The sequence below is a fragment of the Burkholderia sp. JKS000303 genome (assembly GCF_002563755.1).
Lineage (GTDB): Bacteria > Pseudomonadota > Gammaproteobacteria > Burkholderiales > Burkholderiaceae > Burkholderia > Burkholderia anthina_B.
Map to the genome: position 1 here is coordinate 3,875,391 of NZ_PDBZ01000001.1, position 57,208 is coordinate 3,932,598.

Sequence of the window (57,208 nt, forward strand, 5' to 3'; positions counted from 1 at the left end):
GCCGACCGCGTTGCCGCCGTACAGCAGCGCGGCCGGCCCGCGCACGATCTCGACGCGCTCGATCGACAGCGGATCCTGCGGCACCGCATGGTCGTACGACAGCGACGATGCATCGAAGGCCGCGACGCCGTTCTGCAGCAGCCGGATCCGGTCGCCGTCCATCCCGCGGATGATCGGGCGGCCGACCATCGGCCCGTAGGTGGTGGTCGACACGCCGGGCAAGCCGTTGAGCGTCTCGCCGAGCGAGTCGGCCTGGCGGCGCGTGAGCGCGTCGCCGGACAGTTGCGTGGTCGGCGCGACCAGTTCGGTGTCGCCGAGCGGGTTCGCGGTCACGAAGATCGGGGCGAGCGTCGTGGCCGCCGGCGGATTCGACGGGGTGGTCGTATCGGTCTGCGCGTGCGCGACGGCGGCGAAGAGCATCAGCGAAACGGGCGAGAGCGGGCGAAGCGGTAGACGAGGGAGGTCGCGCATGGTCGGTGAATCGATTGGAATCGGATCGGAAAACGAGGCATGCGGGTCATCGCTGGATACGATATATTGTTGCGTCTGCGACGCGCAATGACCCGCGGGAACATGACTCGGCGAGGCCCGGCCACCCGGCGGGAACGGCATTCAAGGCGGACGAGCACGCGAAATGATATGTTATATCATTTCAAATTCCAAGCAGAACGGCGGCTGACTGTAGGGTTTCTGTCGGATCGGTGAAATGGCGGCCAGGGCGGAAAATGCCGGCGGGAAGCGGGTGCAGTGGGCGGGCGAGCGTGCTGGATCGCGTGTCGGCAACGCTGGCCGAATAACGCGAGCGCCGTGGATCGTGCGACGCCGCGCTTTGAAATTTTCTCGGGAAATCAACGAGATGCGCGTGGGTTTGCAACGTGTTGCGACCACCGCTCGACAACACCACGCACAACGAATCGGCGCGTCAGCGCTCCGCCGGAAACCGGTCCTGCAACGCATGCAGCCAGCGCGCGACGACGTCGAGTTCCTCGTCGGAAAACCCGTCGCACAGCTTGCCGTTGAGTTCGCGCAGCAGCACGCGGGCGCGCTTGAGCGCCGCGTGACCCTCGTCGGTCAGGAACAGCCGCGTCGCCCGCCCGTCGTCCGAATCCGCGTGACGCGCGAGCAAGCCGGCTTTCGCCATCCGGTCCGCGAGCCCCGTCATCGCGGACGGCGCCAGCTGCAGCGCCGCGCCGACTTCGCCGATCAGCGCGCCGTCCTGCTTCGCGAGACAGAACAGCACGCCGGCCTGCGCGGCGCTCGCTCCCGTATCGGTCTCGGCCTCGGCCTTGCGGTCGACCCAGCGCTGCACGCGCCGCTGGCCGATGTTCAACAGGAAAAACAGTCGTCGGTCTTCGCTCAAGCTCGGTTCCCACCAGCAATGGAAAGGGACGGGCGACCCGCATCGCGTGACGCATCGAGCGCCTGCGCGAGCCAGTCGGCGACATCGGGCCAGAGCACCGTGCCGGGCCGGCTGCGGAAGAAACCCATGTGCCCGACCGGTCCGCTGCCTGCCGCGTGCGGATCGATCTGGCGGCGCTCGACGGCCGCCCGGGTCAGATAGCTTACCAGCAGGTCGATCGCGCGCGGGTTCGCCCACGGATCGTCGTCGAAGCCGAGCGCGAGGATCGGCAACTGCTGTTTGCCGAAACGCTCGGCGGCGCCCAGCGTCGGATCGTCGAAGAAGTAGCGCGGCAGCGTGGTCCAGCGGCTCCATTCGCGGAACACGCCGGCCGGCAGGTCCTCGCCGAGCCCGAGCCGCTTGCCCGGCACGTAGCCGAGCAGCGCGGACGCGAGCGGGCCGAGCACGCGCAGGATCAGCCGCACCTTCAGGCGTTCGGCCGCGCGCGAAATCAGTCGCGTGCTGCCCGCGTGCGCGGCGACGAGCACGGCCGCGCGCAGATGCGCGGTGCCGGCCGACAACCCGATCGCATGCCCGCCGACGCTGTGGCCAACCGCCAGCAGCGGCAGCCCGTCGTACGCTTGCCGCGCCCACGCGATCGCGGCGCCGACGTCGAGCTCGACCCAGTCGCGCATCCGGGCCTGCAACGCGCTCAGGCGCGCGGGACGCGATGCGCCGATGCCGCGATAGTTGTAGGTCAGCGCGGCGAACCCGCGCCCGGTCAGGAAGCGCGCGAAGCCCGCGTACAACCGTTCCGGCACGGCCGTGGCCGGATGGATCAGCACCAGCGCGCGCGGCGCCGCGTCCGGCGACCACAGCGTGCCGCGCAGCGGATAGCCGTCGGCGGCGGCAAATTCGATGGGTTCGGATGTCATGGCGGCCCTCGCTGGACGAGTTATTTCGTATGCGAAATATAGTTCAGGATTTATTTCGCGTGCGAAATATCTATCGAGGAGTCGTTCGAACGGCGCATCGCGAAGCGCCGCGCATGGCCTCCGACGCGAGCTGCGCTTCATAAAACATTTGCATCTTTCCATATCAGAATATTGCGTTTGTCTCATGATGAAGATCGACGTATCTTCACCGGTTCCATCCCGGGCGCCGCCGTCGTGCGGCAGCCTGCCAACCTCCGGGGAGATCACTTTGTCGAGCCGAATCGTCACGGCGCTCCTGCTCGCGCTTGCCGCGCAGCCGGGCCTCGCGAAAGACACCGTCACGCTGCGCGTCGGTGAACAGAATTACTTCAACATCCAGGCGTCGATGGAGGCGTCCGGCGTACTGAAGGACCTGCCTTACACGATCGAGTGGAAACACTTCCAGGCCGCCGCGCCCGTCGCCGAGAGCCTGAACGGCAACGCGATCGACCTCGGCTTTCTCGGCGATTCCGCGCTGCTCACGCTGGCCGCGCGCGGCGCGCCGGTGAAGGTCGTCGCGGTGTCGCGGCAGAGCCTCGACGGCGTCGCGATCCTCGTGCCGAAGAATTCGCCGGTGCGCACCGTCGCCGACCTGCAGGGCAAGACCATCGCGGTCTGGCGCGGCGCGTGGAGCCAGCAGCTCGTGCTGCGCGCGCTCGAACACGCCGGCCTGCGCGCGGACGCCGTCAAGTACGCGTACCTGATGCCGATCGACGCGACCAATGCGCTCGCGAACGGCTCGGTCGATGCCGTGTCGCTGTGGGAGCCGTTCGTCAGCACGCTCGCGCTGCGGCAAGGCGCGCGGCCCGTGACGACCGCGCAGGGGCTGATGCCCGCGCTGAGCTTCGTCGCGGCGAACGAGCAGGCGGCTACGGGCAAGCGCGTGGAAATCACGGATTTCCTGAAGCGCGTGGTTGCCGCGCGCCAGTGGGTCGACAGCCACCCGCGCGAGTACGCGGACCTGTGGGCGAAGCGCGCGAAGCTCGAGCCCGACGTCGCGTACCGCTGGCTCAACAACGCGCACCAGCGCGTGGGTCCGGTCGACGAGACGGCCGCGAAGGACGCGCAGAACACGGCCGATTTCCTGCACAAGGCCGGCGTGATTCCGGCCGCTTACGACACGTCGAAGCTGCTCGATCGCTCGTATGCGGATGCGTTCGCCGTGCCGGCGCAAAAGACGGCTGCCGCGCAGTGACCGTGCCGCCGTGCAGCGCCGGCAGGCGGTGCGCGGCAGGTTCGATCCCGGCCATTGTTCCGGCCATTTCCGGCCGACCACCAGAAGGACACCCCGACATGCCCGTCGACATCATCGGCATGATCACCGCGACACCCGGCGCGGAGGTCGACGTACCAGGCGGCGCTGCCGTCCAGCCCGATTACGTGCGGCGCTTCGCGCACGCACACGAAACGGCCGGCTTCGACCAGATCCTGGTCGGCCATTTCAGCAACGCGGCGGACGGCTTCGTCGTCGCATCGTTCGCGGCCGCCGCGACCGAACGCATCCGCATCCTGCTGGCGCACCGGCCGGGCGTGATCGTGCCGTCGGCCGCCGCGCGGCAGATCGCGACGCTCGACGTGTTCAGCGGCGGCCGGCTCGCGCTGAACGTCGTGTCGGGCGGCGACGACGCCGACCTGCAGCGCGACGGCGATTTCGTGCCGCACGATGCGCGCTACCGTCGTACCGGCGAGTATCTCGACGTGCTGAAACGCATCTGGCTGGCCGACGCGCCGGTCGATCACGACGGCGAGTTCTACCGGATCCGCGGCGCGTCGCCGCTCGTGAAAGGCGTGCAGCGTCCGCACGTGCCGATCTACTTCGGCGGGTCGTCGCCGGCCGCGCTGGCCGTCGCGGGGCAGCACGCGGACGTGTACATGACGTGGGGCGAGCCGCTCGCATCGGTGCGCGAACAGATCGCGCGCGTGCGGGCCGCCGCCGCACCGTTCGGACGCGCGCCGCGCATCAGCGTGTCGTTCCGGCCGATCGTCGCCGACACCGAAGCCGCTGCATGGCGGAAGGCCGAGGCGATCCGCGAGCGCGTGCGGGCGGCGCGGCTCGCGAACGGCCTGCCAATCGACGGCCATGCGCCGCAGAATGCGGGTTCGCAACGATTGATGGCCGCCGCCGCGCAAGGCGACGTGCTCGACGAACGGTTATGGATGGGCGTTGCGAACCTGACGGGCGCGCGCTGGAATTCGACCGCGCTCGTCGGCACGCCCGAACAGGTCGCGCGCGCGCTCGGCGCGTACTACCGGCTCGGCGTGTCGACGTTCCTGATTCGCGGTTTCGATCCGCTCGACGATGCGCTCGATTACGGGCGTACGCTGATTCCGGCGATCCACACGCACGTTGCGGAACTCGACCGGCACGACGCGGCGGTGACCGCGTAGACAAAAACGGTCGTTACCGTGAATCGCCCCGGCATTTCCGTTGCGGAATGCCGGGGCGATGTCGTGTCGGGCGTCGTTACGACAGTGACCCGGCCCGTGGCCCGTTGCCTCAGAACGACGGCAACCCGGGCGGGTTCGTTTCCGCACGCGCGATCGCCTCGCTCTGCAATCCCCAGCGCGCGAGCGCCTGCCCGTAGCGGCCGTTGCCGATCAGCGCGTTGGTCGCGAGCGTGAGCGCCGGCGCGAGCCCGCTGCCGCGGCGCGTCGCGATCGCGACATCCGCGGTTGCCGGCCAGCCCGCGTTGACGACGCCGACCCGCCGGATCTTGCCGTCGCGCGCGGCCTCGTAGGCCAGCGACGCGTTCGGGTTCAACTCGGCATCGGCGCGGCCCGACAGCAACGCGACGCGCGACGCCGCATCGTCGTCGAAATAGAGCAGTTCGGTCGCCTTCAGCCCTTGCGCGACGTTGCGCCGGCTCCATTCGAGCAGGATGTGCTCCTGACTCGTGCCGGCGCCCGTGATGATACGCAAGCCGGCGATGTCCTTCGGGCCGTCGATCTTCGTGATCGGGCTGGCCGTGCGGACGTAGAAACCATGCAGCCCGAGCCGATAGGTCGTGAAGTCGTACTTCTCCTTGCGCTTCTCGGTCACGCCGACGTTCGAGATCACCGCATCGTACTTGCCGGACGTGAGACCCAATGGCCAGTCGGCCCATGCAATCGGTAGCAGCACGAGCGTGCGGCCCAGGGTATCGGCGACGAGTTGCGCATAGTCGGGATCGGCGCCGACCACGGTGCGCGCGTCGGTCGCATAGGTCGAGACGGGCGGCGCATGCGGCGCGATCGCGACCGTGAACGCGCCGTCGCGCACCCAGCGGTAGCCGCTCGCCGCGCGAATCGCCGCGTCGTCGCGGGCTGCGCGGATCCGGCCGGCCTGGCGCGGATCGAGGTCCGCCGTCGCGGCGGCGGCGTCCGCCGCATGCCAGCGCAGGCCGGCAGCCGCGGCCAGCGCGGCGGTCATGAAGTGGCGTCGGTCGATCATCGTGCGGTGTCTCTCGATTCGTGAGCGGCGTGCATCACAGCACCCGCGACAGGAACGCGCGCGTGCGCGCATGAGCCGGTGCGTCGAGCACGACGGCGGGCGGCCCCGACTCGACGACGCGGCCGCGCTCCATGAACAGCACGTTGTCCGCGACTTCGCGTGCGAAGCCGATCTCGTGCGTGACGATCACGAGCGTGGTGCCCGAGCGCGCAAGCTCCTTGATCACGTCGAGCACTTCGTTCACGAGTTCCGGATCGAGCGCCGACGTCGGCTCGTCGAACAGCAGCACCTTCGGCCGCAACGCGAGCGCCCGCGCGATCGCGACGCGCTGCTGCTGGCCGCCGGACAACTGGCGCGGGTACGCATCGGCCTTGTCCGCGAGCCCGACGCGCGCGAGCAGCGTGCGCGCGGTGCGCTCGGCGGCGTCGCGCGTGACGCCGGCAACCGCGATCGGCGCCTCGATCAGGTTCTCGAGCACCGTCAGGTGCGGGAACAGGTTGAAGTTCTGGAACACCATGCCGACCGCCGTGCGCCGCTTCAGCACGTCGCGCTCCTTCAGCTCGTGCAGCGCGTCGCCGTCGCGGCGATAGCCGATCAGCTCGCCGTCGATGTCGATGAAGCCGTCGTCGACGCGTTCGAGGTGGTTGATCGTGCGCAGCAGCGTCGACTTGCCCGAGCCGGACGGCCCGACGATCACCGTCACGCTGCCGCGTGGCGCGACGAACGACACGTTGTCGAGCACGCGCTGCATGCCGAACTGCTTCGACACGTTGTGCACGGCGACTTCGCCGCCGGTACGCGCCGACAGCGGCGCCACCGATGCGGCGGCGGTATCCCCGTGCGCCGGCACGGCAGCCGCCGCACGCCGCCACAGCGCGCTGACGCGTGCCAGCACGAACGTCAGTGCCGACGGCGGCGGGTTGCGCAGCGCGCCGCGCGCATAGTGGCGCTCGACCTGCACCTGGACCGCCGACAGCACGGTCAGGATGATCAGATACCAGACAGTCGCGACCATCAGCAGCGGAATCACGTCGAGATTGCGGCGATAGATCACCTGCACCGTGTAGAACAGCTCCGGCATCGCGAGCACGTAGACCATCGACGTGCCTTTCGCGAGCGTGATCAGGTCGTTGAACGCGGTCGGCAGGATCGCGCGCATCGCCTGCGGCAACACGATCCGCGTGGTCTGGCGGCCGCGCGGCAGGCCGAGTGCGGCCGCCGCTTCGAGCTGCCCCTGGTCGACCGCGAGAATGCCGCCACGGATCACCTCCGCGGAAAACGCCGCGTGGTTCAGCGTGAGGCCCAGCACGGCCGCGAAAAACGGACTGATCAGGTCGGTGGTCGGCGTGTCGAACCACACGATGTCGGTGAACGGCACGCCGAGCCGCACGTGTTCGTACAGGTAGCCGAGGTTGTTCAGGATCAGCAGCAGCACGATCAGCGGAATCGACCGGAACAGCCAGACGAAGGTCCATGCGCTCGCGGCGAGCAGGCGCGAGCGCGACAGCCGGGCCAGCGCGACGAACCCGCCGAGCGCGAAGCCGAACACCGCGCCGAGCAGCGTCAGCACCAGCGTGCGCGCAAGCCCCGACAGCACTGGCGGCGACAGGAACCATTCGGCGAACACCGGCCAGCCCCATTGCGGGTTGCCGAGGATCGAATGCAGCGCAAGCGCGATCAGCATGAGCGCGAGCACCGTGCCGGCCGTGCGGGACCGGTGGCGGGCCGGCACGATGCGCAGGTGCGTGCCGGCGTCGCGTGCGCCGGGGGAAGAGAGCGGCGGCAGCGCGCCGCCGAGGTGGGTCGTGTCGCTCATGTCGGTGAATGTCCTCGAGTCGGTCGGGAGCGCGCCGCGCCAGGCGGCGCGGCGGCATCAAGCGTGCGCTTCGGCCGCGTCGTCCTGTTTTTGCGGCGCCGCGCCGGGCGTCACATGACGGCTCGCCTTGCGCGGCAGGCCGAGGTGATCGCGCAGCGTGCTGCCCGGCAGGTCGCGGCTGTAGCGGCCGCGCGCCTCGAGCACAGGGATCACGAGTTCGATGAAATCGTCGACGCCCTGCGCCTGCACCGCGAAGCCGAGGATGAAGCCGTCGCCGGCGCCCGCGTCGTGCCAGCGGATCAGCTCGTCGGCGACGTGCTCGGCCGTGCCGATGAAGTTCGGGCGCGGCGTCGCGACGGCGAGCGCCGTCTCGCGCAGCGTCAGGTTCTGGCGCTGCGCATCGGCCTTGATCCGGTCGGTGGTCGAGCGGAAGCTGTTGCGGCCGAGGTCGCCGAGCGCCGGGAACGGCGCGTCGAGCGCGTACTGCGTGAAATCGTGGTGATCGAAATAGCGGCCCAGATACGCGAGCGCCTCGTCGATCGTCAGCAGGTCGCGGATCGCCTGGTATTTGTCCTCCGCTTCGGCCGCCGTGCGGCCGACGATCGGCCCGATGCCGGGGAAGATCTTCACGTCGCCGGGTTGCCGCCCGTGCTCGACCGCGCTGTGTTTGACGCGGCGCGTGAACGCCGCCGTTTCGTCGAGCGACGGCGAATGCGTGAACACCGCGTCCGCGTATTTGCCCGCGAGCCCGATGCCGGTGTCGGACGAGCCGGCCTGGAAGATCACCGGCTGCCCCTGCGGCGAGCGCTGGATGTTCAGCGGGCCGGCGACGTTGAAGAAGCGACCGTGGTGGCCGAGCGTATGGAGCTTGTCGCGATCGAAGAAGCGGCCGGTCGCGCGATCGCGCACGAATGCGTCGTCGTCCCAGCTGTCCCACAGCCCCTGCACGACGTCGAGGTATTCGTCGGCGATCTCGTAGCGCAGTTCGTGATCGGGATGCGCCTTGCCGAAATTCTTCGCGGTGCCTTCGAGCGGCGTCGTCACGACGTTCCAGCCCGCTCGCCCGCCGCTGATCGTGTCGAGCGACGCGAGCTGGCGCGCGACCGTGAACGGCTCGCTGTACGACGTCGAGATCGTGCCGGCGAGGCCGATCTTCTTCGTCGCGACCGCGAGCGCCGACAGCACGGTCAGCGGCTCGAAGCGGTTCAGGAAGTGCGGGATCGACTTCTCGTTGATGTAGAGGCCGTCCGCGACGAACGCGAACGCGATGCCGGCGGCTTCCGCCTGGCGCGCGATGCCGATCGCGAAGTCGAGGTTGATGCTCGCGTCCGGCGGATTGCTCGGGTGCCGCCATGCGTTCATGTGGCTGCCTGCGCCTTGCAGCATCAGGCCGAAGGGAATCGATCGTCGGGTCGTCATGGGAGCGTTACGCGTTCTGGTCGGGGGAAAGGGAATGGTCGGCCGCGTGGGCCGTTTGTACGGGCGTGGTCGGCAACGCGTCGACGGCGCTCGGGATCTTGTCCGGCAATGCAAGCGAGTAAGACATGATGTTCGACGTTCCTGAGCAAGCGGGAAGGGGTGGCGCTCAGCTCTTCGGCAAGCCCGGCGGGTTCGTGCGCGACTGGTCGATCGCTTCGGACGCGAGGTTCCAGCGATCGAGCACCTGCTGGTAGCGGCCGCTCTTGATCTGCGCGTTCAGCGCGACGGTCAGCGGATCGGCGAGCCCGCTGCCGCGGCGCGTCGCGATCGCGATGTCGGCCGTGCGCGGCCAGCCGCCGCTGATCGCGCCGACCAGCCGCGTCTTGCCTTGCTGCGCGCTCTGGTACGCGAGCACCGAATTCACGCTGAACACCGCGTCCGCGCGGCCCGACTGCACGGCGACGATCCGCATTGCCTGGTCGTCGTAGTACTGGATCTGCACGGGCTTCAGGCCGTGCGCGACGTTCTCGCGGTCCCATGCGAGCAGGATCTTTTCCTGGTTGGTGCCGGCGTCGGTCACGATGCGCAGCCCCGCGACGTCCTTCGGCTCGCGGATCGACCGGATCTTGCTGTCGTTGCGCACGTAGAAGCCGACCTGGTCCTTGCGGTAGGTCGAGAAATCGAACTTCTGCTTGCGCTCCTCGGTGACGGTGACGTTCGAGATCACCGCGTCGACTTTCCCCGACTCGAGCGCGAGCGGCCAGTCGGCCCACGCGAGCGGCACGATCTTCAGCTTGCGGCCGAGGCTGTCGGATACGAGCTGGCCGACGTCCGCGTCGAAGCCGATCACGGTGCGCGCGTCGGTCGCATACGTGCTGATCGGCGGCAGGCTCGGCGCGATGCCGATCGTCAGCGTGCCGGCTTCCGCGAACCTGAACGATGCGGGCACCGCACGCTCGACGGCCGCATCGGCCTTGCCGCGCGGGCGCGTGAGCTGCTCCGGGCTCAGGTCGAACGTCGCGGCGGCCGCGGCGATCGCGGTCAGGCCGATCAGGGCGGCGGCCAGCGTGCGGACCGCACGCGGCGTGAAAGGTACGGCTCGTGGCATGAATGCGTCCTGTTGTTGTCGTGTCGGAGGGAGCGAAGGGGGATGACGCGGTGCGTTCAGCGCGGCAGCGCGGCTTCGGGCAGTGGCGCCCAGAGGTCGGAGAGCGTCGACGTGCGGGACGGGTCGGCGAGATCCTTGCCGAAGCGCAGGTGGAAATACGCTTCCGGCGCGATCGACGAATCGAACAGCCGCGTATAGCCGGTGCGGTCGTAGAGCGCCCAGGCTTCGGGCTGGCGAAAGCCGGTGGTCAGGTACACGCGCCGATAGCCCTGCTGCGCGGCGCGCAGCTCGAGCGCGTCGACGATCACGCGTGCGAGCCCCTGACGGCGCAGGTCCGTGCGGGTCCAGATGCGTTTGAGTTCGGCGGTCTGCGCGTCGTAGCGCTTGAAGGCGCCGCCGCCGATCGTTTCGCCGTCGCGCAGCAACAGCACGAACGCGCCTTCGGGCGGCGCGAACCGCTCGGCCGGATAGCGGGCCAGCTCGTCGCGCGCGGACGCGCGGCTGTCGGGGCGGTAGGCGTCGTAGCGGGTCGCGTATTCGTCGATCAGCGCGTCGATCAGCGGCTGGGCGCGGACATCGAGCGGCGTCGTGTCGATGATGCGGTCGTTCGTGGCCATGGGCATCGCGAAGGGCGCGCGATGCGGACGTTCCTGTCGGGGTCGGGGCACACGGCCCGGCCGGTCTGTTCCGTTATCGCGACGCGGTTGTCGTGATGACGGCGGCCGCTGCGCATCCTGCGATGCATGCGGCAGGCCGCCGCCGTTTCGAACACGTTAGCGGCGCGGCCGGCAAAGGCGAACGAAGCAATTTCGATAAGGATTTCGCGAAGGGAGTCAGAAGGCTTGCAGGGGGAGTGGGGTGGGGTGAACGGGCGTGGTCCGCGATCCGTCGCCGGGCGGCGACGGACCTTCGGGAATTGTCGCGTCAGCGCAAAGCCCCGCCGCTGCGGGGCGATGATCCTCGACGACGACGGCGTTCAGGCTGCTGCCTGATGAGTCGAGTCGTGCTGATCGCCACCCAGGATATCGACAAGCTGGGTCAGCATCCGCCCCAATTCCCCCGTCATCAGCGTGACGTCCGAATCGAAGCGTTCATCGTCGTTTTGCGCGGTGGGATCCGCCGCCTCCTTGATCACGTCGAGCGGCGTGACGCGCTTGATCGTCAGCGACGGCGTCAGCACGAACGAGATTCTGTCATCCCAGGTCATCGCGAGGCGCATGCATTGTTTGCCGGCTTCGATGTGCCGGCGCATGTCGTTCGTTTCCAGCGCGTGGCCGACATATCGCACCGTGGCGCCGCCTTCGCCGGTGGAGCGCAATTCGGCGTCCTGGTCCACGGTGAAGCCGCCCGGCGCCTCGCCGGACAGCAGCCAGTCGGTCATCGCGGCCACCGGCGAACGGGCCACGTGAACGCCGGCGAGCGGCAACGCGTCGATCGATTTGACGAGGAGGCTGCGAACGTCGTCGGCAAGCGCCTGTGCAGCCGCATCGATGACGAGCCAGCCGTTCGCCGTATCGATCCATACGCGGGTATCGCGGCGAATGCTGAACGCGCGCGGCAGCAGTTCGTCGGTGACCTGCTCCTTGAGTTCGCGCAGTTGCTTTCGGCCGACCTTGAAGCCTTGCTGCTCTTCGACTTCAAGCGCACGCGCTTTGGTTACCTGATTGACGACCGACGCCGGCAGCAGCTTCTTTTCGGCACGAAACAGCAGCAGCATCTGCCGGTTGATCGAATACACGAGCGCGCCGTCGTCACGCGGCGAGGCCCATCCGGCGCGCTGCATTTCGATGCTGGTGCCCGGCTGAAACGCGTGAGGCGCCAGCCATTTTTCCATCTGGTCAGGGGTGACGGCCCAAGGTGCGGGAAGACGGTGAAGCTGAAGATTCTTGAACCACATGGGAGTACGGGCAAAGCGCATCATTCTATATGACCGCGACGTTTCGCGGCCAGGAGCGGTCAGTCGACGGCATCCGGGAGCCGGGGTCGTCCGACTGACTCAGCGTCCTTGCAATACGCACTGGCGCCGGCATACCGCGCTTGCAGGATGCATCACTGGATGACCCGTGCCGGCGTCGACGCCTCCGCCAGCTGAAACAGACAATCCCCGCGCCGCACCTGCGCGGGCACACGCTTGCACACCACTTCGCCGTCGCCCTTGAAGCGATGCAGCATCGGTTCACGCAGCGGCGTATCGGGGAAGTGCACCCACGCGGCCGGCTGTCCGGCCTTCACCTGGTCGCCGAGTTCGACGAGCGGCTCATACAGCCCGCGTTCGTACGCGTAGACGAAGTGACGATCGCCGTCGACGCGCAGGAAGCGCGTGACGGTCGGCGGCGCGTCGGGCACGAGCGCACCGCGCAGCAGGCCGATATGACCGAGGTAGTGCAGCAGCCCGTGGCGGCCGAGCCGGATCAGCGACGGATCGGCCATGCCTGCGCCGCCCAGTTCGGTCACGATCGAGATCGCGCCTTGCCGGCGCGCAGCCGACGCCGAATGCACCGGATTCGGCGCATGCAGCAGCGCATTCGGCAGCCCGAAGGCCACGAGCAGCCCGTTGAGCTTCGCCGCCTCGTCGTCGTCGAGCGGGTCGATCGCGAGCATGTTGCCGCCCTGGTATAGCAGCGAGCTGCCGCCGGAATGCAGGTCGACCAGATACTGCGCGCGCGACAGCAGCGCATGCTCGATGTAATGCGCGATCATCTGCGTCGGCGTGCCGGTCGGATCGCCGGGGAAGCTGCGGTTCAGGTTGCCTTCGTCGAGCGGCGACACGCGCAGGCCCGCGTCGGCCGCGGGGAAATTGGCCATCGGCAGCAGGATCAGTTGCCCGCTGACCATCTCCGGGTCGATCTCGCGCATCAGCTGCGACACGATGATCTGGCCTTCGTATTCGTCGCCGTGATTGCCGGCCATCACGAGCGCGACGGGCCCGTCGCCGTTGCGGATCGACGCGATCGGGATCGGCAGCCAGCCGTAGGCGGAACGATGCACGGAGTGCGGCAGCCGCAGGTAGCCCGCATGCTTGCCCTGGGCATCGAGGTCGATTTCGCAGTGGATGGGATTTCGGTGTGGCGAGGAAGCGGTCATGGCGGCGTCGTTCGAGGAACGGAATCTGCCATCTTATCGGGAAAAGAGCGCCGCGCGGCGCTCGGCGCGCACCGGATGCCGGCCGGCCCGCGCGTGAACGCGCGGCATGCGGCACGGGCAGTCACGCGCGATGTTGCAGCGCTGAAACGCCTGCCGGCGCGCGCTGCGGCCGGGGCGCGCCCGGGTTCGCGTCAGCCCGTTGCCGGCACGGGGCCGGCGCGTGTTACCGCGTCAACGGCCGGACGTTTCAGCTTCGAGACGGCCTTCCTCCCACAGCACCCAGAAACGGCTACCGCCGCGATACGGGTTCGCGCGATGCGCCGCGTAATCGGCGACGCCCTGGCGAAACGCACCGTATAGCGTCAGCGGCGGGTTGTCGACGCACGCGGCTTCGCGAACGGTTTCGCGGGCGGCGGCCGGGCGGCGCGAGGAAACGAGCCGACGGATCAACGATGCGCCGTCGATCACTTCCAGTGGATCGATGCGCTCGGTGCAGCTGAGGACTTCGACGGTATTCATGTGCGGGCTCCCTGACATCCTGTTTCCAGGACAAGGAGCAATAAAAGTGCCAGTCATGAAATACCGTCCGCCGCGTCGATCGTGCCGGCTTCTGCGGCGAACGTGATGCGGGGAGCACGACGATGTTACGGAACACGTCACGTGACACGGGCTGCGGCGGCGAAACATGCGCGCACACGCGTCAAGCCGCGCAAAGCGTTTCGGAATTGAGCGAGGAAAGGACCGGCGACGCAGCGGTGCGGACGAATGCGTTCAGCTCACCGTCGCGGGCACGACGCGCCGGCTGCCGGCCGAATAGAACCGATAGACTCCCTTGCCGGCCGACTTCGCGTCGTACAGCGCGCTGTCGGCTTGACGGATCAGTTCGTCGGGGGAACCATGCCCGTCGTCGAGCGCGATGCCGATGCTGATCCCGAGGCTCACCGTCTCGCCGATCGACAGCGCGTACGGCGTCGAGATCTGCCGGATGATTCGCGCGGCGAGCAGCGAACACGCATGCATCGTGGTGTCGCCGAGCGCGACGATGAATTCGTCGCCGCCGACGCGCGCCGCGATGTCGCCCGGCGGCAGTGTCTTGCCGAGCCGCTCGGCGACCTGCGTGAGCACGTCGTCGCCGGCGTGGTGGCCGAAGCGGTCGTTGATCGCCTTGAAGCCGTCGAGGTCGAGATACATGACGGCGAGCGCGGGGCTCGGCACGCGCGGCCGATGCGCGAGCATCCGCTTGAGCTCGGCGTGCAGCTCGTGGCGGTTCGGCAGCCCCGTCAGCGCATCGTGCCGCGCGAGGTGCCGGATGTGCTGCTCGGTCTCGCGGCGCGTGGTGACGTCCTCGACGATGATCACCGTGTTGCCGTCCGGCACGCGGTGGCGCGTCAGTTCGAGCTGGCGGCCGTTGGTCAGCGCGATGTCGAACGGCACGGGTTCGTCGCGTTCCAGCCAGACCGCGCACTGCGCGGCGAGACCGGCATCGCGCGGATCGGTCACGGCATTCGTGCCGAGCGCCACGACGACGTCGGGCAGCGGCATGTCGAGCATGATCTCGCGCGGCGAGCCGAACAGCTGCGCGGTGCGCCGGTTGGCGACGATCACGCGGCTCTCGCCGTCGATCATGCACAGGCCGTGCGGCATGTAGGTGAGTGCGGCGTCGAAGCGTGCGACGAGCTCGGCGTTGCGCTGGCGCGCAGCGATCAACGCAACCAGCACGCGGTAATGGCGCTGGACGACCGTGCGCATCGCCGCGAGATAGATCGCGAGCGGCGGCAGCAACAGCCACGCGCCGGGCCGGGTGACCAGCAGCGCGCCGATGCCGATCGGCACCACGCCGAGCGTCACCTGCGTCATCGCGAGCCGCGGCAGCGCCGAATTGCGCGATGCGATCCCGCCGAACACGCCGCCGGCGACCATCACCGACAGCGTGCCGAATTCGACGTCGGACGCCGACACGCAGCCCATCACGCCGAGACCGAGCACGAAGCAGGCGGCGAGCGACACGGGCGCATAGCGTCGCGCCCAGTACTCGGCGCGATCGTCGCCGCCGTCGCGGCGCACCGCGTACGCACGCGCGATCGCGAGCCGTGCGGCGAGCAGGCCGACGTCGACGACGAGCCACACGAGACACCAGAGTTGATGCAGGCGGATCAGCGCGATGGCCGCGACGAATGCGCTCGCGAGGCCGGACAGCGCCATCGGGCGGACGTCTTCGAACAGCGTCACGAGCATCGACGGGCGCAGCGCGGCCGTCACGCGGCGGTTGCCGCTGGGAGGGGTAGAGAGAACGGAGTTCAGGATGCGTGCCCTGACTGCCATGGCTTTTAAACCTCGACACGACGTCGATTCATGGCCGGCAGCCCCGCACGGTACGTGGCGGGATGGCCGGCGCCCCGGATTCGCACGACATTATCATGAAACATGGGTGACGCGGAGCCGCTGCACGTGCCTGCATCAGCATAGGCGAGTAGTCGTAAACCACGCCCGCCGGAGGCTTGCGCATTCGCCGGCGCGGGGGCAGGATCGTTGCCAACGGGACGATATCGGGTAGCCGGCCGCAGGCCGGCTTGCCCGTGCGTCGCGCGTGAGCGCCGATGCGCCGGGATGACCCGCCGCGAGCGATGCGGCCCATCCGGCACGACGCACTCGCGCACGAATTTCGCCCCGCGACCGGGCGCCGCAGCCCCGTCCTCATCCCGTTATAAGCAATTCGATAAGTATTTCATGCGAGAAATACTATAGGCGATATATCGAAAACAATGCCAGAATGCGCGCCGCTCCGAACGTCGCGACACCCGATCGCCGTCCGAGCCGCATCAGGAGGTTCCCCCAATGAAAAACCACGGCCTGTCACGGCGGGGTTTTCTGAAAGCCAGCGTGCTGGCGGGCGTCGCGGTCTACGTCGCGCCCTTCGGCAGTCGCGCATTCGCGGCGCTCTTCGAAGAAAAACTCCTCACCCCCGTCAAATGGGATAGCGTCACCGGCATCCCCCAATTCCGCATCGACGGCATCGCGAAGGTTACGGGCTCGAAAGTGTTCGCCCGCGACGTGCGCGCCGCCGACATGCCGCACTGGCCGCAGCAGCAGTCGCATGCGCTGATCCTGCGCGTCACGCAGGCGGACCGTACGTACGAAGGTTTCGACCTGTCGCTGCTCGGCGACGAGCTCAAGCCGGACCGCGTGGTCACGGCCGACGATCTCGCGCGCGATGGCGTCGCGTTCCCGACGTTCTACGGCGACGACATGCTGTTGCCCGCCGGCAAGACGCCCGCGTATCTCGGCCATGCGGTCGCGATCCTCATCTACCACGACTTCGCACGCTTTCGCTTCGCGAAGAACGCGCTCAAGTTCCGCGACGACGTGATCCGCTACGGCGCGGTCACGGGGCCGCTCGAACGCGATCCGTGGGGCACGTTCCGCTACGTGCGGATCGGCGGCAAGACGGCCTACGACGACGATGTCTATTCGAGCCTGAAGGACGCGCCGATCTTCCCGAGCATGATGCGCAAGCACCTGCCGGTCTGGCCGGACGGCAAGGAGCACGGCAAGCTCGACGAGCAGGGCATGTTCCTGGCCGGCCAGATCGCCGCCGAACTCGATCATCCGTCGGCCGACTGGCTCGTGTTCGACCGCGAGTACAACACGCAGTCGGTCGACACGGCAGCGCTCGAACCCGACAACGCGAACTGCTGGTACGACGCCGCGACGCAGTCGATGCACCTCGTCGTGCCGACCCAGTCGCCGCTCGAAGTGGCGGAGAACGCGGCCGCGATGGTCGCGAAATGCCGCTTCCCGGTGAAGAAGCTGTTCGTGCATCCGTGCTACACGGTCGGCTACGGCTCGAAGGATCACTGCAACGTGCCGTTCTACGGCCTCGTCTGCGCGCTGTACGCGGACGGCCGCCCGGTGCGGTTCGCGAACGACCGCTACGAGCAGTTCCAGACGTCGCTGAAGCGTCACGCGTTCAAGATGCATTACCGGATCGCGGTCGATCGCACCACGGGCCTGCTGCAGTCGTTCAAGGGCGACTTCGAGGCGAACGGCGGCGGGCGCTCGAACTTCTCGCCGTCGGTGGCGATGGTCGGCGCAACGGCCGCGCAATCCATCTACTACTTCCCGAAGAGCGACCTCGCATCGGTCGCGATCGCGTCGCGTGCGATCGACGCCGGTTCGGCGCGCGGCTACGGCACGCTGCAGAGCATGGCCGCGACCGAAATGGCGGTCGACGAAATCGCCGCGCAACTGAACCTCGACCCGATCGACTTCCGGCTGCGCAACGCGCTGCGCTCGGGGATGAAGAACACCCAGGGTGCGATTCCCGCCGGCGCGCTGCGCGTCGCGGAAGTGCTGGAGCGCGCGAAACAGCATCCGTTGTGGACGCACCGTGTCGCGCGCAAGACCGAGTTCGAGGCAACGAACCCGGGCAAGCGCTACGGCGTCGGTTTCGCGTGCGTGCAGAAGGACTTCGGCACGGGCGCGGAAGCGTCGTTCGCGAAGGTCGAATTCGACGAGAACGGCAAGGTGTCGCTGCATCACACGGCTGCCGAAATCGGCACCGGGATGTCGACGTCGCAGGCCGTCGCGGTCGCGAAGTGGCTCGGCCGTCCGGCGACCGACGTGCGCGTCGCCGTGACCGAATGGCCGGACCTGCCGGTCGAGACGAGCGGCGATCCGTACCTGATGTCGCAGGCCGACCAGGATCGCCTGTGCGCGAATCCGCGCTGGTCGCCGAGCTATGCATCGCCGTCGAGCGCGACGAACTCCGCGTACTACTTCACGCACAGCACGCGTGAAGCCGCACGCGCGGTGTTCCGCTACGGCCTGTGGCCGGCCGCGATGTCGATCTGGACGCGCGGCCTCGGCGGCGGTCAGGCCGCGCCGTACACGATCCGCTTCGAGGACGCGCGCTGGGTCGACGGCAAGCTGACCGCCGACGGCCTCGAGCCGCTGACGTTCGAGCAGCTCGCGAAGCAGGCGCATGCGCTCGGCCTGCCGACCGGCGCCGTCGTGCACGTGTTCAACCGCTGGCAGTGGACCGACGCCGAGTTCGACGTGGGCGGCGCGGTCGATCGTCTGCCGATCGACGCGCTGTCGCTGCGCGTTGGCGCGCCGAAGACGGGCGACGACGGCCCGATCCCGGGCACCGCCGCGCCGGCCGGTGCGACCGCGATGCGCGGCACGCTCGCGCCGACCGCGAACGGTTACCGCGTGCTGGACCGCACGCGCGTGTTCATTCCGCCGACGAGCCGCAACAACGCGGCCGTCACGTACTACACGGCAGTCGGCACGTTCGTCGAGCTGGCCGTGCACGAAGCGACCGGCAAGGTCGAGCTGCTCACGCATCACTCGATCATGGAGTGCGGCAACCAGATCTCGCCGCAGCTCGTGTCGGGCCAGTTGCAGGGCGGCCTCGCGATGGGCATCGGCCATGCGCTGCACGAGTACCTGCCGCTTTACGAAGACGGCCCCGGCAACGGCACGTGGAACTTCAACCGTTACCAGCTGCCGCGCGCGACCGACGTCGCGGTGTGGACGCAGACGGGCGACATCCTGCCGCCGTTGTCCGAGACCGACCCGCCGAAGGGCGTCGCCGAAGTGGTGATGATTCCCGTCGTCGGCGCGATCGTGAACGGCATCGCGCACGCGATCGGCCATCGTTTCACCGATTTGCCGGTGACCCCGCAAAAGATTCAGGAGGTGCTCGCATGACGACCGCCCAAACCGCCGCGTCGGCCGCGAGCGCCAGCGCGGCTTCGGCCGCCCCGGCATCCGCGCCCGCAGCACCCGCCGCCGCGCCGGCACCCGTCGAGCGTCCGCTCGTCCGGTTCCAGCAGAAGCCGCTGTCGGTGAACATCAACGGCAAGTCCGTCGGCCCGATGCAGGTGCCGGAAGGGCTGATGATGATCGAGTTCCTGCACGAATACGCGGGCCTCACCGGTTCGCGGCTCGGCTGCGGGCAGGGCATCTGCCACGCGTGCGTCGTGATCGTCGACAAGCCGGACGGCAGCAGCGAGGAAATGCGCACCTGCATCACCGGCGCGCACTTCTTCCACGGCCGCTCGATCCGCACGATCGAAGGCCACGCGAAGCGCAACGAAGCCGGTGAAGTGGTCGAGCTGTCGCCGATCCAGCAGAAGTTCCTCGAGCATTTCAGCTTCCAGTGCGGCTACTGCACGCCGGGCTTCGTCAACGCGGCGACGGTGCTGATCGAACGCCTGAAGCGCGAGCCGATCGCGAAGGCCGACGTCGAGCACACGATCACCGACGCACTGAACGCGCACCTCTGCCGCTGCACGGGTTACGTCCGCTATTACGAAGCCGTCAAGGACGTGATTTTGACGACGCCGGGACTCGTGAAGGACGCCGCATGAAACGCACATTCGCCCATCGTGTCGCGCGGGCCGCGGGCTTGCCCGCGATCGCGGCCGCCTGCGCGCTGCTGCTCGCCGCCTGCGGCGGCCATGACGCGCCGGTATCGAACTCGGCATCCGGCGCGCCCGGTGCCGACCAAGTCGCGCGCGGCCGCTATCTCGTGAAGGCCGCCGACTGCGCGGCGTGCCACACCGCCAAGGACGGCGCGCCGTTCGCCGGCGGCGCACCGCTCGAATCGCCGTTCGGCACGTTCTACGGCTCGAACATCACGCCCGACAAGGATCACGGGATCGGCAACTGGAGCGCGGACGAGTTCTACGCCGCGCTGCACGACGGCAAGGCGCCGGGCAAGCGGCTGTACCCGTCGATGCCGTACACGTCCTACCGGCAGCTCACGCGCGCCGATACCGACGCGATGTACGCATACCTGCAGACGGTGAAGCCGGTCGCGCAGGAAAACCGCAAGCACGATCTGAAGTTCCCGTACAACCTGCGCTTCGGCATGGTGTTCTGGGACATGGTGTTCCTGAAGGACAGCCTGCCCGACGCGTCGAGCGGGCAATCCGCCGACTGGCAGCGCGGCCGCTATCTCGCGGGCGCGCTCGGCCACTGCGCGGAATGCCACACGCCGCGTGCGTTCACGGGCCAGCTCGACGGCGCGAAGCCGTTCGCGGGCGCCGCGCTCGGCCGCGTGGCCGCGCCGGACATCACACCGGCCGGCCTTGCCGCGCGCGGCTGGACGGGCACCGACCTGCAGACGTTCTTCGGCGTCGGCATCGCGCCGCAAGGCTCGGCGTTCGGCGAAATGTATCCGGTTGTGCACCTGAGCACGCAGTACATGACGCAAGGCGACCTGCGCGCGCTGTCCGTGTACCTGCTCGGCGATACGCCGCCGGCACCACAGCCGGTGAAGCCGGTGTCGGCCGACGCGCAGCAGCTCGCGGCCGGCCGCTCGGTGTATCTCGCGGTGTGCGCGGGCTGTCACGGCTTCAACGGCGAAGGCAAGCCGCACGTCGCGGTGCCGATGAACGGCAATTCGACGCTGCGTCAGGCCGACTCGCGCAACCTGCTGGTCGCGATGCTCGACGGCATCGACGAGCAGAAGTTCGCCGGCCTCGAAAACCTGCAGCCGATGCCCGGTTTCGCGCACACGCTGAGCGACGACGAACTCGCCCAGCTCGCGAACTACCTGCGCGCGACGTGGGGCGGCCAGCCCGCGAGCGTCACGCCGGCCGACGTGAAGGCCATGCGTTAAGTCGTAACGAAGGATGGGGCGTCGCGCGCGAGGCGGCCGGTTTCCGGCCGTGCTGGCGCGCGACGCTCCGTCCGGGCTGGTCCGGCGGCGCTTCAGTAGCCTCCGCCGCCACCTCCGCCACCGCTGCCGCTCGAACTGCCGCCGCCGTACCGGCTCATGCCCGGCCCGTGCGAAGCGCCACCGTCCGACGACGTACATCCCGCCGACAGCAGCAGTGCCAGCGCCGCAATCACCGCCGCGGCGAATCGCGCCGATTTCATTTCAATCTCCTTGCAGTGCACGCGCCGCATGACGAGCGGATTCGCTCGAGCCGTGCGACCGCGCGATGACGAGACGTTCGGGGCGGGCGGTTTATTCCATGCTTTTTGCCTATCGTCGCACGGGGCCGGATCGGATGCGTGCCGCGCCGGCTTGGTACACTCCGGCACGCCGCCATTCCGATTCCGACTACAAAAACCATGAGTGACACACTCGCGCGCCCGCCGCGCAAATCGTCGCGTCGATCCACGCCTGTCGTGTTCGGCTGCGTGTCGTTCGCCGTCGGCGCTCCGCTGGTGGCCGCGCTCGTATGGCCGCTCGTGATGCTGGTTGCGTGGTCGGTGATCGACGGCCCGCAATGGGACACGCTGAAGCTCTGCGCAGGCATGGTGCCGCTGATCTTCATCGCGTCGTTCCTGTTCGGCTATGTCCTGCCGGCGATCGTTGCGGGCGGCATCATGGGGGCGATCGGCACGCGCATCCGGCGGCGCGGGTTCGTGCCGCTCGGGGTGATCGTCGGTGCGAGCGCGATGACCGGCTATGCGCTGCTGAAGGCCTTCCTGCTGGGCATGGACGAGATCGCCGGCATCGACGGCGTCGCCATCCTCGATTCGATCGTCACGTCGGCGGTCATGTCGCACTGGCTGCATCGGCGGCTCGAACGTGCGCAGCGGGCGGAAAGCGAGGCGCCAGCGCGCGACGGCGCTGCATAGCGATCCGCCTCGCATCCGCGGCTTTTGCACCGGAGCGCGCAGCGGCAGACGGCCGGGGCGGGCGGTTCGCCCCGGCGATGTCACGGCACTGCGGGTGATGCGTTGCGACGATGCCGCCGTTGCGGCGGCATCCGATCAACGATAGACGAGATCGGCGCGGCGGTTCTGCGCCCACGAGGCTTCGTCGTGACCGAGCGCGACCGGCTTTTCCTTGCCGAGGCTGACGGCCTCCAGCTGCGAGCCCGGCACGCCCAGCGTTTCGAGCGCGCTCATCACGGCCTGCGAACGGCGTTCGCCGAGCGCGAGGTTGTATTCGGACGTGCCGCGTTCGTCGGTGTTGCCCTGGATCAGTACGTGGCGCGCCGGATGGCTGCGCAGGTAGTTCGCGTGCGCCTGCAGCAGCGATTGGTATTCCGGCTTCACCGAGTAGTCGTCGAAATCGAAATAGACGCTGCGCTTCGCGAGCGGGCTGTTCGGATTGTCGAGATCGTCGGCCGTTACCGTGGCGACCGCCTGGCTCGAGGGCGGGGGCGTCATCCCGGCGTTCTCGGGAGTTTTCGCCGCGTGGTGACAACCCGCCAGCAGTGCGAAGATTGCCAGGACCGCAAATCGGTTCGTTTTGCTCATTGTGTGTCTCCTGCGGTTGACTGCGTGGAAAGCGTCGTGCGTGCAAATGGCCACTTCACGTATCCGGTCGCGACCGGCGCGAAAGTGCCGGCTTTTCGTCAGCGATGCGAGCGCTTTCGTAAGCCGGCGATGCGCCATATGAAAGATTGTCGTGGCCGGAACGCCGAATTAACGGCGCCGCTGCAATTAGATTAGGAAAAATGTCACTACGTGACCAGTTTCTCCGTCTGTTTCGAGCCGGGAAGGGGCAGGACGCGTTCTTGCTCGCGCGAGCGACCCCGAGCCACGCTCGGGCGGCTTGCGCGCGGGCTCGGGCTCGTCATGCGTTACGCGTCGCCGTGTTCGTCCCGGCCGATCACGAGTACGGTGTGCGACGTGAACAGATAACGCGGTACGTCCAGGTTCTGCGGTGCGGGCTTGTCGCGGAACACGCGCCCCGCGAGATCGTAGGTCGAGCCGTGACACGGGCACAGGAACCCACCGGGCCAGTCGTCGGGCAGGTTCGGCTGCGCGCCCGGCTGGAAGCGCGGAATCGGCGTGCAGCCCAGATGCGTGCAGACGCCGACGACCACCAGCAGGTTGCGGCGGTCGGCCCGCGCGCGGAACGGGTTGCGGCAGTAGTCGGGCAACGGCATCGAGAACGGATGCAGCGTGTCCGGATCCGCGACCATCGGCGTGGCTTTCGTGACGGCGTCGAGCATCGCCGCCGTCCGGTTGACGATGAAGACCGGTTTGCCGCGCCAGCCGACCGTCATCATCGCGCCGGCGGCGAGGCCGCTGATGTCGACCGTGACCGGTGCGCCGGCCGCCAGTGCGCTCGCGGGCGGCGACAGCGAATCGACGAACGGGATCGCGGTCGCGATGCAGCCGATGCCGCCGGTGACGGTCGTCGCGATGAGCAACGTGCGCCGGTGCGTGTCGATGGGTTCCAGCGGAAGGGTAGGCGTGTTCATGACAGGCTCCGCCATCGTCGAAAGGCGCCGTGCACACGGTGTGCGCAGCGCGCGGCAAGCAGGTATCGCCGCGCCCGCAGTGCGGACGCGTCACGTTGGCTTGCCGGATTCGCGCTCGGGATGAACGCGCATCGCAGCGAAAGGGCCGCGCGTGCGCGGCCCTTTCAGCGTAGGCAGCGACGATTAAGCGAGGCTTAAAGCGCGGCCCCGGGCATGCAGCCGCGCCGCCGTCAGAACTTGTGCCGCAACCCCAGCGCGACGACGAGCTGGTTGCTGTTGGCGGAAGGCGTCATCGTCCAGACGGTCGCGTTGAACGCCGGATTGCCGTTACCGCCGCTCACGCTTTGATAGACGCCTTCCAGATACGCATCCGTGCGTTTCGAGAACGCGTAATCGGCCTGCGCGACGACATGGTTCCATTTCGGACGCGTCTGGCCCGCGTGGCTGTCGAAGCGGCCCATCGTGTACGTGTACGCGGCGGCCAGGCTGAACGCCGTCGTGACGACGTAGCGGCCGTCGACCGTGAAGTTGTCGAACACGAGCGATTCGCCTTTCAGCGGCGTGATGCCACCGCCCTGCAGCACGCCGGTCACGCCGTCGGTCGTCGAGTGCGACCATGCGACACCGACCGAGTGCAGGCCGAACACGTAGCGTCCGGCAACCGACCAGATCTGCTGGTTGCCGCCCGTGATCGTCGCGGACCCGTCGACCGTGCTGAGCGCACCATCCGGGTTCGGCGCGTTGCGATCGCGGCTGATCTTCAGGTAGCCGGCGCCGAACTTCACCGGCCCGTTGGCATAGCCGAGCCCGGCGCTCCAGACGGCGTTGTTCGAAAACTCGCCGGCCTGGTTCGAAAACCCGAACATCGCGCCGAACGTCAGCCCGCGATAGGTCGGGCTCGTGTACTTCACCGCGTTGTTGATGCGCAGGTTGCGGTTCGAGTCGTCATTGTCGTACGGATGCACCGCGAGATTGCCGCCCCAGCCGGGGCCGGCCGCGCCGAGCGGCGTCACGAACTCGAGGATCTCGTCGTACTGGCGGCCGAACGTCAGCGTGCCGGCCGTGCGCGAGCTGACACCGACCCATGCCTGACGGCCGAACAGGTCGACGCCTTTCTGCGACAGCTTGCCGGTCGTTCCCGAGAAACCGCTTTCGAGCGCGAACACCGCGGACGTGCCGCCGCCGAGATCCTCACGGCCGCGCAATCCCAAGCGCGACGCGTTCAATGCGCCGCTCGTCATCGCGACGCTGCCGCTGCCGGGCGAACCGGCGCCTTGCGTGCGCTGGTTGGTCGCGTAGGTGATCGACGTGTCGATCAGGCCGTACAGCGAGACGCTGCTTTGTGCCTGCGCGATGCCGGGCATGAACGGGGCGATGCAGGCGGCAATGACCGTCCCCGCGGTCTTGCCCGAGGCGAGGCGGCCGCGGCGGACGGCGTGCGCCGCGGTCGTGCTGGCGTGTCGGTTCGTTTTATAGGAATGCATAGGATTTTTTATCGTGGGTCCGGCGTCGGGCGCCGGCGGGTCGCGTCGGCGCCCGACGCCGACGGATCGAGCGGCCATTATTGGAGTCGTGCGACGTGCGATTAAGGCGTTGCACAGGAAAGGTCCTATGCAAAATCGGGCGGAATCGGCGCGCGGCACGGCGGCGTGCCGTCGTGCCGGGGGATTGTGCTCAGCGATTCGCGTCGGCGTCGCGACGGGCGATCTCGAGCGCCATGTCGACATTCCCGCTGCGATACGCGGCACGCACGGCCGCCGCCCGGGCGAGGAGCGCATCCACTGGAGGTTGCAGGCGCAACCTCACGCCGACGCGCGGCATCGACGCGAGCTGATCGCGAAGTTCGACGATCAACCGGCAGCAGCGGAATGGCGACGATCGCGCGTCGGGGCTCACGGCCGCTTCGGCGAGCTCGGCGGTCCAGGCGACGCCGCGATCGGTTCGAACGGCGTCGAGATGCGGCAGGTAGCGCGCGTCGCCGGACAGCGCGATCAACAGCGCGGCCCATTGCGCCCCGGGCCATCCGTGCTGCAGGTCGTGCGTCAGGTCGATCAGCAGCGCATCGCTCAGCGCGGACAGGCTTTGCCGGCAAACGTAGTGGAAGTCGAGCGGCTGGTAGCGGACCTGCGGATAGTCGCGCAATACGTGAGCGAGTTCGGCCCCCGCATCGACGACGCCGCGCAGGAACGATTCCGCCGGGCCCGGGCGATTCAGGCAAAGCGTCGGTACGCTCAGGAGCAGGCGGCGGATATCGTCGGGGCGGTAATGCATCGCGAAGGGCGTGGGTTGCCGGTGGACGCAGTATGGATTTATGACGTGCGTTGTGGCAACCGGCGGGGTTGTTTCGTCCGGCGCCGTTGTTGCGACCGCGGACTCCATCGTTTCAACCGGACCGCGATGCGCGCCATTTCGATTGATCGCGCGAACCCGGTTTTGTCCGTGCCGCTGCGATTACTCGCAAATTATCTGCAATCGCGCCGGTCGCCTTGAGTTTCATCGCCCACCGCGATACATTGCCGCTCGCAGAATTCCGCGCGGGCGGCCGCGCATTCCGTAATGCAGACGTAAGGAACCCCGATGGGGCAACAGACGCAAGGCAACGACGACAATCCCGGCAGCCGGGCCGGCCGCGATGCACTCGCACCGGTTGCAGGGGCCGCCGCACTGCTGGGCGCCGCGCTCGCCACGCTGAGCGTCGTCGATCTGCTGCCCGTCGACCTGCGCTGGTGCGCACCGCTCGCGAGCGCATGGTGCAACGTGCTCGTCGTCGCGATTGGCGTGCTGCTCGCCGAGCGCGCGCGTCGCCGCCCGCCGCAAGGGCTGGCCGCCGGCCTGCTCGTCGACTGGTTTCGCAGCGCGTTCCGCCGCAAGCAGGCACCCGAGCAATACGACAACCCGTGGCCGGCGATCGCCGCCGCGATCGACTGGCGGCCGGTGGCCGTCACCGCGGGCGCCGTGCTGTCCGCCGGGATTGCCGCGTTCGCGTGGCTGCCGCCTGCGCCGGTCATGCTGGTGCGCGCGATGGCCGCGCCCGAGCCCACGCTCGCGGCCGGTGCCGCATGCCTCGTCCTCGCTTTTCTCACGCTCGTCGCCGAACGCCATCATGCGGCGACGGCCGGCACGTCGGCGGTTTCCGCGTCGCTCACGCGGATGCTGCGCATGGCGCTTGTCACAGCGCTCGCGGGCGCGCTGGCCGCCGCATGGTTCGTGTTCCTGCACCGCGCGGCGGACGGCCTCGTGCATGTCGTCGCGCTGCTCAACGCGCTCGTCGCGGCCGAACTGGCCGTGCGCGGCGTGCTGTCGTGGTTCGACGTGCCGCGCGGCGCCGTCGTGCCGACCAGTGCGATCGCCGGCCTGCTGAGCCGGCGCCCGTCGCCGCTGGCGTCGCTCGACGCCGAATTGCGCGATCGCTACGGCATCGACCTGCGACAAAGCTGGGGCTGGCGCAGCTTCGTGCGGCTGCTGCCCGGCGCGCTCGGCGCGACCGTCGCGTGTGCGTGGCTGCTCACCGCCGTCATCGTCCTGAACCCGGAGCAGCGCGCGGTATATGAACGGTTCGGCGCGCCGGTCGCCGTCTGGCAGCCCGGCCTGCACGTCGGCTTGCCCTGGCCGTTCGGGCGCGCACGCATCGTCGACAACGGCGCCGTGCATCAGGTCGCGATCGCGGGCAGCGCGAACGACGACACCGCCGACACGCGTGCGGCGCCCGCAGACGGCCCGACACCCGAGCGGCTCAACCGCCTCTGGGACGTGGCCCATCCGTGGGAAACCACCCAGGTGATCGCCGGCGCGAACGGCGACCGGCAGAATTTCCAGATCGTCAACGCCGACGTGCGGGTCGACTATCGTCTCGGCCCGACCGATGCCGATGCGCGTGCGGCGCTCTACCGGACGAGCGACCCGGACAGCACGGTGCGCGTGAGCGCCAATCGCGAGCTGGTTCATTACCTCGCTTCGCACACGCTCGAATCGCTGCTCGAGACGAATCAGGCCGCGATGGCCGAACAGTTGAAGCAGGCGATCCAGCAGCAGCTCGACCGGCTGCAGAGCGGCGTCGACGTGGTCGCGGTCGTGATCGAGAGCGTGCATCCGCCGACCGGCGCCGCCGCCGCGTTCCACGAAGTGCAGGCCGCGCAGATCCGTGCGCAGGGCAGCGTCGCGCAGGCACGCGGCTTCGCGGCCGGCCTGCTCGGCAACGCGCAGCAGCAGGCGCTCGTGCGGATCGCGCAAGCCGAAGCGCAGGTAGGCGACACGCTGTCGTCGGCGCGCGTGCAGCAGATCGATTTCGATGCCGACCTGGTGGCGTACCGGCTCGGCGGTCCCGCGTTTGCGTTCGAGTATTACCTGAACAAACTGCAGCACGGCCTGCGCAACGCGCGCATGACGATCATCGACGACCGGCTGGCCGACGGCACGCGGGCCACCGTCGATCTGCGCAACACTCCCGCCGGCGATCTGGCCGGCATTCATTGACATGTCGCGGCAAGGTTCAAGCGGGCGGGGCAAGACGGCGGCGGCACAGGCCGCCGCCCCGCACGCGGACGACGCCGCACCCGGGGCGATATCGTGAGTCTGTTTCATTCGCACGCGCATGATCATGCGCACCACGGCCACGGCCACGACCACCACGCGCATCACGGCGCACCGCAGCCGCCCGGCGCATTCCGGCTGCGCGTCGCCGTCGCGGCGCTGTGCGTGCTCGTCGCGCTCGTCGTCGCGAGCTTCGTGCAGGTGCGTGCCGGCGAGGCATCGGTCATCACGCGTTTCGGGCGTCCCGTGCGCGTGCTGCTCGAACCGGGGCTGGCGTGGCGCCTGCCTGCGCCGATCGACGCAGTCACGCCCGTCGACCTGCGCCTGCACACGACGTCGAGCGGCCTGCAGGACGTCGGCACCCGTGATGGTCTGCGCATCATCGTCGAGGCCTACGTCGCGTGGCGCGTGCCGGCCGATGCGCGCGACATCGGGCGTTTCATGCGCGTGGTCGGCAACGAGCCCGATGAAGCGGCCCGGCAGATTCGCTCGCTCGTCGGGTCCGCGTTGCAGACGACGTCCGCCGGGTACGACCTCGCGTCGCTCGTGAACACCGATCCGGCACAGGTGAAGATCGGCGAATTCGAGGACACGCTGCGCCGGCAGATCGACGCGCAGCTGTATGCAACCTATGGCGTGCGCGTCGCGCAGGTCGGGCTCGAACGGCTCACGCTGCCGGCCGTCACGCTCGCCGCGACCGTCGACCGGATGAGCGCCGAGCGCGAGACCGTGGCGGCACAGCGCACCGCGGACGGCAATCGCGAAGCCGCGCAGATTCGCTCGGACGCCGAGCGCGATGCCCGCATCGCGATTGCCGACGCGAACGTCAAGGCGGCCGACATCGAGGCGCAATCGCGCAAGGACGCGGCCGACATCTACGGCAAGAGCTATGCGGGCAATCCGCACCTGTACACGATGCTGCGGTCGCTCGACACGCTGAACGCGGTGGTCGGCACCAATACCAACCTGATCCTGCGCACCGATGCCGCGCCGTTCCGCGTGCTCGTGCAAGGGCCGACCGACGCGGCCGGGCAGGGCACGCCGGCGCCGAAGTCGCACCGGGCCGCACGATGAGCGCGCAGCCGGCACCGCCGCTCGGGCCCGGCGCCCAGGCCGTGCGCCTGTCGTTCTGGTTCATTGCCGCACTCGCGGTGCTGGCCGCGTGCGCGTGGGCCAGCTCGAACATCCGGCGGATTCCGGCCGACAGCCGCGCGGTCGTGATGCGCTTCGGCGCGCTCGTGCGCACTCAGGATGCCGGGCTCGTGATCGCGTGGCCGCGACCATTCGAGTCGGTGCGGCTCGTGCCGGGCGCCGCACGCGTGCTCGAACAGAAGATCCGCTCGCTCGACCGCGATCCGCGCGCGGTCGCACCGTCCGCGGCGGGTGTCGCGCGGCTGCCCGACGCGCTCGCCGGCTCCGGCTACGTGCTGACGGGCGACGGCGGTGCCGTCGCGTTGGGTGCGGTTCTCTATTACCGGGTCAGCGATCCGTACGCGTATGTCCTGCAGCAGGACCGCCTCGATGCGGCGCTCGAACGGATCGTGTCCGCGTCGGCCGTCGAGGTCGCGGCGGCCCGCGATCTCGACGCGATCCTGGTCGCCCGGCCCGAGCAGATCGCCGCGGACCGTCAGATGGCCGCGCGTCGCGAACGGTTGCGCGGCGATCTCGCCGACGCGATCGCGCGGCACCTGCGTGCGCTCGACGCGGCACACGCGGGGCTCGGCGTCGAAGTCGCGCGCGTCGACGTGCAGCCCGCGTTTCCCGGCGCGGCCGCCGACGCGTTCAACTCGGTGCTGACGTCGCTGCAGCTCGCCGAACGGACCGTCGCCGAAGCACGCACCGCCGCCGAACAGCGGCGGCAGGACGCGCAGCAGGATGCCGACCGGATCGTCCAGGAAGCGCAGGCGCGCGCGACCGAGCGCGTCGCCACCGCGCAGACCGACACGCTCGAAATCCGGCAACTCGACGCAACGCTGCGCGAGAACGGCGATCCGGGGCTGCTGGCACGGCTCTATCGCGATCGCGTGCAGCGCGTGCTGTCGAAAGCAGGGCGCGTGACGACCCTCGATCCGCGCGACACCTCGAACCTGATCCTGCCCGGGAACGCCCGATGAAGATGCTCGCCGAACCGGCCGCGAAGCCGGACGCCGCGACGGTGTACGCGCTGTCCACCGACGAACGTCGCACGATCACGCGGCAGATCGCGCTGGCGCTGCTCGCGGGCGGGCTGCTCGTGCTGTCGTTCGTGTGGCGCGCGCGCTCATCCGGCGACGACACCCTCGCGCAGATACTGGCCGCGTTCGCGTCGCTGATCGTCGCGGGGCCCGTGTTTGCGAGCGCGTGGCACAGCCTGCGCGCGCCGAGCCTGCACGGCGTGACCGACCGGCTGATCGCGCTCGCGATGCTGGCCGCATGGGCGATCGGCGACATGACCACGGCCGCGCTGCTGCCGATCGTGATGACGTTCGGGCACGCGCTCGAAGAGCGCAGCGTGCTGGGCTCGCAGGAAGCCATTCGCGCGCTCGGCCAGTTGACGGCCGGCCGCGTACGCCGCGTCGGCGCGGACGGCAGCGTCACCGAAGTCGCGTATGACGCGCTTCATGCCGGCGACCGGATCGAAGTGGTGGCCGGCGCGCGCATTCCGGTCGACGGCATCGTGGTGGCGGGCGCGTCGAGCGTCGACAACGCGCCGATCACCGGCGAATCCGTGCCGCACGACGTCGACGAAGGCAGCACCGTGTACGGCGGCGCGCTGAACCTGGACGGCGTGCTGCGCATCGAGGTCACGCACACCGGCCAGGATTCGGCGCTCGGCAAGATCATCGCGCTGATGCAGCAGGCGGAACGGGCGAAGCCGCCCGTCACGCAGGTGCTCGAGCGGCACATGGGCGCCTATCTCGCGCTCGTACTGCTGATCGCCGCGATCGTCTGGTTCACGTCCGCGAACGCGTCGGCGATGCTCGCGGTCATCGTGGCCGCGTGCCCGTGCGCGCTGGTGCTCGCCGCGCCATCGACGGCCATCGCCGGGATCGCGGTCGGCGCGCGGCACGGCATCCTGTTTCGCAACGCCGCGTTCCTCGACAAGATCGCCGAGGTCGACGCGCTCGTGATCGACAAGACGGGCACGCTCACGCGCGGGGAATTGCAGGTCCGGCAGGTGTGGCTGCAACCCGGCGTCGACGGCGCGCATGCGCGCGCGCTGGCCGCGCGGCTCGGTGAAGGCAGCGCGCATCCGGCCAGCCGCGCGCTGGTGCGCGATGCCGTCGCGTGCGGATTCACCCGTGCCGCCGTTGCGCCGTTCGAACGCACGCGGGAACTGCGCGGGCTCGGCGTCGTTGCCGATACGCCCGACGGCACCGCGGTACTGGGCCGGCCCGCGCTGCTCGCCGACCATGCGGGCGCGTTGCCGTCGCCTCCCGACGGGTTCGACGGGCCGCTCGTCGGCCTCATGCTCGACGGACGGCTGCTCGCGTGGTTCGGTTTCTCCGACACGCTGCGGCCCGACGCGCGCGATGCCCTCGCCGAGCTGCGTACGCTTGGCCTCGCGCGGCAGACACTGCTCACCGGCGATCGCGAACCGGTGGCGCGCAAGGTCGCCGCCGAGACCGGCATCGAGACCGTGGTCGCGCAGGCGCTGCCGCACGACAAGCTCGATTACGTGATGCGCGAGATCGGCGCCGGCCGGCATCCGCTCGTCGTCGGCGATGGGCTGAACGACGTGCTGGCGATCAAGGCAGGCTCGACCAGCATCGCGATGGGCGAGCGCGGCGTCGACATCGCGATCGCGTCGGCCGACGTCGTGCTGCTCGGCGACGACCTGAAGCGGATTGCGACCTGCATCCGCCTCGGCCGGCATTGCCGGCGCACGGCGACGACCAATGCGGCGATCGGACTCGCATGGACGCTCGCCGTCCTCGCGCTGGCCGCGACCGGTGTGCTCGGCGCGGTCTGGGCCGCGATCCTGCACAACGTCGGCACGTTCATCGTGATCGCCAATGCGGGCCGGTTGCTGCGGATCGACGAGGTCGATGGTGCCGTGGCGGGCAGGGCCGTTGACGGCGAAGGCGTCAGGAAACCCGCCTGAGGGCATTGCTGCAGGGATCGCCGAACGAGCGGCGAGCGGTGTCAGGGCGGGAAACCAATGCGCGGCAGCGCGTGACACACGTTGAAACGCCGGATCAGCGCGCGTTTCCATATTGCGCAAACAACCAGTCGCGCATGGCTTCGAGCGCTTCCGAATGCGCGTTCGCTTGCGGAAAGACGACATAAAACCCAAGCGTCATCGGGAAAGAAAAATCGAACACGCGCCGCAGCCGGCCATCCGCGATATCGCGTTCGACCAGCGGCTCGCTGGTCAGCGCAATCCCTTGACCGGCGACTGCGGCGTCGATGGCAAGCAGGGTCTGACTGAACCGCGGCCCTTTGGTCGGATCGGCTTGCACTTTACCGTCGAGCTTGTGAAGGAATTCGGGCCACAGATCGTGGGCGTCGTGCAGCAGCACGTGCTTCGACAAGTCGGCGGGCTTCCGGATCGGCGGATTGCCATCGAGCAATTTCGGGCTGCCGACGGCGAAGATATCGAGTGGGAACAGCGATTCGCCAGTCAAACCGGGCGCGAACGGCGGCTTGCACAGCCGAATCGCGATGTCGACGCCATCGGCCTTGAACGTCGCGAGCCGTTCGTCGGCGATGACGCGCACCTCGATGTCGGGATGCAGCCGGCTGAAGTCCGACAGTCGCGGAATCAGCCACTTCGACGCGAACGACGGCGTCGTGCTGACGGTGAGGATCGTCGCGCGCTGGCCCAGCGCGTCCGTTGCGTCGGCGATGATCTGCAGCGCGCGCTGGACCGACGAGAAATATTCGAGCCCGTCGCGTGTCAGCGCGAGCCCCCGCGGCAAGCGCCGAAAGAGCTGGACGTCCACGGCGTCTTCCAGATGCCTGACCTGCTGCGCGACCGCGCCCTGGGTCACGCCGAGTTCATCGGCGGCCAGCCGGAAATTGAGGTGGCGCGCCGATGCCTCGAACGCGCGAAGCGCATTGAGCGGCGGGAACCGGCGGGTACGAAAAAGAGTCTTCATGCAGTAGAAATTCTACAGGGTGACTGGAGAAATCATCGTTCGACAATTGCATTATAGAGTCCTAGAGTGCTGCTATAGATTGATGTCGACATCGAACACGGCGTACCGCCGGCCTATCCAGGAGAACAGCATGACTGTAGAGAAAGTGGCTTTAGTAACGGCGGCGGGCAAGGGCATGGGCGCTGCGATCGCGCGGGATCTGGCCAGCAACGGCTATCGCGTCGCGCTGATGTCGCCGTCCGGCAGCGCCGTCGAACTGGCGAAGGAGCTTGGCGGTTTCGGCATCGCGGGGTCGGTCACCGAAGACGCCGACATCGAGCGCTTCGTGAACGAGACGCTCGCGAAGTACGGCCGCATCGACGCGGTCGTCAACAACACCGGGCATCCGCCGAAGGGCGACCTGCTCTCCATCGAAGACAACAAGTGGCACGAAGGGCTCGATCTGATCGTGCTCAACGTCGTGCGCGTGCTGCGCCGCGTGACGCCGGTTTTCCTGAAGCAGGGCGGCGGCGCGGTGGTCAACATTTCGAGCTTCGCGGCCGATGCACCCGAGCAGGCCATGCCGGTGTCGTCCGCGCTGCGCTCGGCGCTCAGTTCCTTCACGCGCCTGTACGCGGATCGTTATGCGAAGGACCACATCCGGATCAACTCGGTGCTGCCGGGCTTCATCGACAGCTGGCCGGAAACGCCCGAAATCGTTGCCCGCATTCCGGTCGGCCGTTTCGGCAAGACGCAGGAGATCGCGCAAACGGTGACGTTCCTGCTGTCCGAAGGCGCCGGCTACATCACCGGGCAGAACATTCGCGTCGACGGCGGCATCGTGCGGGCGCTGTAAGTCGAGCCAGGATCGGGACGGCGTGCGTGCGAACGTCGTGAAGATGCAAAGAGATATCAAAGGGCGCCTGAAGGTGCTCGGCGTCGTGCTGCGCGTCGCGCCGAAGCCTGCGGCCAACTACGTCCGTTCGTGAGGACCGGGAGTCAGCTGTTTCTCGCCGGTGCGTTGCCATTCGTGGACAACCGGCTCGAAACGACGGGCATGCTCGGCCGGGATCTCGATGTGGCGTGCGGGCAGCGCTCGCAAGGATCTGCGCGATCAACATGCTGGCGCATGTGAAAGCGGCCATCGGCGACCTCGAACGTCTGTCGCGTGTCGTCAGGCTCTCGGCCTTTGTCGCGTGCGTGCCCGGATTCGTGGCGCAACCCGCGGTGGTCAACGGCGCGTCGGATTTTCTCGTGGATGTCCTCGGCGAAAGCGGGCGTCATGCGCGTTCCGCGATGGGTGTGTCGGTGCTGCCACTCAACAACGCGCCGCTGGAGATCGAGGCCGTTTTCGAGCTGAAGGACGATTGATCGCCGGTCGCGGGCGCGGTGTCGAAAGCGCGACGAACAGTTCAATGGAATGGCGATGAAGAAATCAGCACTACTGGCTTTCTGTTTGCTGGGCGGGATCTGGGGATCCAATTTCATCTTCATGAAATGGGCGGCCGACGTCGTGACGCCGGCGCAGGTTACGCTGCTTCGCGTGTTGTGCGGCTTCGCGCCGATTCTGGCCTATGCGCTGGCGACGCGATCGCTCAAGTGGGCGCACCTGCGGTACATCCATCATTTTTTCGTGATGTCGCTGCTCGCGACGTTCCTCGATTACTTTACCTTTGCGCAGGGCGCGGCGCGGCTGCCGTCCGGCGTCGCAGGCATGCTCAGCGGGACGATTCCGATCTTCGCCGTGGTGTGTTCGGCGATGCTGCAAGGCCGCAAGGACATGGACGTGTGGAAGGCGATCGGCGTGGCGCTCGGCTTCATCGGCGTGACGCTGATCGCGCGCCCGTGGTCGGCAAACGTCAGCGGGATCGACCTGGCCGGCGTGTGCTGGATGCTCGGCGGGTCGTTCGCGATGGGCCTGTCGTTCATCTACGCGAAGCGGTTCATTGCGCCGCTCAGGATCCCGGGCGTCGCGTTGACGACGTATCAGGTCGGTCTGGCGGCCGTGTACCTGCTTGCGTTTACGCCGCTCGACGGCGCCGCCGTGCTGCTGCAGCATCCGCGCGCGGCGTTTGGCCTGGTGTTCGGGCTGGGCATGTTGGGCACCGGGATCGCGTACCTTGCGTACTATCACATCGTCGAGCATCTTGGCGCGCTCGCCGCGTCGAGCGTGACGTATATCCCGCCGGTGGTCGCGCTGTTCATCGGCGCGGTGCTGGTCGGCGAACCGACGACATCGGCCGAGTATCTGGCGGTCGTGCTGATTCTGGCCGGTGTGGGTGTCACGCAGTTCGGCAGCGGGATCCAGGCGGTGTTGGGGCGTGCGCCTGCGAAAGTGTGTGAGCGCAATTGACCGCCTTCGGGCCGGGTGGCATCACGAGACCTTGACGCCAGGAAACCGCGATCTGCCGATTTCCCCCCAGCGCGTCGGGCGCATCCATTTCTTCATGCCGAGTGCGACCTCGCAACGAGGAAGCGCCTGACCGCAGCGCGCTTCGCTGGCGGCTCGAAAATAAGTACATAGCGGCAACCACGTGCTCCCGAGCGCCGCACAAACGCAACCGATCGACATCGCCACGCCGTCCACCCACGCTTCACCGGCACCGGCTCAGGGTAAACGCTCTTTTTGGATTTCTTGACTTCATTCTGGAAGCTGGTAGCCTTATTTCGTCAGCATACTGATTAAATAAGGCGAGGCAGATGAACTACATATTCGCGGCGAAGTTGACCGACCTGGTCGAGGACGAGCCGCTTCCGGTGACGATCGGCGATGAACGGATTGCGTTGTACCTGCTCGACGGGAACGTTCATGCCACCCACAACGTGTGCACGCACCAGTTCGCGCTGTTGAGCGACGGCTACATGGAAGACGGTTGCATCGAGTGTCCGCTTCACCAGGGGCGTTTCGATATCCGCACCGGCGCCGCGATGTGTGCGCCGGCAACGACGCCGGTACGCGTCTACGACGTTCGCGTCGAAGGCGATTCGATCATGGTGGCCCTGTGAGTGTGCCGATGTCCGACGGGCAACCGATGGCGCAGACGATTCTCGTCATCGGCGCGGGGCAGGCCGGCGGCCGGGCTGCCGAAGCATTGCGCGCGACAGGATTCACCGGTCGCATCGTGTTGGCGGGGGATGAGCGCGTGCGGCCGTATGAGCGGCCGCCGCTATCGAAGGACGTGCTGCTCGCGGACAACGACGCCGATTGCTTTGCAGGCTGGCTGCAACCCGAGTCGTTCTATGTCGACGCGCGCATCGAGCGGCGCGACGAGGGTGTCGAACGGCTCGACGTCGCGAATCGCATCGCCGGGTTCCGGAACGGGCCGCCGCTCCGCTTCGATCAATGCCTGCTGGCCACGGGCGGGCGCGCGCGGGACTTGCCGGGCCTGCCGAGCGGAGCGCACGTGTATTCGCTGCGGACACTCGCGGATGCGATGCGGTTGCGCGAACGGCTGACTCGCTCGAAATCGGTTGCCGTCATCGGCGGCGGCTTTCTCGGGCTCGAGTTCGCGGCGAGTGCACGTTCGCGGGGGCTCGACGTCACGATCTACGAAACCGCGCCGAGGCTGCTGGGGCGCGCAGTCCCGGCCGCCTTTGCGGACCGGTTGCGTGCGAAGCACGAGTCGCACGGCGTACGGTTCATCTTCAATGCCGATGCGCTGCGCGTCGACCCGCGCAAACACGATGTCCGCATGGTCACCGACGGCGGCACGGCCGACTTCGACTTCTGCGTCGTCGCCATCGGGCAGACGCCGAACGACGATCTCGCACGCGCGTCGGGCATTGCAACCGGCAATGGAATCCTGGTCGACGAATACTGCCGCACGTCGGTGCCGGGCATTTACGCCGCGGGCGACTGCGCGAACTTTCCGTTCGGCGCGACCGGCCAGCGACTGCGTCTCGAGTCATGGCAGAACGCGCAGGAGCAGGCCATCGTCGCGGCAAGAAACATGGCGGGCGAGCACACGGCTTACCGGCCCACGCCGTGGTTCTGGACCGATCAGTATGACTGGAACATCCAGATGCTCGGCATGCCGGATCACTCGATCGAGCACTGGATCGAACGCCCGTCTCCCGACGGGAAGGCATTGTCGATCGGATTGCGCGACGGGGTGATCGCGTACGCGCTGGCGGTCAACCAGGGCGGTGAGTTGCGTGCGTTGCGCCGGCTGGTCGAGCGCGGGACGTCCGTCGACCCGGCCGCGCTCGCGGATCCCGCGGTCAAATTGCGGCAACTGGATCATCGGGCGGTGTAGTCATCAATTCGGGCGCGCGGGCCGCGCCTCAGCGGAGAACGATGTGTATTCGTGTGAAACCATTATTGGCGGCGGGACGCCGCAAGCAAAAAACCTTCCGGTCGAATCGCTCGTCTGGCCTGACGAAGGCCTTCATGCGATTCCCGACTGGGTTTATACGAGCGACGCCGTGTATGCGCGCGAGGTCGAGCGCATTTTCCACGGTCGCACCTGGAACTTCGTCGCGCTCGAAGCCGAGGTGCCGAACGCCGGCGACTACAAGCGTTCGTATGTGGGGCCGACCCCGGTGGTGGTGTCGCGCGCCGAGGACGGTTCCATCAACGTATTCGAGAACCGGTGCGCGCATCGCGGCGCGGAATTCTGCCGGCACAGCCGCGGCAACAACAAGGAATTCGTGTGCCCGTACCACCAATGGTCGTACGACCTGAAAGGCAACCTGCAGGGCATTCCGTTCAAGCGCGGCGTGAACAAGCTGGGCGGCATGCCGAAGGATTTCCGCAACGAAGCGCACGGGCTGCGCAAGCTCGCGGTCGCGACACGCAACGGCATCGTGTTCGCGTCGTTCGTGCACGACATGGAGCCGCTCGACGAATACCTGACGCCGGAGATTCTCGACGACTTCGATACGGTGTTCAACGGCAAGCGCCTGCGTATTCTCGGCTTCTACAAGAACGAGCTGCCGTGCAACTGGAAGATGTATCACGAGAACCTGAAGGATCCGTATCACGCGACGCTGCTGCATTCGTTTCTCGTGGTGTTCGGACTGCTGGTGGCGGGAAACCGCTCCGCGATGATCGCGGACAGCAAGTACGGCATTCACGGCACGATGGCATCGGCCAAGAGCGACGATCTCTACGCCCAGGTCGACGAAGACAAGAAGAAGGAAATGCGCTCGTTCCACGAAGGGATGGTGCTGCGCGACGAGCGCTTCCTGGAATTCGTCAAGGAGTTCGATTCGGAGTGGTCGGTGACCATGCAGACGATCTGGCCGAACCTGATCGTGCAGCGCGAAATGAACACGCTCGGCGTGCGCCACATCGTGCCGAACGGGCCGAACAGCATGATCATGCTCTGGACGATGTTCGGCTACGAGGACGACACGGACGAGATGGTCCGCCATCGGCTGCGCCAGGGCAACCTGATGGGCCCGTCGGGCTTTCTGGGGCTGGAGGACAACGAGGCGATGAAGTTCGTCCAGGAAGGCGTGCGCCGTTCCGTGACCGATCGCAGCGTGATCAAGCTGGACGGCGACAAGATCGGCACCGCGGACAACCTGATCTCGGAAGCGGCGATTCGCGCCATGTACAAACACTATCGGGAAGTGATGGGGTTCTGATGCTGAAAGGATTCGACAAAAAGCCGATCGCGTACGAGGCCGCGATCGCGGCCCGCATGGCGGTCGAGGCGTTTCATGCCGAGTACTGCGCGACGCTGGATGGCGGAGAGATCGAGCGTTGGCCCGAGTTCTTTGCCGAACAGTGCGTGTATCGCGTGACCGAATACGAGAACGCGGAACTCGGGTTGCCGGTCGGGCTCGTCTATGCGGAAGGGCGCGACATGCTGCGGGATCGCGCGGTCGCGATTTCGCGCACGCAGATGTTCGCGCCGCGCCGGGTGCTGCATCTCGTCACCAACGTACGGATTCTCGACGCAAACGACGAGGAGATCGTCGCGCAGAGCAACTATGTGCTGCTGCAAACGCTCGTGGAGGGCGCGACGTCGGTTCATCAGGCAGGGCGGCTGTACGATCGCTTTGCGCGCAACGGCGGCATTCTGCTGCTGAAAGAGCGGCAGGCCGTGTACGACACGGCGCTGATTGCCAATGATCTCGCGTACCCCGTATGACGGCGGCCCCGGAGGAAAGCATATGAGCGAAGCAGCGAAGAGGGAGGCACCGGTCGATAGCGGCGGCGTCGGCGCACGCGTGCGACGCCGCGAGGATGAACGGCATCTGCACGGGAAGGGCCGGTTTGTCGCGGACTACGCGTTTCCCGATCTGCAGGAAGTGGCGTTCCTGCGCAGCCCGGTCGCGCATGCGGTCATTCGGCAGATCGGCAAGCCGGAGCGATTCGCCGGTCAGGTCATCGTGCGTGAAGACATGGTCGGGGCGACCGATATCGTCGCGGATTCGAGCCTGCCCAGCTACAAGTCGTCCGCCCATCCGCCGCTGGCGGCACACAAGGTCCGCTTCGTCGGCGAGCCGATCGCGATGTGCTTCGCGAATACGCGAGCGGAAGCCGAGGACATCGCCGAGGAGATCGAACTCGATCTCGACGAGCTGCCGGCATTCGCGAACGCCTTTACGGCGCGCGAGCGAACGGACACCCGCGTGCACGAGCATTGGCCGGACAACCTGTTTCTCGACATGAAGGCCGACGTCGATTTCGACGTGCATGCGCAACGCGCCAGCGTGGTCGTGACGCAGAAGGTCGACCTGGCGCGCCAATGCATGGTGCCGATGGAAGGCAAGGCAGTGCTCGCGTATTGGGATCATCCGCAGGCGCAGCTCGTCGTGATTACTTCGACGCAAGTGCCGCACATGATCCGCACGATTCTCGCGCAGTGTCTCGGACTGGATCAGGCGCAGGTCCGGGTCATTTCTCCGGACGTCGGCGGTGCATTCGGCTACAAGTGCGTGCTCCAGCAGGAAGAGCTGTGCATTGCATGGCTCGCGTTGACTTACAAGCGACCGTTCCGGTTCATCGAGGATCGACGGGAACATCTGATCGCGGGTGCGAATACGCGTCAGCACCACTACGAGCTGACCGCGTATGCGGACGATCGCGGCCGATTGCTCGCCCTCGATGCGCAACTGTTGATCGACGGCGGCGCCTATTCGGCGTGGCCGTTCACCATCGGCCTCGAGACGGGGCAGGCACTCGGCAACTTGCCCGGGCCTTACGACTTCCGCGGCTACCGGTGCCGTACGCAGTGCGCGGCGACCAACAAGCCGGGCTTCCTGCCGTATCGCGGCGTTGCCCGCACGGGCGTGTGCTTCGCGATCGAGCTGACGATGGACGCGATTGCGCGCGCAGTCGGCCGCGAAGCGTGGGAGGTGCGTCACGACAACCTCGTGCGCGGTGCCGACATGCCGTACACGAACGTCGTGAAGAAGCACTACGACAGCGGTGATTTCCAGGAGAGCCTCAGGCGGGCCGTCGAGCAGATCGACGTGGCCGGTTGGCGACAGCGTCAGGCGCAAGGCGAGGCGGACGGGCGGCTGGTCGGCGTCGGTTTCGCGACCTTCACCGAGCAATCGGCGCACGGCACCTCGGTGTTCGCATCGTGGGGGCTTCCTGTCGTACCGGGCTACGACCTTGCGACGGCTCGCATCACGGCCGACGGTGGCATCGAACTGCGCGCAGGGATTCATTCGCACGGGCAGGGCATGGAGACGACGCTCGCCCAGATCGCGAGCGAAGTCCTCGGCGTGCCGGTGCAGAAGATCAGGCTGGTGCATGGGGATACGGCGCTGACGCCGTATTCGACGGGCACTTACGCGTCGCGCAGCATCGTGATGGCGGGCGGCGCGGTCGCCGCGGCCTGCCGTGAGCTGATCCCGAGACTGATCCGGATCGGCGCACATTTGCTGAACGAAGCGGAGAGCGCCGTGCGATTCGATGCGGGGCGCGTGATCGGCGCAGGCGGCAGCGTCGCGCTCGCCGACGTCGCGGCGGCCTGGTATATGCGACCCGACCTGCTGCCGAAAGGCGTCGATCTGGCTGGTCTGGAGACGACCCAGGGTTTCAAGCCGGCGGTCGATACCGGCGCATTCAGCTACGCGACGCATGCGGCGGTCGTCGCGGTCGATACGCAAACCGGACATGTCGACATTCTCGATTATGTCATCGTTGAAGACTGCGGCACGATGATCAATCCGATGGTGGTCGAAGGGCAGACGATCGGCGGCACGGCGCAAGGCATCGGCACCGCTTTCTACGAAGAAACCCTCTATGACGACAACGCGCAGCCACTGACCTCCACGCTCGCCGACTATATGTTGCCGGGGCCGACCGAATTGCCGTCACTGCGGATTCATCACATGGAAACGCCATCGCCGTACACGGAATTCGGTGCGAAAGGCGTGGGCGAGGGCGGCGCAATCGCACCGCCCGCTGCGTTGTTCAATGCAGTCAACGACGCGCTTCGGCCGCTGGGTGCACAGGTATCGGAAACGCCGCTCACACCACGCCGGTTGCTGCAGGCAATCGAGACGGCGACGGGGGCGCGCGCATCCGGCGCGCAACCGGTCGGTGCAACCGAGGAGGCGATTCGATGAAGGCCGCGGCGTTTGAATATGTAGCGTGTACGTCGATTGCCGACGCATTGAACGCGTTGCAGCAGGCAGCGGGAAGTGCAAAGCCGATCGCCGGCAGCCAGTCGATGGGGCCGATGCTGAATCTGCGCCTGGCCAGGCCCGCGTGCGTGATCGACGTGTCGCGCATCGACGCGTTGCGTCAGGTCGGCGACGCCGGCAACGATGTCCGGATCGGGGCGGCGGTCACGCATGCCGAGATCGAGGACGGCAAGTTTGCGCTGCTGCGCGGCGGCATGCTGCAGTTCGTTGCTGCGGGTATCGCTTATCGGGCGATCCGCAATCGCGGCACGATCGGCGGCAGTCTCGCACATGCCGATCCGGCAGCGGACTGGCCGCTTGCGCTGAGCGCACTCGATGCGCGGATCGAGCTGAGCGGGCCGTCCGGCGTTAGGCAGGTGCGCGCCGCGGGTTTCATGCTCGGTGCATTCACGACCCAGTTGGCCGATGGCGAACTCATCTCGGCGGTGCTGGTGCCGAAGACAAGCGACGCAACGCGCTGGGGATACTACAAGTTGTGCCGAAAGACCGGCGAATTCGCACACGCGAGTGCGGCCGCCGTGTTCGATCCGCAGACGGGCCTGGCGCGCGTCGTGGCAGGTGCACTGGACGGCCCGCCGGCGGCGCTCGACACCCTCGCGGCGGCGATTGCGCGCCAGGGGGCGGCCGCGGCCACGCCCGTCGCGATTGCGGCAGCGGTCGCGGGTGTGATGCCCAATGCCGATGCGATAGACCGTGGCATGCACGAGGCGGCGGTCGCACGCTGCCTTGCCTCCGTGTTCGGCCGATAGGCCGATAGGCCGCTTTGACAGGAAGAATTCATGTCTGCCATCGAACTGACGATCAACGACAAGCCGATCCGCAGCGACGTCGCGCCGCGCGTGCATCTCGGCGATTTTTTGCGCGACACCCAACACCTGACCGGCACTCATCTGGGCTGTGAACACGGCGTCTGCGGCGCATGCACGGTGCTATGCGACGACGAGCCGGTGCGCTCGTGCATCACGTTCGCGGTGGCATGCGATCGACGCGAAGTCCGGACCATCGAGGGCTTCGACGATGACGAATTGATGACACGGCTGCGCCGCGCGTTCTCGCAGCATCATGCGCTTCAGTGTGGCTACTGCACGCCGGGAATGCTGATCACCGCACGCGACATCGTGCGTCGCTTCCCGGACGCTGACGAAGCGCGTGTGCGCCTCGAACTGTCGGGCAATCTTTGCCGCTGCACCGGTTATATGGGCATAGTCGCGGCGATCCGCTCGGTGCTCGAAGACCTCAGGCAGAGCTCCCTTGCTCAGCCGGTTTCATCCGCGTCGCCGGCAGTCGCGGCAGTCGACCGCAGTGTGCGTGCAACGGCCGGATTCACGACTTTCGATGCGAAGCAGACCGATCCCGGTCCGGGTGCCGCCGCGCCGCAGGCGTCTGCGGAGCGGTCCCCGGACGCATCCTCGGCCGCACCGGCCACGACCGACCGCAAGGGGTGGACCGCGATCGACGACAGCTTCATCGTGCCGTTTCCGCTCGAACGCGTCTGGGCATTCATGGGCGATCTGCCGTCGGTGACGGCGTGCCTGCCCGGGGCGGAACTCGTCGAGCACGATGCGGAGAAGGTCAAGGGGCGCATCGCGATCAAGTTCGGCCCGATGTCCGCGAATTTTGCGGGTTCCGCGCGGCTCGAGCGCGACGACGCCAATCATCGCGCCGTCATGCGCGGTGCCGGCCAGGACAATATCAGCCGCTCGCGCGCGAACGGCGACGTCACGTATGCGCTGACACCGGAGCAGGGCGATGCGCAAACGCGCGTCGCGGTGACGCTTGAATACATGCTGCAAGGGCCGCTCGCGCAGTTTTCCCGATCGGGGCTCGTCAAGGATTTCGTGCGGCGGATGATCGCCGATTTCGGCGCGCGAATCACCGCGCAACTGGGCGGCGACGCAGCGCCGGCGGCCGAACTGGCAGCGTCGAAGTTCAATGTCGGCGCGATGATCTGGAGCGTCGTCTGGGGGCGTATCAAGCGCCTGTTCGGACGGAACTGAGAGCGGAATTCCCGTAGACGGACAGGTGTCCGTCAAACGCCGACTTAATTATCAGTATGCTGAATAAATGGAGCCTGACGTGACCGACCGCATTCGCAAGATCGCACTGGAAGAACATTTTTCGACGCCCGGCTTTCAGGCGTATTCGAAGAGCTTTACCCAACATATTGCGCCGGAGGTTCTGGCCGATCTCGGCGCGCGTCTGGCCGATTTCGACGAACTCCGGCTGGCGGAGATGGATCGCGCGGGGATCGACTACACGATCCTGTCGCAGACCGGCCCGAGCGTGCAGGGCGAGCACGACAGCGCTGTCGCGGTGAGCCGCGCACGGGAAAGCAACGACTATCTGGCAGCACAGATCGCGCGGCACCCGTCCCGCTTTGGCGGGTTTGCAACGCTGGCGATGCATTCGCCGGACGCCGCCGTCGAGGAACTCACGCGCACGGTCGACAAGCTCGGCTTCAAAGGGGGGCTGGTGAACGGACATACGTTCGGCACCTACTACGACGATCGGGCCTACGACCCGTTCTGGGTACGCCTGCAGGAACTCGACGTGCCGCTATACCTGCATCCGACCGATGCGTACGTGATGCCGCGGGTATTCGACGGACATCCGGAACTGGCGGGCGCGGCGTGGGGGTGGGGCGTCGAAACCGGCACCCATGCGCTACGGCTGCTGTTCGGTGGCGTGTTCGACCGTTTCCCGCGCGTCAAGCTGATTCTCGGTCACATGGGCGAAGGGCTGCCGTTCCTGCGCTGGCGTTTCGACAGCCGGTTTGCCGTGTATTCGCACGGTGTGACGCTCGCACGCCGGCCCTCCGAATATTTCGGCCGAAACATCCTGATCACGACGTCCGGCGTGTGCTCGGCGCCCGCGCTGGTCGGCGCGATCGGCGAAATGGGAGCCGACGCGGTGATGTTCTCGGTCGACTACCCGTATGAATCGACGGCCGCCGCGGCTGATTTCATCGAGCGGGCGCCGCTCGACGATACGACGCGACAACTCGTCTGTCACGGCAATGCGGCGCGCATTTTCAAGCTGTGATGCCGGGGTAGCGGCGTCACGAACCTTTTCCTTAAATGCAGGAACCTGAAATGAGCAAGCAATTTCGTATCGGCCAGATCGTGCCGAGCTCCAATACGACGATGGAAACCGAGATCCCGGCAATGCTGCGGTTGCGAGAAACGATCCGTCCCGAGCGCTTCACGTTTCATTCGAGCCGGATGCGGATGAAGAAAGTCGTCAAGGAGGAACTCGCGGCGATGGATGCCGAGTCCGACCGCTGCGCGGTGGAACTGAGCGACGCGCGCGTCGACGTGCTCGGCTACGCGTGCCTAGTCGCGATCATGGCGATGGGACACGGCTATCACCGCGTGTCGCAGGCACGCCTGACGAAGCACACGGCGGACAACGGCGCACAGGCGCCGGTGCTGACGAGTGCGGGCGCGCTCGTCGACGCACTGAAGGTGATCGGCGCGAAGCGGATCGTGGTCGTCGCGCCGTACATGTTGGCCCTGACCGAACTCGTGGTCGACTACATCCGCCACGAAGGCTTCGACGTGCTCGCGTACCGCGCGCTGGAAATTCCCGACAACCTCGACGTCGGCCGCCACGACCCGGCGCGCCTGCCCGACATCGTGAAAACGCTGCCGTACCAGGACGCCGATGCGATCGTGCTGTCCGCGTGCGTGCAGATGCCGTCGCTGCCGGCCGTCGCGCAGGTCGAGGCGATGACGGGCAAGCCGGTGATCACGGCGGCGATCGCGACCACCTACGCGATGCTGCGCGAACTCGATCTCGAACCGGTCGTGCCGGGCGCCGGCGCGCTGCTGTCCGGCGCGTACTGACGAAGCGGAGTGTCTTCATGAGCGATCGTTCCACTTTCATGTACGGCGGCAACGTTCACGCGAACGGCATCCGCCAGCACTACCTGCGCTACGGTGGCCGGCAGACGCTGCACGCTGGCTACGATCCGGTCATTGTCGTGCCGGGCATCACGAGTCCGGCGGCGACCTGGGGCTTCGTCGGCAAGCATTTCGGCACGACCTACGACACCTATGTGCTCGATGTGCGCGGCCGCGGCCTGTCGTCGGCATCGGACCTGCTCGACTACAGCGTGGACGCGCAGGCCCGCGACGTCGTCGCGTTCGCCGGTGCGCTCGGCCTCGAGCGCTATAGCGTCGTCGGTCACTCGATGGGCGCTCGGATCGCGATTCGGGCCGCGGCGGCGAAACCCGCCGGCCTGGCGCGCATCGTGCTGGTCGATCCGCCGGTGTCGGGGCCGGGGCGCCGGCCGTATCCGTCGAAGTTGCCGTGGTACATCGATTCGATGCGCATCGCGCGCGAGGGTGCCGGCTACGAGGGGATGCGCGAATTCTGCCCGACCTGGACCGAGGAGCAACTGCGGCTACGCGCCGAATGGCTGCATACCTGCGACGAACGGGCGGTGCGCGCCAGCTTCGACGGATTCCACGCCGACGACATCCATCGCGACCTGCCGGCGCTCGACCTGCCGGTGATGCTCATGACGGCCGGGCGCGGCGACGTCGTGCTGCAGGCCGACGTGGACGAATTCCAGCGTCTCGTCCCGCATCTCGTTCATGTGCACGTCGCCAATGCCGGACACATGATCCCGTGGGACGACGAAGCCGGCTTCTACCGGGCGTTCGGCGGATTTCTCGGCACGCCGCTGCCGCTTGAAATCGAGGTCGGGCGCTGATCCGCGATACCCGTTCAAAGGAACCCCCATCATGCCCGTAAGCGATTTCCAGATGGTCGACGCGTGGAAGCAGGTCCTCACGCTGTCGCGCCTCGAACCCGGCCAGACCGTCACGATCCTGACCAGCTCGGCCACGCATCCGCAAACCCTGAACACCGCGTTGATCGCGACCCAATCGATGGGCGCGGTGGTGAACCGGCTGGATCTGCCGCCCGTCAACGGCGAGAAGTCGCTGAGCCGCGATTCGCTCGCCTATCTCGGCACGACGCCGCTGACCGGCAATCGCGCGGCCATCGCCGCGCTGAAGGCGAGCGATCTCGTGCTCGACCTGATGACGCTGCTGTTTTCGCCCGAACAGCTCGACATCCTGAAAGGCGGCACGAAGATCCTGCTCGCGGTTGAGCCGCCCGAGGTGCTGACACGCCTCGTCCCCACGCTGGAAGACCGCGAGCGCGTACTGGCAGCACGCGCGCACATCGCCCGCGCGAAGGAGATGCGCGTGGTGTCGGCGGCCGGTACGGATCTGCGCTGCCCGATCGGCGAGTTCGATGCGATCGCCGAATACGGCTTCGTCGACGAGCCGGGGCGCTGGGATCATTGGCCGAGCGGATTCGCGCTGACGTTCCCCGATGAAGGACGCGCGTCCGGCCGCATCGTGATCGACCGCGGCGACATCCTGCTCCCGCAAAAGCGCTACGTACAGGAGCCGATCGTGCTGACCGTCGAGAACGGCTTCGCGACGCGCATCGACGGCGGCATCGACGCGCAGCTGTTGTCGGAATACATGGCGACATTCGACGACCCCGAGGCATATGCGATATCGCATATCGGCTGGGGGCTTCAACCGCGTGCGCACTGGTCGACGCTCGGCCTGTATGACCGCGAAGCCACGATCGGCATGGACGCCCGCGCGTTCGAAGGCAATTTCCTGTTCTCGCTCGGGCCGAACAACGAAGGCGGCGGCCAGCGCACCACGACCTGCCATATCGACATTCCATTGCGGCACTGCGACGTGTTTCTCGACGGAGAAGCGGTCGTGCGCAACGGCAAGGTCCTCTGAGGAAAACACGATGTCACATGATCTCGATACCTATCGCCGCCAGAGTTTCGGTACGGCGCTCGAACCCGTCGCACCCGTCGGCCTGCTGATCGTCGACTTCGTGAACGGCTTTGCCGACCCGGACGTGTTCGGCGGCGGCAACATCGCGCCGGCAATCGAACGCACCGTGCCGCTGCTTGCCGCCGCGCGCACGCGCGGTTGGCCGGTCGCCCATACGCGCATCGTGTTCGCGGACGACGACGCCGACGACAACATCTTCACGACGAAGGTGCCCGGCCTGCTCGCACTGAAGGAGCATGCGCACAACAGCGCGATCGTGCCGGAACTGACGCCGTGGGCGGGCGAGCTGGTCGTGCGCAAGACCGGCCCGTCGGCGTTCTTCGGCACGCCGCTCGCCGCATGGCTTGCCCAGCGCGGCGTGCGCACGCTGGCCATTGCCGGCGCCGTCACGAGCGGCTGCGTGCGGGCCAGCGTGGTGGATGCGATGCAGTACGGCTTTCGTCCGTTCGTGTTGTCCGATTGCGTCGGCGATCGGGCCATTGCACCGCACGATGCGAACCTCTTCGACATGGCGCAGAAATACGCAGCGGTGCTCGGGCGAGACGAAGCACTCGACCTCCTGGATCGGGCGAAGTGACCGTGCCGCGCATCCGTCCGCACGCGACGGATGCGCGGCCGCGGAACGCCTGACGTTCAGGCCGTCGCGTCAACGCCCGGCCAGATAAAAGACCCGTCCGGAGCGATCCGGGCAAAGGAGACACTATGTTGACAGCGACGCCTGCACGGGCGACGCGCATCGTCACGCGCAGCGAATTCACGCTGATCGTGGCGTCGTCGTTCGGCGCATTGCTCGAGTGGTACGACTTCTACATCTACGCGGCGCTCGCCGCAACCTTCAGTACGCTCTTCTTTCCGAGCGGCAATGCCACGGCCGCGTTCCTGGCCAGCCTCGCGACCTTCGGTGCCGGCTTTCTGGTACGTCCGCTCGGCGCGCTGTTCTTCGGGCGCCTCGGCGATCGCATCGGCCGGAAATACACGTTCATGGCCACCATCGTGTTGATGGGCGTCGCGACGATCGGCGTCGGGCTGCTGCCGCCCTATGCGCACATCGGCGTCGCAGCGCCGGTGTTGCTGGTGGTGCTGCGGTTGCTGCAGGGATTCGCGCTGGGCGGGGAGACCGGCGGCGCCGCGACCTATCTCGCCGAGCATGCGCCCGACGGTCGCCGCGGGTTCTATACGAGCGCGTTGCAGACCACCGCGACGCTCGGCCTGCTGTCGTCGATTGCCGTTGTCGGCGCGACGCGGACGTTCGTCGGACACGACGCGTTCCAGGACTGGGGATGGCGCGTGCCGTTCCTGGTCTCGCTGGTCCTGCTCGCGATTTCGGTCTACCTGCGCACGCGTCTCGCCGAATCGCCGACGTTCCAGCGGATGAAGGAAACCGGGAAGCTGTCGAAGTCGCCGATCGGCGAAAGCTTCGGCACGTGGGCGAACCTGAAGTACGTGCTGGTGATGTTGTTCAGCACGGCATCGGGCGTCGGCGTGGTGTTCGGCACCGGGCACTTCTATTCGATGTACTTCCTGCAGAACACGCTCCGGGTCGCGCCGGAGACCGTCAACCTGTATCTCGCGATGGCGCTCGTCGGTGCATTTCCGTTCTACCTGTTCTTCGGCTGGCTGTCCGATCGCATCGGCCGCAAGTGGATCATGATCGCCGCGTGCGCGCTGCTGGCCACGACGACCGTACCGATTTTCCACGGGCTGACGCATTACGCGAACCCGCAGCTGGAGGCGTTTCAGGCGCATACCGACGTCGTCGTGCATGCGGACGATTGCCATTTCTCGCTGTTCGGTGCGCCGCGCAGCGAATGCGACCGCATTCGCGCCTTTCTGAGCGCATCCGGCGTGTCGTACGAGCACGCGACCGGATCGGGATCGTCGTACACCACGATCGGCGACGTTCGGGTCGACGGCGCCGATCCGGCCGCGCTGCGACGCACGCTGCTCGCGGCTGGCTGGACCGATCACGCGGATCCGGCACGGATCAACGGTGTCGCGGTCGTGTGCCTCATGTGGCTGCTGATCTTCTACCTGACGATGGTCTACGGCCCGATGGCCGCCTTCATGGTCGAGCTGTTCCCCGCACGCATTCGTTACACGTCGCTGTCGCTGCCGTTCCATCTCGGTTCCGGCTGGTTCGGCGGCATGCTGCCATTCGTCGTGTCGGCGATGGCGGTCGCGCACGGCAACGTCTATTACGGCCTCTGGTATCCGGTGTCGGTTGCGATCGTATCGGTCGTGGTGGGTGCGCTGTTCATTCCGGAGACATTCCGGCGCGACGTGTCGCAGTGATCCGATGGTTCGATGAAACATACGCGGTCCGCGCGAAGACGGACCGTCACGGTTGAGATCTTTTCAAGGAAAACGACAATGCGTGCGTGGCAAGTGGCGGCGTTCGGAATGGGCGCGGCGTGCTGTTGCGCGTCGGCGTGGGCGGATGCGTCGAGCGTGCAGCTTTGGGGCGTCCTCGACGCTGGCCTGACGGTCGTCAGCAATCAGAAGGGGCATCGCAACATCCTGATGGATACCGGCATCGCATCGCCCAACCTGTGGGGATTGCGCGGCCAGGAGGATCTGGGCGGCGGTTATCGCGCGGTCTTCGAACTGACCGACCAGTTCAATCTCGGCACCGGAGCGGTCTTTCCGACCAACGGTGGCGGGCTGTTCGGCCGCACCGCCTATGTCGGGCTCGCGAGCGATCGTCTCGGCAAGCTGACGTTCGGCCAGCAGTACGATTTCATGATCGACAGCCTGCTCCGGTACGACAACTCGGTGGCGATTGCCGGTCTGTACGGCTTTCGGCAGGGGCCGTTCGCGGGGCTCGGCATTCCGAACAACGCGACGGGCAGTTCGAACTTCGACCGCATGTCGGGAACGGCGATGCCCAACGCGGCGAAGTACGTGACGCCGACCTGGAACGGCCTGTCGGCGGGCGTGATGGCCGGCTTCGGCGGTGTGCCGGGCGCGATCGCGCAGCAAAGCGGGCAGAGCGCGGGCATCAACTATGCGATCGGTGCGCTGTCGCTCGGCGCGGCGTATACGTACCAGCGATATCCGCAACTCGGCAACGGCATGCGCGGCATCCGGAATTTCGGTGCGGGCGCGACCTATGCGCTGGGCGCACTGACGTTCAACGTCCTGTACACGAACACGATGAACACCGCGAACGATGCGCGAATCGACGTCTATCAGGCCGGTGTGCGCTATCAGGTCGATGCCGCGTTATCGGTCGGCGGCGATTACGAGCTGATGCGCGGCAACAGCGTGCTTCACGACGATCGCGCGAACCAGTTCTCGCTCGGGGCTCGCTATGCGCTGTCGAAGCGCACGGTGGCGTATGTGGAAACCGTGTATCAGCAGGTTTCAGGAGGCGACCAGCCGGACGCATGGATCATGGCGGTGTCGAGCCCGTCGGGCAACAACCGGCAAATGCTCGCGCGGGTGGGGATGCTGCATCGGTTCTGAACGGCAGCCGAAACGGCGCGGATCAGTCGAAATGCTTGAGCGAGGTGCGTCCGTACTGGTTGTTGCCTTCGACGAGGGCCATCATCATCCGAACGAACTCGGTGCGCTCCGTCGGCGACAGCGGCTCCATGAACTTCACCTGTGCCTCACGCATGCTGTCGTACATGTCGTTCATGATGCGCGTGCCTTTCGGCGCGATGTAGGCAAGCTTCTGCCGGCCGTCCACCGGGCTCGGTTCACGTTTCACGAGCCCGCGTTCCTCCAGCCGCCGCAGCACGTCCGCCATCGTGGTGCGATCGACGCCCACTTCGGCACACAACGACGTCTGGTCGAGCCCGGGGCGCTCGTGCAGCGTGGTCAGCAGCCCGTACTGGACGGGCGTGATGTCGAACCCCTTGCAGCATTCGAAGAACAGCGCGATGTGAATCTGGTTCAACCGGCGGATCAGGAAGCCGGGGCGTTGCCACAGATGGCCGGTTTCAAGGTCGGCAGCCGGTTTGGCGGTCTTCTTGTTCGTAGCGGAAGTCATGACGGAAGCATCCAGAGCGGTCATACAGTGAGCCATTGTAGCCCGGCGAACATCGGGGACCGCGCGCCCGATGTTCGCGATGGTTCCCATGTCGGGGAAACCATGGTTTGCAGGAGGAAAATTCTCGATATACAACCCTATATGTCAGTGTACTGATCAAATCGCGATAACGCTTTCCGTGCGATGGAGGTGCGGCGGAGAGGGCTGCAGCGGCAAGTCTCGATAGTCAGGCGTGGCCCGGTGGTGCGGGAGAAAAACACCCGGTTTGTTGACATGCATCCATTTTGTCAGTGGGCTGACGATAACGATACCCGAATGGTAGAAAACCTTTCAAGTGTTTGGAGATTGCAATGAATTCAACCCCCGTGCAACCGGGCGAGCTGTCGATACCGGCTCGTTCGCTGTCGCGCAACGACATCAAGACGCTTTTTCTTGCTTCGCTGGGCGGCGCACTCGAGTACTACGACTTCATCGTCGCCGTGTTTTTCACGAAGCTGCTCGCGACCGTGTTTTTTCCGCCGCATACGCCTGAATGGCTTGCGCAGCTCGAGGTGTTTTGCGTGTTCGCGGCAGGGTATCTCGTCCGGCCCATCGGGGGCATTTTCTTTGCACACTTCGGCGACCGGATCGGACGCAAGAAGATGTTTGCGCTGAGCTTGTTCCTGATGGCATTTCCGACGCTGTTGATCGGCTTGCTGCCGGGCTATGCGACGCTCGGCATCGTAGCGCCGCTGCTGTTTCTGCTGTGTCGCGTATTGCAGGGTTTGTCGGTGGGCGGCGAGGTGCCAGGCGCGTGGATCTTCTGTTCCGAGCATGTGCGACGCGATCGCGTCGGCCTTGCGTGCGGATTGCTGATGGCGGGGCTGTGCACGGGGATTTTGCTCGGGGCACTGAGTGCCAAGTACCTTTCCGCGAATCTCGATCACGACAGCCTCGTTGCATGGGGCTGGCGCGTGCCGTTCATCGCCGGCGGCGCATTCGGACTGGTGTCCGTCTACCTGCGCCGTTATCTGCACGAGACGCCGGTGTTCGAGGCACTGCGCGCGAAGCGCGAGGCGGACGCCAGGCTGCCGTTGTCGATCGTGCTCAGGAATCATCGTGGCGCGATCACCGTCTCGATGCTGGCCACCTGGGTTTTCTCCGGTGTGTTCGTGATTTTCTTCCTGTTCACGCCGACGTATCTGCAGTCACAGTTCCATCTCGACGCGAAGACAGTGTTCACGATGAATTCCTGGTCGATCCTGATGCTGATCGTCGGGAGCATCGTTGCCGGATGGGCAGCCGACACGATCGGCGGCGGGCGTGCCTATGCGATCGGATGTGCCGGCATGCTCGCGGTTTGCGGGGCGTTCTACTGGACGCTGACAACGGGCGGCGGCGTGTCGTGGCCGCTTTATGTGACGGGGGGATTCCTGATCGGGACCATCACGCTCGGACCGTACATCATCGTTCGCAGTTTCCCGCCGGAAGTGCGGTTCACCGGATTTGCGCTGGCCTATAACACGGCTTACGCGATCTTCGGCGGCACGGCGCCCGCGGTCGTGTCGTATTTCGTCGGCAAGCTGGGCATGGTTGCGGCACCGGGTTACTACGCGGCGGCGCTTTGCGTGCTCGGAATCGTCATCGGACTGTTCTGGCGGGAGCCGGCCTCCAGCGATTCAGGTCTTTCGCTGTAGCTTTGCGCGACCGGTTACGCGCCGGGCGGGGAGAGTTGTTTCGACGGGGTCGAGTTCGGGCCTGGCTCGGGCGACTCCGGAGCGCGAACGGCGACGGGCAACACAAAAAAGTGCGGCATCCATCCGGATGCCGCACCCAACCCAAACTGTCGCGACAGGACCCACTCAGGACGACGAGCAGGGCCCGCTCTCATGGGTTCCGACATTGCCGGCTCGAGGAACCGGCCAACCCACGGCGCTTATTTCGCGGTCGGCATGGCGAATTCCGCGCCCTTGCCGATGCTCGACGACCAGCGCTGCATGATCGACTTTTGCTTCGTATAGAAGCGCACGCCTTCTTCGCCGTATGCGTGCATGTCGCCGAACAGGCTCTTCTTCCAGCCGCCGAACCCGTGCCACGCCATCGGCACGGGGATCGGCACGTTGATGCCGACCATGCCGACCTGAATGCGGCGCGCGAATTCGCGCGCGATGCCGCCATCGCTCGTGTAGCACGCGACGCCGTTGCCAAACTCATGTGCGTTGATCAGGTTCACGGCTTCGGCAAAATCCTTCACGCGCACGCATGCGAGCACCGGCCCGAAGATTTCTTCCTTGTAGATGCGCATATCGGTCGTCACGTTGTCGAACAGCGTGCCGCCGGTGAAGAAGCCTTGCTCGTGGCCCGGCACCTTCAGGCCGCGGCCGTCGACGACGAGCTTCGCGCCTTCCTGCACCCCGATGTCGATGTAGCCTTCGATCCGCTTCAGCGCCTCACCCGTGACGATCGGGCCCATTTCGACTTCCGGCGACATGCCGTCACCGATGACGAGGGTTTGCGCGCGCTCGGCGAGCTTCGCGACGACGCGATCGCCGATGTCGCCGACCAGCACTGCGACGCTGATCGCCATGCAGCGCTCGCCGGCCGAGCCATAGGCGGCGCCGATCAGCCCGTCGACCGCTTGATCGAGGTTCGCGTCGGGCATCACGACCATATGGTTCTTCGCACCGCCGAGCGCCTGTGCGCGCTTGCCGTTTTGCGATGCGCGCTGGTGGACGTAGTGCGCGATCGGCGTCGAGCCGACGAAGCTGACCGCTTGCACGTCCGGATGGTCGATGAGCGCGTCGACCGCGTTCTTGCCGCCTTGCACGACGTTGAAGACGCCCTTGGGCAGGCCTGCCTCGGTCAGCAAATCGGCGATGAACAGTGCCGCCGACGGATCGCGCTCGCTCGGCTTCAGCACGAACGTGTTGCCCGTCGCGAGTGCGACCGGGAACATCCAGCACGGCACCATGCACGGGAAGTTGAACGGCGTGATGCCCGCGACGACGCCCAGCGGCTGGCGCATCGTCCAGTTGTCGATGCCGGTGCTGACCTGATCGGTGAAGTCGCCCTTGAGCAGTTGCGGCACGCCGGCGGCGAATTCGATGATGTCGATGCCGCGCGCGACTTCGCCCTGCGCGTCGGAGAACACCTTGCCGTGTTCGGCGGTGATGATCGCGGCGAGCGTGTCGCGATGCTCGTTCATCAGTTGCAGGAAGCGGTGCATCACGCGTGCGCGGCGGATCGGCGGCGTCTCGGACCAGGCAGGGAAGGCGGCTTGTGCGGCGGCGACGGCCTGGGCGACCTCGTTGTCGTCGGCGAGCGCGACGCGACGGGCGGGCTTGCCGGCTGCCGGATTGAATACGTCCTGGAAGCGGCCGCTTGCGCCCGACACCCGGGCGCCGTTGATGTAGTGGCCGACGTCGTCGGACGAGGTGAAGGCGGGAACGGTGGTCATCAAATCGTCTCCTGAAGCGTGGTCCTGATTGAGAAGGCCTCAGTCTAGGCAAATGACGGCGGCGGGAGAAGACCGCTACAATTGATTCACTGTTCAGAATTCTGAATAATCAAACGATGAATTCTCAAAACACCCAAACCCTTTGGCCGCACATCCATTCCCTGACGGTGCTCGCCGTGACCGGGAGCTTCACGGCGGCGGCGCAGCGGCTCGGTATCAGCAAGGCGGCCATGAGCCAGCGCATCGCCGATCTCGAGGCAGCCGCCGGCGTGCCGCTCGTGCGGCGGACGACGCGCAGCGTGCGGCTCACGGAAGCAGGGCAGACGCTCGTCGACAGCACGCGCGAGGCCTACGAGACGATCGAGATGAACTTCGCGCGCGTGAAGGATCTGGCCGGCGAGCCGCGCGGCCTCGTGCGCGTGACGATGCCGGTCGCGCTCGGCCGGCAGCAGATCGTGCCGCTGTTTCCGGCCTTCATCGCGCAGTATCCGGGGGTGCGCATCGAGCTGGAGCTGTCGGACCGGCTGTTTTCGCTGTCGCAGGAAGGCTTCGATCTCGCGATTCGTCATACGACCACCGCGCCGCAGACGCACGTCGCGTGGAAGCTTTGCGAGACGCGCTCGCTGCTCGTCGCGAGCCACGCGTATCTGGCGCGACGCGGCACGCCCGAGCATCCGAATGCGCTCGTCGAACACGACTGCCTGTGCTATTTGCGCGGCAACGAACCGACCGCATGGAGCTTCGAGCCGCGCGACCGGCGGCGCGCGCGCGTGAGCGTGCCCGTGCGCGGCTGTTTCGCGGCGAACAATAGTGAAGCGATGCGGGAGGCGGCGCTCGGCGGCCTCGGCATCGCGCTGCTGCCGGATTTCAGCGCGCAGCGCGACATTGACGCGGGCCATCTCGTGCCGCTGCTCGGCGCGTGGCGTCCGTCGGGTGCATTCGGCGACTCCATCTTCGCGATTCGGCCTTACAGCCCGGTCGTGCCCAGTGCGGTGCGTGTGTTGGTGGAGTATCTACGGGGCGAGTTGAGTGGCGGGTTTTCACCCGGTATGGCAGCGTCCGGCTAACGCCGGGTCATCAATCTGGTTCGGATCCTCGTCGTCTCGCAGCGGCCGGCGTGCATTGAAGTCGCTTTTCGGTGGCATTCGATGGGCGTCCGCGTCGGACTGAAAATCGTGTATGCGCACTATGCAACAACCGCCTGCCGGAATGGGGAAACCAGCTCGGTGAGCGTACGCAGGAGGAAGGCCTTGTCGCGCCGAATCTCCGCAATGGGCCCGCCGATGCTCAGCGTCATCTGCGGGGCGCCGCGTCTCACCGGCAGGAGCACCGCCAGCGCAGCGCCACCGGGCGTGGCGGTCCCTCGCGACATCGAGTAACCATCCAGACGGACTCGCGCAATTTCCTCGCGTGCGGTCGCGAGGTCCAGCCGTAGCGACACATCCTGCTCCACGACGTTGGCCCGATGCAGCAGCAACTCGATTTCGCGGTCGGTTTTCGTCGTCAGGAGCATCTTGCCAGCGGCGCTGCGGAACAACGGACGCAATGCACCGGACTTGAGCGCGAACCGGCTTCTGTCATGGGCCTGCAGCACGTGCAGGTAGCGCACGAACACGCCATCTTGCGCGCCGATCATCACCGCGTGTCCGGTGCGCTGCTGCACGTCCCCCATCAGGCGCAACAGACTCTGCGTGCTGTACATCTCCTCCTGGATCCAGCTCGTCGACAGGGCGAGCCTCAGGTTCGGGACGTACATGCGCGTTCGCTGCTCGTAGTCGAAGTAGCCCAGATCGACGAGCGATTTCATCAGCACCGACGTGCTTGACTGAGGATAACCGAGCGACTGGCAGATTTCCTTGATGCTCGCCGGCCGCCGGACATCGGCGAAGTACTCGAGCAATTCGAGCACGCGCTGCGCGGATTTGACCGATGCCTGTTTTTCCATAAGTGTGATTTCTAATCACATATGTGATATTTCTCGTCGCTCCGAGTATAGCGCGACTACGCTCCTGTCAGCTTCGACATGAAGCTTCGAACTCCGGATGGATGCCCGTGCATTGCGGGCGGACCTGAGGATGCAGAACACAAGACAAGGAGACATCGATGGATAGTTCGCTGGTGGACGCATCGCCCGCCGTCAAGCAATCGGCTCACGGCGGTGGCGCCGAAGAGGCCCGCGTGTGCCGGAAGGTGATGATCCGGCTCGTCCCGCTGCTGTTCGTCGCGTATCTCTTTTGCCAGCTCGACCGGCTGAACATAAGCTTCGCTCAGATTCAGATGAAGACGATGCCTGGATTTGGCGATGCCGTCTATGGGCTGGGTGCAGGGCTGTTCTTCATTGCGTACATGATTTTCGAAGTCCCCAGTGGGCTGCTCCTGCAGCGCAT

51 protein-coding genes (2 of these 51 only partly in view) are annotated in these 57,208 nt (G+C 67.0%); 30 read left to right on the plus strand and 21 right to left on the minus strand.

The window, feature by feature from the left end; genetic code table 11:
• The 3 genes from BX604_RS18330 to BX604_RS18340 form a co-directional block, all read right to left on the minus strand.
• On the minus strand, nt 1-420 hold the 5' end (the start) of the coding sequence (locus tag BX604_RS18330; RefSeq protein WP_098552034.1) for a TonB-dependent receptor. The gene continues 1,608 nt to the left of window position 1, outside the view; 420 of the gene's 2,028 nt are visible here — the first part of the coding sequence; its start codon is at nt 418-420; its stop codon lies off the left edge, out of view.
• A 502-nt stretch (nt 421-922) separates the two neighbouring features.
• Nucleotides 923-1,360, minus strand: a complete 438-nt coding sequence (locus tag BX604_RS18335; RefSeq protein ID WP_098552035.1) for a MarR family winged helix-turn-helix transcriptional regulator — start codon at nt 1,358-1,360, stop codon at nt 923-925.
• A complete protein-coding gene (locus tag BX604_RS18340; RefSeq protein WP_098552036.1) occupies nt 1,357-2,274 on the minus strand; it encodes an alpha/beta hydrolase family protein in 918 nt (305 codons plus the stop codon). The genes BX604_RS18335 and BX604_RS18340 overlap by 4 nt, the downstream gene beginning before the upstream one ends.
• Nucleotides 2,275-2,542: 268 nt before the next feature.
• Here BX604_RS18340 and BX604_RS18345 point away from each other — a divergent pair, with 268 nt between their 5' ends.
• Entirely contained in the window at nt 2,543-3,508 is a 966-nt protein-coding gene (locus BX604_RS18345; RefSeq protein ID WP_098552037.1) for an ABC transporter substrate-binding protein, read from the plus strand.
• 98 nt (nt 3,509-3,606) lie between these two features.
• Nucleotides 3,607-4,701 (plus strand): LLM class flavin-dependent oxidoreductase, encoded by a 1,095-nt coding sequence (locus BX604_RS18350; protein ID WP_098552038.1) that lies wholly within the window; start codon nt 3,607-3,609, stop codon nt 4,699-4,701.
• A gap of 109 nt (nt 4,702-4,810) precedes the next feature.
• On the opposite strand, the gene BX604_RS18355 is transcribed toward BX604_RS18350, so the two are convergent.
• The 9 genes from BX604_RS18355 to BX604_RS18395 all read right to left on the minus strand — a co-directional run bounded on the left by BX604_RS18355 (nt 4,811) and on the right by BX604_RS18395 (nt 15,492).
• Nucleotides 4,811-5,743 (minus strand): ABC transporter substrate-binding protein, encoded by a 933-nt coding sequence (locus BX604_RS18355; protein ID WP_098552039.1) that lies wholly within the window; start codon nt 5,741-5,743, stop codon nt 4,811-4,813.
• 34 nt (nt 5,744-5,777) lie between these two features.
• Nucleotides 5,778-7,559: an amino acid ABC transporter permease/ATP-binding protein gene (locus BX604_RS39905; RefSeq protein ID WP_098552040.1), complete on the minus strand. Its 1,782-nt coding sequence runs from the start codon at nt 7,557-7,559 to the stop codon at nt 5,778-5,780.
• Between the two features lie 57 nt (nt 7,560-7,616).
• The gene (locus BX604_RS18365) at nt 7,617-8,978 is read right to left on the minus strand and encodes an LLM class flavin-dependent oxidoreductase (protein WP_098552041.1); all 1,362 of its coding nucleotides are present in this window, start codon (nt 8,976-8,978) and stop codon (nt 7,617-7,619) included.
• A gap of 166 nt (nt 8,979-9,144) precedes the next feature.
• The gene (locus BX604_RS18370) at nt 9,145-10,086 is read right to left on the minus strand and encodes an ABC transporter substrate-binding protein (protein ID WP_098552042.1); all 942 of its coding nucleotides are present in this window, start codon (nt 10,084-10,086) and stop codon (nt 9,145-9,147) included.
• A 56-nt stretch (nt 10,087-10,142) separates the two neighbouring features.
• Entirely contained in the window at nt 10,143-10,703 is a 561-nt protein-coding gene (locus BX604_RS18375; RefSeq protein ID WP_098552043.1) for a GNAT family N-acetyltransferase, read from the minus strand.
• A gap of 359 nt (nt 10,704-11,062) precedes the next feature.
• Nucleotides 11,063-11,983 (minus strand): recombination-associated protein RdgC, encoded by a 921-nt coding sequence (locus BX604_RS18380; protein WP_098552044.1) that lies wholly within the window; start codon nt 11,981-11,983, stop codon nt 11,063-11,065.
• A gap of 152 nt (nt 11,984-12,135) precedes the next feature.
• Nucleotides 12,136-13,170, minus strand: coding sequence for a succinylglutamate desuccinylase/aspartoacylase family protein (locus BX604_RS18385; RefSeq protein WP_098552045.1), 1,035 nt, complete (start codon nt 13,168-13,170; stop codon nt 12,136-12,138).
• Between the two features lie 231 nt (nt 13,171-13,401).
• On the minus strand, nt 13,402-13,689 hold the full coding sequence (locus tag BX604_RS18390; RefSeq protein ID WP_098552046.1) for a hypothetical protein: 288 nt from the start codon (nt 13,687-13,689) through the stop codon (nt 13,402-13,404).
• A 252-nt stretch (nt 13,690-13,941) separates the two neighbouring features.
• Nucleotides 13,942-15,492 carry a sensor domain-containing diguanylate cyclase gene (locus BX604_RS18395; protein ID WP_098552047.1) on the minus strand — a complete coding sequence of 517 codons (1,551 nt, stop codon included), beginning with the start codon at nt 15,490-15,492 and terminating at the stop codon, nt 13,942-13,944.
• A gap of 513 nt (nt 15,493-16,005) precedes the next feature.
• On the opposite strand from BX604_RS18395, the gene BX604_RS18400 reads away from it, so the two are divergent.
• Genes BX604_RS18400 through BX604_RS18410 form a run of 3 tightly spaced genes read left to right on the plus strand, consistent with a single transcriptional unit; the run spans nt 16,006 to nt 20,800 of the window.
• Complete coding sequence (locus tag BX604_RS18400) at nt 16,006-18,882, plus strand: xanthine dehydrogenase family protein molybdopterin-binding subunit (protein WP_098552048.1); 2,877 nt, start codon at nt 16,006-16,008, stop codon at nt 18,880-18,882.
• A complete protein-coding gene (locus BX604_RS18405) occupies nt 18,879-19,544 on the plus strand; it encodes a (2Fe-2S)-binding protein (protein WP_098552049.1) in 666 nt (221 codons plus the stop codon). The genes BX604_RS18400 and BX604_RS18405 overlap by 4 nt, the downstream gene beginning before the upstream one ends.
• Nucleotides 19,541-20,800: a cytochrome c gene (locus BX604_RS18410; RefSeq protein ID WP_098552050.1), complete on the plus strand. Its 1,260-nt coding sequence runs from the start codon at nt 19,541-19,543 to the stop codon at nt 20,798-20,800. The genes BX604_RS18405 and BX604_RS18410 overlap by 4 nt, the downstream gene beginning before the upstream one ends.
• 92 nt (nt 20,801-20,892) lie before the next feature.
• Here BX604_RS18410 and BX604_RS39025 read toward each other — a convergent pair whose 3' ends face one another.
• Nucleotides 20,893-21,060, minus strand: coding sequence for a hypothetical protein (locus BX604_RS39025; protein WP_175799119.1), 168 nt, complete (start codon nt 21,058-21,060; stop codon nt 20,893-20,895).
• A 198-nt stretch (nt 21,061-21,258) separates the two neighbouring features.
• Here BX604_RS39025 and BX604_RS18420 point away from each other — a divergent pair, with 198 nt between their 5' ends.
• Nucleotides 21,259-21,771, plus strand: a complete 513-nt coding sequence (locus BX604_RS18420) for a hypothetical protein (RefSeq protein ID WP_098552052.1) — start codon at nt 21,259-21,261, stop codon at nt 21,769-21,771.
• A 135-nt stretch (nt 21,772-21,906) separates the two neighbouring features.
• Here BX604_RS18420 and pal read toward each other — a convergent pair whose 3' ends face one another.
• The 4 genes from pal to BX604_RS18440 all read right to left on the minus strand — a co-directional run bounded on the left by pal (nt 21,907) and on the right by BX604_RS18440 (nt 25,622).
• Nucleotides 21,907-22,398, minus strand: coding sequence for a peptidoglycan-associated lipoprotein Pal (pal, locus tag BX604_RS18425; RefSeq protein ID WP_096499406.1), 492 nt, complete (start codon nt 22,396-22,398; stop codon nt 21,907-21,909).
• Between the two features lie 326 nt (nt 22,399-22,724).
• A complete protein-coding gene (gene petA, locus BX604_RS18430; protein ID WP_098552053.1) occupies nt 22,725-23,351 on the minus strand; it encodes a ubiquinol-cytochrome c reductase iron-sulfur subunit in 627 nt (208 codons plus the stop codon).
• 230 nt (nt 23,352-23,581) lie between these two features.
• A complete protein-coding gene (locus BX604_RS18435; RefSeq protein WP_098552054.1) occupies nt 23,582-24,835 on the minus strand; it encodes a porin in 1,254 nt (417 codons plus the stop codon).
• A gap of 190 nt (nt 24,836-25,025) precedes the next feature.
• Nucleotides 25,026-25,622 carry a hypothetical protein gene (locus BX604_RS18440; protein ID WP_098552055.1) on the minus strand — a complete coding sequence of 199 codons (597 nt, stop codon included), beginning with the start codon at nt 25,620-25,622 and terminating at the stop codon, nt 25,026-25,028.
• 306 nt (nt 25,623-25,928) lie between these two features.
• Between BX604_RS18440 and hflK the strand changes: the two genes are divergently transcribed.
• The 4 genes from hflK (at nt 25,929) to BX604_RS18460 (ending at nt 31,965) form a co-directional block, all read left to right on the plus strand.
• A complete protein-coding gene (gene hflK / locus BX604_RS18445; RefSeq protein ID WP_098552056.1) occupies nt 25,929-27,824 on the plus strand; it encodes a protease modulator HflK in 1,896 nt (631 codons plus the stop codon).
• Nucleotides 27,825-27,917: 93 nt separating this feature from the next.
• Entirely contained in the window at nt 27,918-28,955 is a 1,038-nt protein-coding gene (gene hflC, locus BX604_RS18450) for a protease modulator HflC (protein WP_098552057.1), read from the plus strand.
• A complete protein-coding gene (locus tag BX604_RS18455) occupies nt 28,952-29,995 on the plus strand; it encodes an SPFH domain-containing protein (RefSeq protein WP_098552058.1) in 1,044 nt (347 codons plus the stop codon). The genes hflC and BX604_RS18455 overlap by 4 nt, the downstream gene beginning before the upstream one ends.
• On the plus strand, nt 29,992-31,965 hold the full coding sequence (locus tag BX604_RS18460; RefSeq protein ID WP_179894824.1) for a heavy metal translocating P-type ATPase: 1,974 nt from the start codon (nt 29,992-29,994) through the stop codon (nt 31,963-31,965). The genes BX604_RS18455 and BX604_RS18460 overlap by 4 nt, the downstream gene beginning before the upstream one ends.
• 94 nt (nt 31,966-32,059) lie before the next feature.
• On the opposite strand, the gene gcvA is transcribed toward BX604_RS18460, so the two are convergent.
• On the minus strand, nt 32,060-32,962 hold the full coding sequence (gene gcvA, locus BX604_RS18465; RefSeq protein WP_098552059.1) for a transcriptional regulator GcvA: 903 nt from the start codon (nt 32,960-32,962) through the stop codon (nt 32,060-32,062).
• A gap of 130 nt (nt 32,963-33,092) precedes the next feature.
• Between gcvA and BX604_RS18470 the strand changes: the two genes are divergently transcribed.
• From BX604_RS18470 to BX604_RS18550, 17 genes are all read left to right on the plus strand, one after another.
• On the plus strand, nt 33,093-33,797 hold the full coding sequence (locus tag BX604_RS18470; protein ID WP_098552955.1) for an SDR family oxidoreductase: 705 nt from the start codon (nt 33,093-33,095) through the stop codon (nt 33,795-33,797).
• Nucleotides 33,798-33,967: 170 nt separating this feature from the next.
• Complete coding sequence (locus BX604_RS18475; RefSeq protein WP_257146388.1) at nt 33,968-34,312, plus strand: RidA family protein; 345 nt, start codon at nt 33,968-33,970, stop codon at nt 34,310-34,312.
• A gap of 55 nt (nt 34,313-34,367) precedes the next feature.
• On the plus strand, nt 34,368-35,294 hold the full coding sequence (locus tag BX604_RS18480; protein WP_098552956.1) for a DMT family transporter: 927 nt from the start codon (nt 34,368-34,370) through the stop codon (nt 35,292-35,294).
• Between the two features lie 347 nt (nt 35,295-35,641).
• A complete protein-coding gene (locus BX604_RS18485; protein WP_098552060.1) occupies nt 35,642-35,947 on the plus strand; it encodes a non-heme iron oxygenase ferredoxin subunit in 306 nt (101 codons plus the stop codon).
• 8 nt (nt 35,948-35,955) lie between these two features.
• The gene (locus BX604_RS18490; RefSeq protein WP_257146356.1) at nt 35,956-37,197 is read left to right on the plus strand and encodes an NAD(P)/FAD-dependent oxidoreductase; all 1,242 of its coding nucleotides are present in this window, start codon (nt 35,956-35,958) and stop codon (nt 37,195-37,197) included.
• A 43-nt stretch (nt 37,198-37,240) separates the two neighbouring features.
• Nucleotides 37,241-38,533 (plus strand): aromatic ring-hydroxylating dioxygenase subunit alpha, encoded by a 1,293-nt coding sequence (locus BX604_RS18495; protein ID WP_098552061.1) that lies wholly within the window; start codon nt 37,241-37,243, stop codon nt 38,531-38,533.
• Entirely contained in the window at nt 38,533-39,042 is a 510-nt protein-coding gene (locus BX604_RS18500) for an aromatic-ring-hydroxylating dioxygenase subunit beta (RefSeq protein ID WP_098552062.1), read from the plus strand. The genes BX604_RS18495 and BX604_RS18500 overlap by 1 nt, the downstream gene beginning before the upstream one ends.
• 22 nt (nt 39,043-39,064) lie before the next feature.
• Nucleotides 39,065-41,476, plus strand: a complete 2,412-nt coding sequence (locus BX604_RS18505; RefSeq protein ID WP_098552063.1) for a xanthine dehydrogenase family protein molybdopterin-binding subunit — start codon at nt 39,065-39,067, stop codon at nt 41,474-41,476.
• Nucleotides 41,473-42,303, plus strand: coding sequence for an FAD binding domain-containing protein (locus BX604_RS18510; protein ID WP_098552064.1), 831 nt, complete (start codon nt 41,473-41,475; stop codon nt 42,301-42,303). The genes BX604_RS18505 and BX604_RS18510 overlap by 4 nt, the downstream gene beginning before the upstream one ends.
• A gap of 30 nt (nt 42,304-42,333) precedes the next feature.
• On the plus strand, nt 42,334-43,551 hold the full coding sequence (locus tag BX604_RS18515; RefSeq protein WP_098552065.1) for a xanthine dehydrogenase family Fe-S subunit: 1,218 nt from the start codon (nt 42,334-42,336) through the stop codon (nt 43,549-43,551).
• 67 nt (nt 43,552-43,618) lie between these two features.
• The gene (locus BX604_RS18520) at nt 43,619-44,596 is read left to right on the plus strand and encodes an amidohydrolase family protein (protein ID WP_098552066.1); all 978 of its coding nucleotides are present in this window, start codon (nt 43,619-43,621) and stop codon (nt 44,594-44,596) included.
• 50 nt (nt 44,597-44,646) lie between these two features.
• Nucleotides 44,647-45,399, plus strand: coding sequence for a maleate cis-trans isomerase family protein (locus tag BX604_RS18525; RefSeq protein WP_098552067.1), 753 nt, complete (start codon nt 44,647-44,649; stop codon nt 45,397-45,399).
• 17 nt (nt 45,400-45,416) lie between these two features.
• The gene (locus BX604_RS18530) at nt 45,417-46,271 is read left to right on the plus strand and encodes an alpha/beta fold hydrolase (protein WP_098552068.1); all 855 of its coding nucleotides are present in this window, start codon (nt 45,417-45,419) and stop codon (nt 46,269-46,271) included.
• A gap of 31 nt (nt 46,272-46,302) precedes the next feature.
• Complete coding sequence (locus BX604_RS18535; RefSeq protein WP_098552069.1) at nt 46,303-47,331, plus strand: 2,5-dihydroxypyridine 5,6-dioxygenase; 1,029 nt, start codon at nt 46,303-46,305, stop codon at nt 47,329-47,331.
• A gap of 10 nt (nt 47,332-47,341) precedes the next feature.
• On the plus strand, nt 47,342-47,968 hold the full coding sequence (locus BX604_RS18540) for an isochorismatase family protein (protein WP_098552070.1): 627 nt from the start codon (nt 47,342-47,344) through the stop codon (nt 47,966-47,968).
• A 125-nt stretch (nt 47,969-48,093) separates the two neighbouring features.
• Nucleotides 48,094-49,683, plus strand: coding sequence for an MFS transporter (locus tag BX604_RS18545; protein ID WP_098552071.1), 1,590 nt, complete (start codon nt 48,094-48,096; stop codon nt 49,681-49,683).
• 78 nt (nt 49,684-49,761) lie between these two features.
• Complete coding sequence (locus BX604_RS18550) at nt 49,762-50,856, plus strand: porin (protein ID WP_098552072.1); 1,095 nt, start codon at nt 49,762-49,764, stop codon at nt 50,854-50,856.
• A 22-nt stretch (nt 50,857-50,878) separates the two neighbouring features.
• Here BX604_RS18550 and BX604_RS18555 read toward each other — a convergent pair whose 3' ends face one another.
• Nucleotides 50,879-51,385: a MarR family winged helix-turn-helix transcriptional regulator gene (locus tag BX604_RS18555; RefSeq protein WP_244108933.1), complete on the minus strand. Its 507-nt coding sequence runs from the start codon at nt 51,383-51,385 to the stop codon at nt 50,879-50,881.
• 350 nt (nt 51,386-51,735) lie between these two features.
• Here BX604_RS18555 and BX604_RS18560 point away from each other — a divergent pair, with 350 nt between their 5' ends.
• The gene (locus BX604_RS18560) at nt 51,736-53,061 is read left to right on the plus strand and encodes an MFS transporter (protein WP_098552073.1); all 1,326 of its coding nucleotides are present in this window, start codon (nt 51,736-51,738) and stop codon (nt 53,059-53,061) included.
• 239 nt (nt 53,062-53,300) lie between these two features.
• Here the strand turns inward: BX604_RS18560 and BX604_RS18565 are convergent, their stop codons facing one another.
• Nucleotides 53,301-54,821 (minus strand): CoA-acylating methylmalonate-semialdehyde dehydrogenase, encoded by a 1,521-nt coding sequence (locus BX604_RS18565; protein WP_098552074.1) that lies wholly within the window; start codon nt 54,819-54,821, stop codon nt 53,301-53,303.
• A 116-nt stretch (nt 54,822-54,937) separates the two neighbouring features.
• Here BX604_RS18565 and BX604_RS18570 point away from each other — a divergent pair, with 116 nt between their 5' ends.
• A complete protein-coding gene (locus tag BX604_RS18570) occupies nt 54,938-55,888 on the plus strand; it encodes a LysR family transcriptional regulator (protein ID WP_098552075.1) in 951 nt (316 codons plus the stop codon).
• 119 nt (nt 55,889-56,007) lie between these two features.
• On the opposite strand, the gene BX604_RS18575 is transcribed toward BX604_RS18570, so the two are convergent.
• On the minus strand, nt 56,008-56,766 hold the full coding sequence (locus BX604_RS18575; protein ID WP_096499390.1) for an IclR family transcriptional regulator: 759 nt from the start codon (nt 56,764-56,766) through the stop codon (nt 56,008-56,010).
• Nucleotides 56,767-56,924: 158 nt separating this feature from the next.
• On the opposite strand from BX604_RS18575, the gene BX604_RS18580 reads away from it, so the two are divergent.
• Nucleotides 56,925-57,208: the beginning of an MFS transporter gene (locus BX604_RS18580; protein WP_098552076.1), read on the plus strand. It continues 1,045 nt past the right edge of the window; only the first 284 of its 1,329 coding nucleotides appear in the window; it begins with the start codon at nt 56,925-56,927; its stop codon lies off the right edge, out of view.

Excerpts from the sequence above, each read along its gene's own strand:
- BX604_RS18515 (WP_098552065.1), top strand. The coding sequence starts at position 42,334 with ATGTCTGCCATCGAACTGACGATCAACGACAAGCCGATCCGCAGCGAC.
- BX604_RS18575 (WP_096499390.1), bottom strand. The coding sequence starts at position 56,766 with ATGGAAAAACAGGCATCGGTCAAATCCGCGCAGCGCGTGCTCGAATTG.
- BX604_RS18480 (WP_098552956.1), top strand. The coding sequence starts at position 34,368 with ATGAAGAAATCAGCACTACTGGCTTTCTGTTTGCTGGGCGGGATCTGG.
- BX604_RS18390 (WP_098552046.1), bottom strand. The coding sequence starts at position 13,689 with ATGAATACCGTCGAAGTCCTCAGCTGCACCGAGCGCATCGATCCACTG.
- BX604_RS18385 (WP_098552045.1), bottom strand. The coding sequence starts at position 13,170 with ATGACCGCTTCCTCGCCACACCGAAATCCCATCCACTGCGAAATCGAC.
- BX604_RS18550 (WP_098552072.1), top strand. The coding sequence starts at position 49,762 with ATGCGTGCGTGGCAAGTGGCGGCGTTCGGAATGGGCGCGGCGTGCTGT.
- hflK (WP_098552056.1), top strand. The coding sequence starts at position 25,929 with ATGGGGCAACAGACGCAAGGCAACGACGACAATCCCGGCAGCCGGGCC.
- BX604_RS18500 (WP_098552062.1), top strand. The coding sequence starts at position 38,533 with ATGCTGAAAGGATTCGACAAAAAGCCGATCGCGTACGAGGCCGCGATC.
- petA (WP_098552053.1), bottom strand. The coding sequence starts at position 23,351 with ATGAACACGCCTACCCTTCCGCTGGAACCCATCGACACGCACCGGCGC.
- BX604_RS18340 (WP_098552036.1), bottom strand. The coding sequence starts at position 2,274 with ATGACATCCGAACCCATCGAATTTGCCGCCGCCGACGGCTATCCGCTG.
- BX604_RS18490 (WP_257146356.1), top strand. The coding sequence starts at position 35,956 with ATGTCCGACGGGCAACCGATGGCGCAGACGATTCTCGTCATCGGCGCG.
- BX604_RS18470 (WP_098552955.1), top strand. The coding sequence starts at position 33,093 with ATGACTGTAGAGAAAGTGGCTTTAGTAACGGCGGCGGGCAAGGGCATG.
- BX604_RS18505 (WP_098552063.1), top strand. The coding sequence starts at position 39,065 with ATGAGCGAAGCAGCGAAGAGGGAGGCACCGGTCGATAGCGGCGGCGTC.
- BX604_RS18530 (WP_098552068.1), top strand. The coding sequence starts at position 45,417 with ATGAGCGATCGTTCCACTTTCATGTACGGCGGCAACGTTCACGCGAAC.
- BX604_RS39905 (WP_098552040.1), bottom strand. The coding sequence starts at position 7,559 with ATGAGCGACACGACCCACCTCGGCGGCGCGCTGCCGCCGCTCTCTTCC.
- BX604_RS18540 (WP_098552070.1), top strand. The coding sequence starts at position 47,342 with ATGTCACATGATCTCGATACCTATCGCCGCCAGAGTTTCGGTACGGCG.
- BX604_RS18560 (WP_098552073.1), top strand. The coding sequence starts at position 51,736 with ATGAATTCAACCCCCGTGCAACCGGGCGAGCTGTCGATACCGGCTCGT.
- BX604_RS18420 (WP_098552052.1), top strand. The coding sequence starts at position 21,259 with ATGAGTGACACACTCGCGCGCCCGCCGCGCAAATCGTCGCGTCGATCC.
- BX604_RS18460 (WP_179894824.1), top strand. The coding sequence starts at position 29,992 with ATGAAGATGCTCGCCGAACCGGCCGCGAAGCCGGACGCCGCGACGGTG.
- gcvA (WP_098552059.1), bottom strand. The coding sequence starts at position 32,962 with ATGAAGACTCTTTTTCGTACCCGCCGGTTCCCGCCGCTCAATGCGCTT.
- BX604_RS18545 (WP_098552071.1), top strand. The coding sequence starts at position 48,094 with ATGTTGACAGCGACGCCTGCACGGGCGACGCGCATCGTCACGCGCAGC.
- BX604_RS39025 (WP_175799119.1), bottom strand. The coding sequence starts at position 21,060 with ATGAAATCGGCGCGATTCGCCGCGGCGGTGATTGCGGCGCTGGCACTG.
- BX604_RS18350 (WP_098552038.1), top strand. The coding sequence starts at position 3,607 with ATGCCCGTCGACATCATCGGCATGATCACCGCGACACCCGGCGCGGAG.
- BX604_RS18565 (WP_098552074.1), bottom strand. The coding sequence starts at position 54,821 with ATGACCACCGTTCCCGCCTTCACCTCGTCCGACGACGTCGGCCACTAC.
- BX604_RS18355 (WP_098552039.1), bottom strand. The coding sequence starts at position 5,743 with ATGATCGACCGACGCCACTTCATGACCGCCGCGCTGGCCGCGGCTGCC.
- BX604_RS18380 (WP_098552044.1), bottom strand. The coding sequence starts at position 11,983 with ATGTGGTTCAAGAATCTTCAGCTTCACCGTCTTCCCGCACCTTGGGCC.
- BX604_RS18555 (WP_244108933.1), bottom strand. The coding sequence starts at position 51,385 with ATGACTTCCGCTACGAACAAGAAGACCGCCAAACCGGCTGCCGACCTT.
- BX604_RS18440 (WP_098552055.1), bottom strand. The coding sequence starts at position 25,622 with ATGCATTACCGCCCCGACGATATCCGCCGCCTGCTCCTGAGCGTACCG.
- BX604_RS18525 (WP_098552067.1), top strand. The coding sequence starts at position 44,647 with ATGAGCAAGCAATTTCGTATCGGCCAGATCGTGCCGAGCTCCAATACG.
- BX604_RS18375 (WP_098552043.1), bottom strand. The coding sequence starts at position 10,703 with ATGGCCACGAACGACCGCATCATCGACACGACGCCGCTCGATGTCCGC.
- BX604_RS18570 (WP_098552075.1), top strand. The coding sequence starts at position 54,938 with ATGAATTCTCAAAACACCCAAACCCTTTGGCCGCACATCCATTCCCTG.
- BX604_RS18435 (WP_098552054.1), bottom strand. The coding sequence starts at position 24,835 with ATGCATTCCTATAAAACGAACCGACACGCCAGCACGACCGCGGCGCAC.
- BX604_RS18370 (WP_098552042.1), bottom strand. The coding sequence starts at position 10,086 with ATGCCACGAGCCGTACCTTTCACGCCGCGTGCGGTCCGCACGCTGGCC.
- BX604_RS18510 (WP_098552064.1), top strand. The coding sequence starts at position 41,473 with ATGAAGGCCGCGGCGTTTGAATATGTAGCGTGTACGTCGATTGCCGAC.
- BX604_RS18405 (WP_098552049.1), top strand. The coding sequence starts at position 18,879 with ATGACGACCGCCCAAACCGCCGCGTCGGCCGCGAGCGCCAGCGCGGCT.
- BX604_RS18455 (WP_098552058.1), top strand. The coding sequence starts at position 28,952 with ATGAGCGCGCAGCCGGCACCGCCGCTCGGGCCCGGCGCCCAGGCCGTG.
- BX604_RS18400 (WP_098552048.1), top strand. The coding sequence starts at position 16,006 with ATGAAAAACCACGGCCTGTCACGGCGGGGTTTTCTGAAAGCCAGCGTG.
- BX604_RS18365 (WP_098552041.1), bottom strand. The coding sequence starts at position 8,978 with ATGACGACCCGACGATCGATTCCCTTCGGCCTGATGCTGCAAGGCGCA.
- BX604_RS18485 (WP_098552060.1), top strand. The coding sequence starts at position 35,642 with ATGAACTACATATTCGCGGCGAAGTTGACCGACCTGGTCGAGGACGAG.
- BX604_RS18395 (WP_098552047.1), bottom strand. The coding sequence starts at position 15,492 with ATGGCAGTCAGGGCACGCATCCTGAACTCCGTTCTCTCTACCCCTCCC.
- BX604_RS18535 (WP_098552069.1), top strand. The coding sequence starts at position 46,303 with ATGCCCGTAAGCGATTTCCAGATGGTCGACGCGTGGAAGCAGGTCCTC.
- BX604_RS18410 (WP_098552050.1), top strand. The coding sequence starts at position 19,541 with ATGAAACGCACATTCGCCCATCGTGTCGCGCGGGCCGCGGGCTTGCCC.
- pal (WP_096499406.1), bottom strand. The coding sequence starts at position 22,398 with ATGAGCAAAACGAACCGATTTGCGGTCCTGGCAATCTTCGCACTGCTG.
- BX604_RS18520 (WP_098552066.1), top strand. The coding sequence starts at position 43,619 with ATGGAGCCTGACGTGACCGACCGCATTCGCAAGATCGCACTGGAAGAA.